At 67.3% G+C, this 57,671-nt stretch carries 52 protein-coding genes and 1 tRNA gene (1 of these 53 running past the window's edge); 15 read left to right on the plus strand and 38 right to left on the minus strand.

Annotation, left to right across the window (positions count from 1 at the left end; all coding sequences use genetic code 11):
• Nucleotides 1-149: 149 nt before the first annotated feature.
• The 4 genes from BHE97_RS14540 to BHE97_RS14555 all read right to left on the minus strand — a co-directional run bounded on the left by BHE97_RS14540 (nt 150) and on the right by BHE97_RS14555 (nt 6,496).
• Entirely contained in the window at nt 150-2,516 is a 2,367-nt protein-coding gene (locus BHE97_RS14540; RefSeq protein WP_087624756.1) for a hypothetical protein, read from the minus strand.
• Nucleotides 2,516-3,046 (minus strand): hypothetical protein, encoded by a 531-nt coding sequence (locus BHE97_RS14545; protein WP_087624757.1) that lies wholly within the window; start codon nt 3,044-3,046, stop codon nt 2,516-2,518. The genes BHE97_RS14540 and BHE97_RS14545 overlap by 1 nt, the downstream gene beginning before the upstream one ends.
• A 159-nt stretch (nt 3,047-3,205) precedes the next feature.
• The gene (polA, locus tag BHE97_RS14550) at nt 3,206-5,878 is read right to left on the minus strand and encodes a DNA polymerase I (protein WP_087624758.1); all 2,673 of its coding nucleotides are present in this window, start codon (nt 5,876-5,878) and stop codon (nt 3,206-3,208) included.
• Nucleotides 5,879-5,911: 33 nt separating this feature from the next.
• Nucleotides 5,912-6,496, minus strand: coding sequence for a GNAT family N-acetyltransferase (locus BHE97_RS14555; protein ID WP_170931438.1), 585 nt, complete (start codon nt 6,494-6,496; stop codon nt 5,912-5,914).
• A 237-nt stretch (nt 6,497-6,733) separates the two neighbouring features.
• On the opposite strand from BHE97_RS14555, the gene BHE97_RS14560 reads away from it, so the two are divergent.
• Genes BHE97_RS14560 through BHE97_RS14575 form a run of 4 tightly spaced genes read left to right on the plus strand, consistent with a single transcriptional unit; the run spans nt 6,734 to nt 10,737 of the window.
• Nucleotides 6,734-8,038, plus strand: a complete 1,305-nt coding sequence (locus tag BHE97_RS14560) for a carboxypeptidase regulatory-like domain-containing protein (RefSeq protein WP_170931439.1) — start codon at nt 6,734-6,736, stop codon at nt 8,036-8,038.
• A gap of 9 nt (nt 8,039-8,047) precedes the next feature.
• Nucleotides 8,048-9,043 carry a branched-chain amino acid ABC transporter permease gene (locus BHE97_RS14565; protein WP_087624761.1) on the plus strand — a complete coding sequence of 332 codons (996 nt, stop codon included), beginning with the start codon at nt 8,048-8,050 and terminating at the stop codon, nt 9,041-9,043.
• The gene (locus BHE97_RS14570; RefSeq protein ID WP_087624762.1) at nt 9,033-9,962 is read left to right on the plus strand and encodes an ABC transporter ATP-binding protein; all 930 of its coding nucleotides are present in this window, start codon (nt 9,033-9,035) and stop codon (nt 9,960-9,962) included. The genes BHE97_RS14565 and BHE97_RS14570 overlap by 11 nt, the downstream gene beginning before the upstream one ends.
• Nucleotides 9,955-10,737: an ABC transporter ATP-binding protein gene (locus tag BHE97_RS14575; protein WP_087624763.1), complete on the plus strand. Its 783-nt coding sequence runs from the start codon at nt 9,955-9,957 to the stop codon at nt 10,735-10,737. The genes BHE97_RS14570 and BHE97_RS14575 overlap by 8 nt, the downstream gene beginning before the upstream one ends.
• A gap of 137 nt (nt 10,738-10,874) precedes the next feature.
• On the opposite strand, the gene BHE97_RS14580 is transcribed toward BHE97_RS14575, so the two are convergent.
• Together BHE97_RS14580 and BHE97_RS14585 are read right to left on the minus strand one after the other, a co-directional pair.
• Nucleotides 10,875-12,134 (minus strand): ABC transporter substrate-binding protein, encoded by a 1,260-nt coding sequence (locus BHE97_RS14580; RefSeq protein WP_087624764.1) that lies wholly within the window; start codon nt 12,132-12,134, stop codon nt 10,875-10,877.
• Nucleotides 12,135-12,265: 131 nt separating this feature from the next.
• Nucleotides 12,266-12,859, minus strand: a complete 594-nt coding sequence (locus tag BHE97_RS14585; RefSeq protein ID WP_087624765.1) for a response regulator — start codon at nt 12,857-12,859, stop codon at nt 12,266-12,268.
• 41 nt (nt 12,860-12,900) lie between these two features.
• Here BHE97_RS14585 and BHE97_RS14590 point away from each other — a divergent pair.
• Nucleotides 12,901-12,983 (plus strand) — tRNA-Leu (locus tag BHE97_RS14590).
• 314 nt (nt 12,984-13,297) lie between these two features.
• Here the strand turns inward: BHE97_RS14590 and pyk are convergent.
• The 4 genes from pyk to miaB form a co-directional block, all read right to left on the minus strand.
• Nucleotides 13,298-14,755 carry a pyruvate kinase gene (gene pyk / locus BHE97_RS14595; protein ID WP_087624766.1) on the minus strand — a complete coding sequence of 486 codons (1,458 nt, stop codon included), beginning with the start codon at nt 14,753-14,755 and terminating at the stop codon, nt 13,298-13,300.
• Between the two features lie 125 nt (nt 14,756-14,880).
• A complete protein-coding gene (locus BHE97_RS14600; protein ID WP_087624767.1) occupies nt 14,881-16,347 on the minus strand; it encodes a glutamate synthase subunit beta in 1,467 nt (488 codons plus the stop codon).
• Nucleotides 16,340-20,875 (minus strand): glutamate synthase large subunit, encoded by a 4,536-nt coding sequence (gene gltB / locus BHE97_RS14605; RefSeq protein WP_087624768.1) that lies wholly within the window; start codon nt 20,873-20,875, stop codon nt 16,340-16,342. Before gltB ends, BHE97_RS14600 begins: the two co-directional genes overlap by 8 nt.
• Before the next feature lie 287 nt (nt 20,876-21,162).
• Nucleotides 21,163-22,650, minus strand: a complete 1,488-nt coding sequence (miaB, locus tag BHE97_RS14610) for a tRNA (N6-isopentenyl adenosine(37)-C2)-methylthiotransferase MiaB (RefSeq protein ID WP_170931440.1) — start codon at nt 22,648-22,650, stop codon at nt 21,163-21,165.
• A 301-nt stretch (nt 22,651-22,951) separates the two neighbouring features.
• On the opposite strand from miaB, the gene BHE97_RS14615 reads away from it, so the two are divergent.
• The 4 genes from BHE97_RS14615 (at nt 22,952) to BHE97_RS14630 (ending at nt 26,168) form a co-directional block, all read left to right on the plus strand.
• A complete protein-coding gene (locus tag BHE97_RS14615) occupies nt 22,952-23,680 on the plus strand; it encodes an amino acid ABC transporter ATP-binding protein (RefSeq protein WP_140400184.1) in 729 nt (242 codons plus the stop codon).
• A 41-nt stretch (nt 23,681-23,721) separates the two neighbouring features.
• On the plus strand, nt 23,722-24,612 hold the full coding sequence (locus BHE97_RS14620) for a glutamate ABC transporter substrate-binding protein (protein ID WP_087624771.1): 891 nt from the start codon (nt 23,722-23,724) through the stop codon (nt 24,610-24,612).
• 66 nt (nt 24,613-24,678) lie between these two features.
• On the plus strand, nt 24,679-25,329 hold the full coding sequence (locus BHE97_RS14625; RefSeq protein ID WP_087624772.1) for an amino acid ABC transporter permease: 651 nt from the start codon (nt 24,679-24,681) through the stop codon (nt 25,327-25,329).
• Complete coding sequence (locus BHE97_RS14630; RefSeq protein ID WP_087624773.1) at nt 25,326-26,168, plus strand: amino acid ABC transporter permease; 843 nt, start codon at nt 25,326-25,328, stop codon at nt 26,166-26,168. Before BHE97_RS14625 ends, BHE97_RS14630 begins: the two co-directional genes overlap by 4 nt.
• A 43-nt stretch (nt 26,169-26,211) precedes the next feature.
• On the opposite strand, the gene BHE97_RS14635 is transcribed toward BHE97_RS14630, so the two are convergent.
• The 15 genes from BHE97_RS14635 to BHE97_RS14705 form a co-directional block, all read right to left on the minus strand.
• A complete protein-coding gene (locus BHE97_RS14635) occupies nt 26,212-26,670 on the minus strand; it encodes a hotdog fold domain-containing protein (RefSeq protein WP_087624774.1) in 459 nt (152 codons plus the stop codon).
• Nucleotides 26,667-27,212: a GNAT family N-acetyltransferase gene (locus BHE97_RS14640; RefSeq protein WP_087624775.1), complete on the minus strand. Its 546-nt coding sequence runs from the start codon at nt 27,210-27,212 to the stop codon at nt 26,667-26,669. Before BHE97_RS14640 ends, BHE97_RS14635 begins: the two co-directional genes overlap by 4 nt.
• A 6-nt stretch (nt 27,213-27,218) precedes the next feature.
• Nucleotides 27,219-27,734 carry a regulatory protein RecX gene (locus BHE97_RS14645; protein WP_087624776.1) on the minus strand — a complete coding sequence of 172 codons (516 nt, stop codon included), beginning with the start codon at nt 27,732-27,734 and terminating at the stop codon, nt 27,219-27,221.
• Entirely contained in the window at nt 27,734-28,819 is a 1,086-nt protein-coding gene (gene recA, locus BHE97_RS14650; RefSeq protein ID WP_087624777.1) for a recombinase RecA, read from the minus strand. Before recA ends, BHE97_RS14645 begins: the two co-directional genes overlap by 1 nt.
• 248 nt (nt 28,820-29,067) lie before the next feature.
• Complete coding sequence (locus tag BHE97_RS14655; RefSeq protein WP_087624778.1) at nt 29,068-29,262, minus strand: DUF3046 domain-containing protein; 195 nt, start codon at nt 29,260-29,262, stop codon at nt 29,068-29,070.
• Nucleotides 29,262-29,558: a helix-turn-helix domain-containing protein gene (locus BHE97_RS14660; RefSeq protein ID WP_087624779.1), complete on the minus strand. Its 297-nt coding sequence runs from the start codon at nt 29,556-29,558 to the stop codon at nt 29,262-29,264. The genes BHE97_RS14655 and BHE97_RS14660 overlap by 1 nt, the downstream gene beginning before the upstream one ends.
• 31 nt (nt 29,559-29,589) lie before the next feature.
• A complete protein-coding gene (locus tag BHE97_RS14665) occupies nt 29,590-30,078 on the minus strand; it encodes a nicotinamide-nucleotide amidohydrolase family protein (RefSeq protein WP_087624780.1) in 489 nt (162 codons plus the stop codon).
• Complete coding sequence (locus BHE97_RS14670) at nt 30,075-30,680, minus strand: CDP-alcohol phosphatidyltransferase family protein (protein WP_087624781.1); 606 nt, start codon at nt 30,678-30,680, stop codon at nt 30,075-30,077. The genes BHE97_RS14665 and BHE97_RS14670 overlap by 4 nt, the downstream gene beginning before the upstream one ends.
• Before the next feature lie 202 nt (nt 30,681-30,882).
• Nucleotides 30,883-33,381, minus strand: a complete 2,499-nt coding sequence (locus tag BHE97_RS14675; RefSeq protein ID WP_170931441.1) for a DNA translocase FtsK — start codon at nt 33,379-33,381, stop codon at nt 30,883-30,885.
• Between the two features lie 200 nt (nt 33,382-33,581).
• On the minus strand, nt 33,582-34,298 hold the full coding sequence (locus BHE97_RS14680) for a hypothetical protein (RefSeq protein ID WP_087624783.1): 717 nt from the start codon (nt 34,296-34,298) through the stop codon (nt 33,582-33,584).
• A 116-nt stretch (nt 34,299-34,414) separates the two neighbouring features.
• Entirely contained in the window at nt 34,415-36,094 is a 1,680-nt protein-coding gene (locus BHE97_RS14685) for a ribonuclease J (protein ID WP_087624784.1), read from the minus strand.
• 89 nt (nt 36,095-36,183) lie between these two features.
• On the minus strand, nt 36,184-37,095 hold the full coding sequence (dapA, locus tag BHE97_RS14690; RefSeq protein WP_087624785.1) for a 4-hydroxy-tetrahydrodipicolinate synthase: 912 nt from the start codon (nt 37,093-37,095) through the stop codon (nt 36,184-36,186).
• Nucleotides 37,096-37,138: 43 nt separating this feature from the next.
• Entirely contained in the window at nt 37,139-37,930 is a 792-nt protein-coding gene (locus BHE97_RS14695) for a thioesterase family protein (protein WP_170931442.1), read from the minus strand.
• A gap of 28 nt (nt 37,931-37,958) precedes the next feature.
• A complete protein-coding gene (gene codB, locus BHE97_RS14700) occupies nt 37,959-39,248 on the minus strand; it encodes a cytosine permease (RefSeq protein WP_087624787.1) in 1,290 nt (429 codons plus the stop codon).
• 100 nt (nt 39,249-39,348) lie between these two features.
• Nucleotides 39,349-39,810 carry a nucleoside deaminase gene (locus tag BHE97_RS14705; protein ID WP_087624788.1) on the minus strand — a complete coding sequence of 154 codons (462 nt, stop codon included), beginning with the start codon at nt 39,808-39,810 and terminating at the stop codon, nt 39,349-39,351.
• A 125-nt stretch (nt 39,811-39,935) separates the two neighbouring features.
• Here BHE97_RS14705 and BHE97_RS14710 point away from each other — a divergent pair, with 125 nt between their 5' ends.
• On the plus strand, nt 39,936-41,474 hold the full coding sequence (locus BHE97_RS14710) for a PucR family transcriptional regulator (RefSeq protein WP_087624789.1): 1,539 nt from the start codon (nt 39,936-39,938) through the stop codon (nt 41,472-41,474).
• On the opposite strand, the gene BHE97_RS14715 is transcribed toward BHE97_RS14710, so the two are convergent.
• Both BHE97_RS14715 and BHE97_RS14720 read right to left on the minus strand, forming a co-directional pair.
• Complete coding sequence (locus BHE97_RS14715) at nt 41,449-41,949, minus strand: dihydrofolate reductase (RefSeq protein ID WP_087624790.1); 501 nt, start codon at nt 41,947-41,949, stop codon at nt 41,449-41,451. The two genes, BHE97_RS14710 and BHE97_RS14715, sit on opposite strands and share 26 nt — an antisense overlap.
• Nucleotides 41,946-42,740: a thymidylate synthase gene (locus tag BHE97_RS14720; protein ID WP_087624791.1), complete on the minus strand. Its 795-nt coding sequence runs from the start codon at nt 42,738-42,740 to the stop codon at nt 41,946-41,948. The genes BHE97_RS14715 and BHE97_RS14720 overlap by 4 nt, the downstream gene beginning before the upstream one ends.
• 88 nt (nt 42,741-42,828) lie before the next feature.
• Between BHE97_RS14720 and BHE97_RS14725 the strand changes: the two genes are divergently transcribed.
• Genes BHE97_RS14725 through BHE97_RS14745 form a run of 5 tightly spaced genes read left to right on the plus strand, consistent with a single transcriptional unit; the run spans nt 42,829 to nt 45,385 of the window.
• A complete protein-coding gene (locus tag BHE97_RS14725) occupies nt 42,829-43,323 on the plus strand; it encodes a hypothetical protein (protein WP_060744931.1) in 495 nt (164 codons plus the stop codon).
• 36 nt (nt 43,324-43,359) lie between these two features.
• Nucleotides 43,360-43,851 (plus strand): hypothetical protein, encoded by a 492-nt coding sequence (locus tag BHE97_RS14730; protein WP_087624792.1) that lies wholly within the window; start codon nt 43,360-43,362, stop codon nt 43,849-43,851.
• A 13-nt stretch (nt 43,852-43,864) separates the two neighbouring features.
• Nucleotides 43,865-44,398: a GNAT family N-acetyltransferase gene (locus BHE97_RS14735; protein ID WP_087624793.1), complete on the plus strand. Its 534-nt coding sequence runs from the start codon at nt 43,865-43,867 to the stop codon at nt 44,396-44,398.
• The gene (locus BHE97_RS14740) at nt 44,395-45,084 is read left to right on the plus strand and encodes an AzlC family ABC transporter permease (protein WP_087624794.1); all 690 of its coding nucleotides are present in this window, start codon (nt 44,395-44,397) and stop codon (nt 45,082-45,084) included. The genes BHE97_RS14735 and BHE97_RS14740 overlap by 4 nt, the downstream gene beginning before the upstream one ends.
• The gene (locus BHE97_RS14745; RefSeq protein WP_087624795.1) at nt 45,077-45,385 is read left to right on the plus strand and encodes an AzlD domain-containing protein; all 309 of its coding nucleotides are present in this window, start codon (nt 45,077-45,079) and stop codon (nt 45,383-45,385) included. Before BHE97_RS14740 ends, BHE97_RS14745 begins: the two co-directional genes overlap by 8 nt.
• Before the next feature lie 117 nt (nt 45,386-45,502).
• On the opposite strand, the gene BHE97_RS14750 is transcribed toward BHE97_RS14745, so the two are convergent.
• From BHE97_RS14750 to nusA, 11 genes are all read right to left on the minus strand, one after another.
• Entirely contained in the window at nt 45,503-46,531 is a 1,029-nt protein-coding gene (locus BHE97_RS14750) for an NADP-dependent oxidoreductase (protein WP_201791460.1), read from the minus strand.
• A 14-nt stretch (nt 46,532-46,545) separates the two neighbouring features.
• Nucleotides 46,546-47,295: a 4-hydroxy-tetrahydrodipicolinate reductase gene (gene dapB / locus BHE97_RS14755; RefSeq protein ID WP_087624797.1), complete on the minus strand. Its 750-nt coding sequence runs from the start codon at nt 47,293-47,295 to the stop codon at nt 46,546-46,548.
• A gap of 213 nt (nt 47,296-47,508) precedes the next feature.
• Nucleotides 47,509-49,719, minus strand: coding sequence for a polyribonucleotide nucleotidyltransferase (locus tag BHE97_RS14760; protein WP_087624798.1), 2,211 nt, complete (start codon nt 49,717-49,719; stop codon nt 47,509-47,511).
• 208 nt (nt 49,720-49,927) lie between these two features.
• Nucleotides 49,928-50,218 carry a 30S ribosomal protein S15 gene (gene rpsO / locus BHE97_RS14765; RefSeq protein WP_343286121.1) on the minus strand — a complete coding sequence of 97 codons (291 nt, stop codon included), beginning with the start codon at nt 50,216-50,218 and terminating at the stop codon, nt 49,928-49,930.
• A gap of 117 nt (nt 50,219-50,335) precedes the next feature.
• The gene (locus BHE97_RS14770; protein ID WP_236757713.1) at nt 50,336-51,271 is read right to left on the minus strand and encodes a bifunctional riboflavin kinase/FAD synthetase; all 936 of its coding nucleotides are present in this window, start codon (nt 51,269-51,271) and stop codon (nt 50,336-50,338) included.
• 53 nt (nt 51,272-51,324) lie between these two features.
• On the minus strand, nt 51,325-52,566 hold the full coding sequence (locus tag BHE97_RS14775) for a phosphatidylserine/phosphatidylglycerophosphate/cardiolipin synthase family protein (protein WP_201791461.1): 1,242 nt from the start codon (nt 52,564-52,566) through the stop codon (nt 51,325-51,327).
• Between the two features lie 69 nt (nt 52,567-52,635).
• Nucleotides 52,636-53,499: a tRNA pseudouridine(55) synthase TruB gene (gene truB, locus BHE97_RS14780; RefSeq protein WP_087624800.1), complete on the minus strand. Its 864-nt coding sequence runs from the start codon at nt 53,497-53,499 to the stop codon at nt 52,636-52,638.
• A 17-nt stretch (nt 53,500-53,516) separates the two neighbouring features.
• A complete protein-coding gene (gene rbfA, locus BHE97_RS14785; RefSeq protein WP_087624869.1) occupies nt 53,517-53,939 on the minus strand; it encodes a 30S ribosome-binding factor RbfA in 423 nt (140 codons plus the stop codon).
• A gap of 96 nt (nt 53,940-54,035) precedes the next feature.
• Nucleotides 54,036-56,801: a translation initiation factor IF-2 gene (gene infB, locus BHE97_RS14790; protein WP_087624801.1), complete on the minus strand. Its 2,766-nt coding sequence runs from the start codon at nt 56,799-56,801 to the stop codon at nt 54,036-54,038.
• Nucleotides 56,802-56,938: 137 nt separating this feature from the next.
• A complete protein-coding gene (locus BHE97_RS14795; protein ID WP_236757714.1) occupies nt 56,939-57,214 on the minus strand; it encodes a YlxR family protein in 276 nt (91 codons plus the stop codon).
• 11 nt (nt 57,215-57,225) lie between these two features.
• Nucleotides 57,226-57,671 carry the 3' end of a transcription termination factor NusA gene (gene nusA, locus BHE97_RS14800; protein ID WP_087624803.1) on the minus strand. It continues 595 nt past the right edge of the window, so the window shows 446 of its 1,041 coding nt (coding positions 596-1,041); the start codon falls outside the window, past its right edge — the gene reads right to left on this strand; its stop codon occupies nt 57,226-57,228.

Genomic DNA, 57,671 nt, shown 5'->3' on the forward strand with positions numbered 1-57,671 from the left:
CTGCCTCAAACGCCTCATCGCCCGCGAGGTCTACTACGTCCTCACCGCGACCAATCTCCCGAGTCAGCAAACACCGAAGGCAGCTTGACATCCATAGGAGCATCCGCCCGGCGAAGAGGATCACCGGACGGCCACTCGGGCTCGCGAACTCAGCGGAGACGACGACGCAAGGCCAGCCCGCCCAGACCGAGCAGCGCCACCGCGGCGGCAGCACCGACACGCAACATGTTGGCCCGGTCCTCACCGTCCTCTGCCGAGAGCGTCAACTTGTACGCCGTCCGCGAAGTCGCGCCCTCCGGGCTGCCGTACGGCTGCAGCTGCGATGCCCGCTCGGCACCCGCTTCGATGAGCGCGTACTTCTCGCCGTAGCTCATCGCCGTGCTGTTGCCGACATTGACGAGCTGCGATGTGCCCTGGTCGGAGAGCTGCTGCGCTCCCTCGGGCAACGCGGGAGCGCTCTGCGCGGCCTGATCGAGGCCATCGGCGAGCTTGCCCGCGCCCTCGTCCAGCTTGCCCGCACCTTGGGCCAACCTGACCGCACCGGGTGCGAGCTCCCCCGTTCCGGCTGCGAGCCTGACCGCACCTTCGGCGAGCTTTGTAGCGCCCGGTGCCAACACCGCGGCCCCGGCAGCGAGCTTCCCTGTGCCGCCAGCGAGCTCATTCGCTCCGCTGGAGAGGCGGTCGGTGCCAGCGGAAAGGTCACGCGTACCTGCGGCGAGTTGGCTAGCGCCTCCATTCAGCATGTCGGCACCCGTCTTCAGCTTCCCCAGGCCCGTGACGAGATCATTGCCTCCGGCCGCGAGCTCATTCAGCCCCGCACCGAGTCGTGCGGTTCCACCTCGGAGTGTCTCGACTCCCGGATCGGCCGAAGGACCGATTCGGGAGTCGAGCGTGGACAGGCCCCCTTTAAGTCTCTCGAGACCCGGCACGATCCGTGAGTCCACGCCGTTCTTCGAACCGTCAATGATCGCGCGCGCCTGTCCAAGACGCAGGACGGTCGGATCGTTGGCTGGATCCGGAGACGCCGCGACGGCTCCCTGGTACAGCCCATCGATCAGCGTGTAGGCCGTGCCCAAACTCGCCGATAACCCAGGTGTCGCCCCCGGATTCGGGTCAAAGGGTGCGGTCATCCCCGCGAGCAGCTGGTCGACGCCGCTCATCAAAGTCGGGCCACCTTCCGACGTCGTTCCTGGCCTGAGCGCCAGCTGCGCCTGAGCCAGGCCACCATCGAGCTTGGTCACCCCGGTGCGCAGCTGTGCCACTCCGTCCAACAAGGCTGGCGCTTTGCTCTGTGCTTCGCCAAGACCGTTGGCCAACTCACCCGCGCCTCCGGCCACCCGGCCTGCTCCGGCGTCCAACTTCTGGGCGCCCGTGTTCAGTTCTCCAGCGCCTCCGGCCAGCTGCTTCGCGCCAGCCTTGAGCTGCTGCGCACCGGTGTTCAACTCGCCGGCACCACCGGCCAATTGCCCCGCTCCCGCGTTGAGCCGTTGGGCTCCGGAATTGAGCTCGCCGGCTCCGCCGCTGAGCTTGTTCGCACCGGCGGACAGCTCCCCCGTTCCCGAACGCAGCTGGCCCGCTCCGTCATCCAGCTGCAGGATCCCGGCGACGAGCTCCTCGGCACCGTCGCGGATCTTCAGTAGATTCTGGTCGATCTTCGCCGCACCCTCGGTGAGGTCCACACCAGATTCCGCACCGCCCTTGTAGCTGGCCGCCCCTCCGGAGAACGAGGGGCTCTCCAACGGATTGACCGGAAGCACCGACATGTTCGCCTCCGGGATGATCCCGTCGGTGATCTCCGCGGTGTAGCCGAAGGTCGTGCGGTCCGATCCGATCGGCGGGAACAGCGTCATCGTGAACGACAGCAACGTGCCGCCCTTACCGTCACCGGCAGCATTGGCCTGCTCACTCTGCACGTCGGTGAAGTTCGAGGGCAACACCGTGGACATCGACCCCACGAGCGGGACGACGACCGACATCGCGCGGGTCTTCTCGTTACCCTCGCCATCGGTGTACGTGACCTCCTGCTGCTTCCCCGTCATGTTGCGCACCGAGTAGGTGACCTCGAGAATGCCGTCCTTGCCGACGACCTCACCGGGCTCCACCTTCTCGCCGTCGAGTCGGTACTCCACGCGCACATCGACGGGTAACTCGCCGTCATAGTCCGCGACGCTGCGATACGCCTTCTCTCCCTTGACCGAGGTGGAGATCCTCTGCTTGCCGTCGCGCACCGACGGTCCGCCGAAACCGTTGAGATTCCGCAGACCATCGGTCGAGACAGGATTCTCGATGTCGACTGTCCCGTCCCCGCTCACCACGAGTTGGTCGTAGATCCGCTGGCTCGACACCCGGCCGGTGGCCGACAGCTTCGCATCGACCGTCTCGGTATTGGTGATCGAGACATCGCCCTTCACACCCGTCGCCACAGCGGACGCCACCATGGGAGCCTGCGTCGCCAGAACCAAGCATCCGCTCATCGCCGCCAATGTCGCGACGGCGGCCCTGCGCTGCCTCCTCATCACGCCAGCTCCCTCTCGTGTGCCGCCAGGTGACGGTTGTGCTGCGGACGGTCGACGCACAAGGCAGTGACCACCAGTCCCACGACAACCGCCAGCACGAGGCTCGTCATCGTGGAGACCGACTCGGTGGCGAACAGCGGCGGATTGTCGGCGAAGACATGCTCATAAGCGCCGGCGAAGCCGGCTCCACCCAGCAGCACGGCCCAGAGCGGCAGTCTGCCGCGGGCGATGACGGAGACCGCGGTCAGGGCGAGCACCACGACACCGATGACCAAAGCGCGACCGACGGCCGTGTCCGGCAGGAGCGCGACCCGCACCGCATAGCCGATCCACGCCACAGCGAGGCCGACGGCGAATGCGGCAGTGCGGGCTCCGAGCCCGCGGTCGGGAACCAGCGCTACGACGGCGCCGAGACCGATCCCGAGGATGGCGACGAAAGTGATGCCGAGGTCCAGTCCCTCGCCCAACATCACGAAAACGGCCGCTGCGAGTGCCAAGAGGGCACCAGCGACCCATTCTCCCTTATGCATATTGTGATTCCGGATCCGCGAATGAGGGGCGATCCGGATCTCCCTTCCACTCGATGTGAATCAGATCACATCGGGTGGAGTTTGGGAATCATTCAGGCAACACGACATTCGCTCTTCACCGAAATGCAATCCAGCCGAGGGCGCGGGCCTGTACGACCGTCAGTGCCCGGCCTCGTGCCAGCTGCGACCGTGGCCGACCGACACGTCCAACGGTACCGAGAGGCTGGCGGCCGAGGCCATCTGCTCGCGCACCAGCTTCTCGACCCGCTCCTCCTCGCCACGAGCGACGTCCAGCACCAGTTCATCGTGCACCTGGAGCAACATCCGCGATCGCAGGCCGGCATCGGTCAACGCCGTCTCGACGCCGAGCATCGCGACCTTGATGATGTCGGCGGCCGAGCCCTGGATCGGCGCGTTGAGCGCCATCCGCTCGGCCATCTCCCGGCGCTGACGATTGTCGCTCTGGAGATCCGGCAGATACCGGCGCCGGCCCATGATGGTCTCGGTGAAGCCGGTCTGCCGCGCTTCGTCGACGATGCCGGCGAGATAGTCTCGCACCCCGCCGAAGGTCTGGAAGTAGTCATCCATCAGCAGTTGCGCCTCGCTCGGCGCGATGCCCAGCTGCTGACCCAGCCCGTAGGAGGACAGTCCATACGCCAGGCCGTAGTTCATCGCCTTGATCCGTGCCCGCAGCCCGCCATCGATATCGCCTGGATCACGGTCGAAGACCTTGGCGGCCATGACGGTGTGGAAGTCGTGGCCGGACTTGAAGGCCTCGATCAGATCGGCGTCCTCGGACAAGTGTGCCATGATCCGCATCTCGATCTGGCTGTAGTCGGCGGTCAGCAGGGACTCGTAACCCTCTCCCACGACGAAGGCCTCGCGGATGCGGCGCCCGGATTCCGTGCGGATCGGGATGTTCTGCAGATTCGGGTCGGCCGAGCTGAGACGCCCCGTCGCCGCGATGGTCTGGTAGTAGGTGGTGTGGATACGGCCATCGGGCTGCACGGTCTTCTGCAGTCCCTCGACGGTCTGTCGCAGGCGGGTGACATCCCGATGGGCGAGCAGATGCTCCAGGAAGGGGTGCTCGGTCTTGGTGTAGAGGGACTGCAGGGCGTCCGCATCGGTCGTGTAGCCGGTCTTGGTGCGCTTGGTCTTGGGCATGCCGAGCTCGTCGAAGAGGACCACCTGCAGCTGCTTGGGCGACCCGAGATTGACCTCCCGCCCGATGACCGCGTACGCGTCCTGCGCCGCGGCGACCATACGGTCGGTGAACTCGGCGTGCAAGGCATCGAGGTGCGCACCATCGATCGCGATACCGCGGGACTCCATCCGGCGCAGCACCTCGATCAGCGGGAGCTCAACCTTCTCGAAGAGCTCGAGCGCACCGTGCTGCTCGACCTGCGGACGCAGCTCCGCCCACAGATCGAGCGCGGCGCGAGCCCGTTGTGCGGCGGCGTCCGCCCCCGCGGTGTCGTCGTCGAAGGCGAGCTGGCCCGAGTCGTCGCTCGCCGAGATCTCACGGTGCAGATACCGGACCGATAGGTCGGCCAGGTCATAGGAGCGCTGGTCCGGTCGTACCAGGTACGCCGCCAATGCGGTGTCGGCGCGCAACCCGGCCGTCTCCCACCCCTGTGCGAGCAGCGCGTGGAACTGTCCCTTGGCGTCGTGCATGACCAGACCACGATCCGTATCGGCCAGCCATGCGGCGATGGCGACATCATCGTCCGGAGTGAGCCGGTCGACGGAGACCCACATGGCAGCGCCGTCCCCGGTGGCCATCGCCAGCGTGTCGGCCCGCGCACCACTGGGACGCAGGACCCCGCCGACATCGACACCGACCTCGACACCCGGGACGGCATGCTCGGCGAGCCAGGCTCCCACCTCACCGGGACCGGGGAGGGTCAGCGCGAGATCGAGCGTCGCGCCGGAGGCCGATTCATCGCTGCCGCCGAGGTAGTCGAACAGCCGCTCTCGCAGCGCCGAGAACTCGAGAGCATCGAAGACCCGGTGGATCGCGTCGCGATTCCACTCATTGGTGAAGCCCAACTCCGCGGGTGTCGCGGACAGCTCCAGATCGCGGATCAACGCATTGAGCCGGCGGTTGCGCACCACATCGTCGAGGTGGTCCCGCAGTGACTGACCCGCCTTGCCACCGATGGAATCGACGTGGGCGATGATGCCGTCGAGCCCGTCGTGGGCGGTGATCCACTTGGCCGCGGTCTTGGGCCCCACCCCCGGCACGCCGGGGAGATTGTCGCTCGTCTCCCCCACCAGAGCGGCGAGATCGGGATACCGTCCGGGCGGCACGCCGTACTTCTCCTCGACCGATGCCGGGGTCATCCGGGCGAGATCGGATACCCCGCGCTTGGGATAGAGCACCGTGGTCCGCGAGGTCACCAGCTGCAGAGCATCGCGATCCCCCGTGCAGATCAGCACCTCCATACCGGCCTCCTCAGCCTCGCGGGAGAGCGTGGCGATGATGTCATCGGCCTCGAAGCCGGGCTTCTCCAGATAGGTGATGCCCAGCGCCTCGAGCACCTCCTTGATGAGCTCGACCTGCCCCTTGAACTCCTGCGGTGAGGCCGACCGATTGGCCTTGTACCCGGCGTACTCCTCGGTACGGAAGGAGGCACGCGAGATATCGAAGGCGACGCCGACATGTGTCGGCTGCTCATCGCGCAGCACATTGATGAGCATCGACGTGAAACCGAACACTGCATTGGTGCTCTGGCCCGTCGTGGTCGAGAAGTTCTCCACCGGGAGCGCGAAGAAGGCGCGGTAGGCGACAGAATGGCCGTCGATCAATAGCAGTCGGTCCACATCGAACACCCTAGTGGTCGGCACCGACAGCACAGTCCGAGGTCAGTTGAGCGCGGCCTCCTGGCGGCGTCGCAGCGTGCGGCGGACCGCCAATAGCCGGCCATTGCCCCGGGCATGGGCGATCTTGTCGTCCAGCCGCGCGCGCAAGCGGCTCGTCTGCACGGCCCGCAGCACCGCCAGCTGGTTGAAGCCGACCTTCGTGAAGTAGCGATTGGTCTCGCGAGCCTGTACCGGAACGCTGGCTACGACGATCTCGCAACCGTTCTCCTCCGCATGCGCGGCCATCGCCGACAACAGCAGGCGAGCCACCGACCGACGCCGGTACTCCGGGTGGACGTGGACATCGGTGACGATCAGCATGCCCGCCCGGCTGATCGGCGACACAGTGGCCAGATCGCCGACGACGACGCCTATGACACGATCGTCGTCCAGTGCCACGATCATCCGACGTGCGCGGTGCTCGAAGTTGTAGGCCATCGCCTCCGCGGCCTCGGCCTCGTCCGGGCGACGCCACAGCATCTGCTGTGTGAACGCCTCAGGTCCATCACCCTGGCCGGCCTCGGCGCAGGCCGTCCAGAGCTCGACCAGGCTCCGCGCGTCATCGACCGTCGCGTCTCGCAATGTCACTGCCGCACGGCTTCCCATCGATCCGCTGCCCTCCGCATGACTCCCCGAACAAGGCCTTAGCGTACGCCCCGCTCCTCCGCCGGGACAGCCCCTCCGACCCTCCGGAACCGGACGTGCTTGTCCGAACAAAGAAATCGAACTGTTACCGCCGTCCACTGCACACTCACCCCGAATCCACCTATGCTCATGCGGAACGCGGACAGCCCGCTGTCCGTAACTGACGAGCAGGAGAACTGTGTGCGACGACGTCTGACGTCTGTGCTCGCGCTGCTAGGGGGGATGCTCTTCCTTGCCACCAGCGCCGCGAGCGGATCTGCGTTAGCAACGCTTCCCAGCGAAACGGAGGGACAGAACACCATCACCGTCCGTGTGGTCGACTCACGCGATGAAGCCGACAACGACCCGGTCGCCGATGTCGACGTCGAGGTCGCCAAGGACGACGGGAGCTTCGAGGAGACCGCGACCACCGATACCGACGGCCAGGCGGTGGTGGAGATCCCCGCCAACGGCACGTACACGGTCGAGGTCGATGAGGACACTCTGCCGTCAGGTGCCGAGCTCGAAGACGGCCGGTCCGCGCTGGAGGTGCAGATCCTCACCAGTGGCAACCGAGCCGTGCAGTTCAATATCGGCGACGAGGCCGCGAGCGGGCCGGGCCTGGGCCAGCAGTTGGTCAACGGACTCACCTCGGGGGTGAAGTTCGGCGCCATCATCGGGCTCGCCGCACTGGGACTGTCGCTCATCTTCGGCACCACGGGGCTGACCAACTTCGCGCACGGTGAGCTCATCACCCTCGGCGCGGTGTTCACGCTCTTCCTCAACCGCGGCCTCGGCCTTCCGGTGGTGGTGGCGGGATTCGGCGCCGTACTCCTCGCGGGACTCTTCGGCTGGGGACAGGACCGTGCGCTCTGGAGACCGCTGCGCAATCGCGGCACCGGGCTCATCGCGATGATGATCGTGAGCATCGGCTTCGCGATCCTCTTGCGCTACCTGTTCCAGTACGTCATCGGCGGACGCACGCAGCCGCTGACCCAGTACGTCACTCAGTCGCGCATCTCCCTCGGGCCGGTCTCCATGACCCCGAAGGAGATCTTCATCGTGGTCGTCTCCTTCACCGTCATCGCGCTCGCCTGCCTCCTGCTCATGAAGACCCGGCTCGGCAAGGCGACCCGGGCGGTGTCGGACAATCCGGCATTGGCGGCCTCCTCGGGCATGCGAGTCGATGGAGTCGTCACCACCGTCTGGATCCTCGGCACGGGACTCACAGGCCTTGCCGGCGTCATGCTCGCCCTGGATCAGCAGGTCATGTTCCGGATGGGCTTCAACCTCCTGCTGCTCGTCTTCGCCGCGGTCTGCCTCGGTGGACTCGGCACCATCTGGGGAGCACTACTCGGCAGCCTCATCATCGGCATCCTCGTCGAGGTGTCCCCGGTGCTGGGCATGCCGGCAGAGCTCAAGCCGGTGGGCGCGCTCATCGCGCTCATCCTCATCCTGCTGCTGAGACCGCAAGGCATCCTCGGCCGCACCGAGCGGATCGGATAAGGGGACGCCATGAACTGGGCATATATCTTCGAATTCGCCATCACGCAGGCTCTCGGGCCCACCGCCGTGGTGTACGCGCTGGCCGCGATCGGCCTGAACATCCACTTCGGTTACACCGGTCTGTTGAACTTCGGCCAAGCCGGCTTCATGGCCGTTGGCGCCTACGGCACCGCCGCGAGCGTCGTGACCTTCGGCATCCCGCTGTGGGCCGGACTCCTCGTCGGCCTGCTCGCCACCGTGGTGCTCGCTCTCATCCTGGGCGTCCCGACACTACGACTACGGGCCGACTATCTGGCCATCGCGACGATCGCCGCGGCGGAGATCCTCCGCAGGATCTTCCAGTCGGTGACCTTCTCGGACACCTTCGGCGGCAGCACCGGTCTCAGCGGATTCGCGCGCGACTTCTACGCACTGAATCCGTATACCGAGACCGTCAGCCTCGGCTTCATCAGCTTCCGCAACACCACGGCGTGGGTGCTGACCGTCGGCTGGGGACTCGTCCTGTTGTCGTGCCTCATCGTCTGGGCCGCCACCAAGAGCCCGTGGGGACGCGTCCTGAAGTCGATCCGGGAGGACGAGGACGCCGTGCGGTCGCTCGGCAAGAACGTCTATTGGTACAAGATGCAGGCGCTGATCCTGGGCGGCCTGTTCGGCGGTCTGGGCGGCATCGTGCTGATCCTGAGCCAGTCGGCGGCCGTCCCGACCGACTTCGCCACCAACACAACCTTCTTCGCCTGGGCGTGTCTCCTGCTCGGCGGAGCGGCTCGCGTCTGGGGTCCCGTCGTCGGTGCGATCATCTTCTGGTTCCTGCTGAACTTCCTCGGCGAGTTCTTCTCGCAGATGACGCGCGGCGCGGATCCGATCCTGCCGACCTGGCTCATGACCGAGACGCAGGCGAGCCTCATCCGTTTCATCATCCTGGGACTGGGGCTCATGCTGTTGATGATCTTCCGGCCACAGGGAATCTTCGGCGATCGAAGGGAGCTGGCGATCGATGCCCGCTGACACCAACGCCACCACCACCGGGCCGGCGGCCCTACAGGGCCTGGCGACCGAGCCGGGCGTCCCGAAGCCCGATCCGATCCTCGTCGGTGACAAGATCAAGCGCAGTTTCGGCGGTCTGACGGCCGTCGACGTGGCCCACATCGAGGTCCAGCGCGGTGCGATCACGGCCCTCATCGGGCCCAACGGCGCCGGCAAGACCACGCTGTTCAACCTGCTGACCGGCTTCGACAAGCCGGACTCGGGCAGGTGGTCCTTCAACGACAAGTCGCTCGACGGGGTGCCGGCCTTCAAGGTCGCCCGCCGGGGCATGGTGCGCACGTTCCAGCTGACGAAGGTCCTCGCGAAGCTCACCGTGATCGAGAACATGCGACTGGGCGCCACCGGACAACGCGGTGAGAAGTTCCTCAGCGCGCTGTTCCGTCCGCTGTGGAAGAGCCAGGAGGATGAGATCACCCGACGGGCCGATGACCTGCTCGCCCGGTTCACACTCGACGCGAAACGCGAGGACTTCGCCGGATCGCTGTCAGGGGGCCAGCGCAAGTTGTTGGAGATGGCTCGCGCACTCATGGTCGATCCCGAGCTCGTCATGCTCGATGAGCCGATGGCCGGGGTCAATCCGGCCCTCAAGCAGTCCCTTCTCGGACATGTGAAGTCACTGCGCGAGGACGGCCGCACCGTGCTCTTCGTCGAACACGACATGGACATGGTCCGAGACATCTCCGACTGGGTCATCGTGATGGCCCAGGGCGAGATCGTCGCCGAGGGCACACCCGCGCAGGTGATGGCCGACGAAAGGGTGATCGATGCCTACCTCGGCGCTCACCACGACACTGACCTGACCGAGCTGGACGAGGAGGCTGTGCAGGCTGAGGCCGAAGCAGAGCTCGACCAGGAAGAGGAGGTGAAGAAGGATGACTGACACCGACGCTCTCGCGATCGAACGTGAGAAGCACCTGACCGGCGCCGAGGACGCGGTGCTACGTGCCGATGATCTGATCGCCGGCTACCTCCCGGGCGTCAACATCCTCAACGGGGCGGACCTGTACTGCCAGCGAGGGGAGCTCGTCGGCATCATCGGCCCGAACGGAGCGGGCAAGTCGACCCTGTTGAAGTCACTCTTCGGTCTGGTCAAGGTGCACAGCGGCACCGTCAAGCTCGAAGGTCAGGACATCACGAATCAACGGGCCGATCAGCTGGTCGCCAAGGGAATCGGCTTCGTCCCGCAGACGAACAACGTGTTCCCGAGTCTGACGATCGAGGAGAACCTCGAGATGGGGTGCTACCAGGCTCCCCGTCAGTTCACCGAACGCTTCGAGTTCGTGACCGATCTGTTCCCACGGCTCGGCGAGCGACGGAAGCAGCGGGCAGGGTCACTGTCCGGTGGTGAGCGTCAGATGGTGGCGATGGGACGCGCCCTCATGATGGATCCGTCGGTATTGCTCCTCGACGAGCCGTCGGCGGGCCTCTCCCCTGTCCTTCAGGACGAGGTCTTCGTGCAGACCCGCACGATCAACAAGGCCGGCGTCTCGGTCATCATGGTCGAGCAGAATGCTCGTCGATGCCTCCAGATCTGCGATCGCGGCTATGTGCTCGATCAGGGCCGCAATGCCTACAGCGGACGCGGACGCCAGCTGGCCAACGACCCGAAGGTGATCGAACTCTACCTCGGCACCCTCGGCGCCAAGGCCGACTGAACCGCACCACGAGCAGGGGGCTGGACCACGGGGTCCAGCCCCCTCGTCGTGTCCCTGTCTCCCACGTCACTGTGCGGACCGACGAGAGCCCCGGCCGGTCGGCCGGGGCTCTCGCCACCTCAGATGGTGCTGGAGTCTCAGATCTCTCCGAGGATGTAGTCCAGCGGGCTGTGGTTGTTATTGGCGCCGTACTCGTAGACACCGATGGTGGCGGCCGTCGGGCTGCCGGTGTCACCGAGCTCGATCGGACCGGACGCGCCGTCGTAGTCGATGTCCTCGCCGTTCTCCAGCAGCTCCTTGCAGTCGGCGAAGGTCTCGCACTTGGTGCCGTCCTTGGTCACCTCGATGATGTGCTCGGCGATATCCGTGCCGGCATCGGAGTCGGCCGCGATGGCCGCGAGTGCCGAGACGATCACCGCGTCATAGGACTCCGCCGAGTAGGTGAAGTCGTTCAGATCCGGATCGATCTCCAGCAGACGGTTACGGAAATCGTCCGAGAGCTCCGGGCCAGGCATCGTCGCTTTGACGCCCTCGAGGGTGCCCTCGGGGAACTCACCCTCGTAGTTGGCGATATTGCCGTCCACGAAGTAGATCTGGACATCGGCGGGACCGACACCGGCCGAGACCATCTCCGGGATGATGCGCTTGGTCTCGTCGAAGGCGATCAGGGCGACCGCGTCCGCGCCCGAATCGGCGATTTGCTGGATCTCGGTGCCGAAGGTCGTGGCATTGGGGTCATAGGGCACGGCGGCGTCGACGGTGCCACCGCTCTGCTCGAAGACCTCCGTGACGACATTGGCGAGCGCGTCGCCGTAGTCGTCCTGGCGCGAGAGGATCGCCAGATTGCTGTGTCCGTCGCTCGCCGCCAGGTTGGCGAGAACATTGCCCTGCAGAACATCTGAGGGCGCCGTGCGGAAGTAGAGCCCGCCATCGTCGTATTCGTCGAACGCCGGCGAGGTGTTGGCCGGCGAGAACTGCACGACGCCGGCGCCCGTGATCTGGTCGATGACCGTCATCGAGACACCGGAGGCCGCCGCGCCGACGATGACATCGGCATTCTTGCTCAGCAGATTGTCGACCTCGCCCGGGGCGATATTCGGTTCGCCGTCGCCGGAATCGGCGCGCTCGTGGACGACCTCCTCGCCAAGGACGCCACCGGCCTCGTTGATCTCCTGGACCGCGAGATCGACGCCCGCGAACTCCGGGGGGCCGAGGAACGAGAGGCTGCCGGTCTGGGGAAGCAGCGAGCCGATGGTGAGGACACCGTCGGCTTCGACCGAGGAGCCGCCGCCGGAGTCACCGTCGGCGCTGTCGTCATCGCCGCCACAGGCCGCGAGCACCAGGGCGCTCGCCGACGCCACAGCCGCGAGGCGGAGTGTCTTGCTCGTGCGCTTCATCAATCCTCCGATAGGTCAGTCGTCACCCGGGTGGTCCCGGACGTGATTGCAGAGGACTCTAATCGCCAAATGTGACGTTCGGCGCACTGTGAGGTATTTCAGGTGTTTCGTAGCCAAGTTGTAACTCTCGGTCACCCGCGCAACGAGGGTCCGTGCTCGATCACGGCCTCGGCGACCTCGCGCATGGACATGCGGACGTCCATCGCCGTCTTCTGGATCCAGCGAAAGGCCTCGGGCTCGGTGATCGCCAGAGCCTCCTGGAGCATCGACTTGGCGCGTTCGACGGCCTTGCGGGTGGCGAGCTGCTCGGACAGGTCGTCGATCTCACTCTCCAAGAGACGGATCTCGGCGAACCTACTGCGGGCCATCTCGATCGCAGGGATGAGGTCCGCCGCGGTGAAGGGCTTGACGAGGTACGCCATGGCACCTGCCTCACGGGCGCGCTCGACGAGTTCGCGCTGGCTGAAGGCGGTGAGCATGACGACCGGTGCGAGACGGGCCCGAGCGATCTGGGAGGCCGCGGCGATGCCGTCAAGCTTGGGCATCTTGACGTCCATCACGACGAGATCGGGTCGATGCTCAGTGGTCAGCGTGACGGCCTGCTCGCCATCGGCGGCCTGGGCGACGACATCGTAACCGGCTTCGCCGAGCATCTCCGCCAGATCCATGCGGATCAGCGCCTCATCCTCGGCGATGACGACACGCGGGGTCGAGCGCGGGGGCATAGAGGTCACCCCTTAAGGTTATCGGGCGCGCTGTCGCAGGAGCCGGGTTGGCGGAATGGTAGACGCGATGGTCTCAAAAACCATTGTCCGAAAGGGCGTGCGGGTTCGAGTCCCGCACCCGGCACCGCCGCGCGAGCACGCCCGCAGAGCGAGTTGATGTCGCTAAGTCCGCACTCACGGCTGAGCCCCTCCCGAACCGCGCACCTCGCGACCTAAGACGTACCTCGGACGTGACCATCCGCGGCCTCAGCCCGGTGCCGGCTTGCCGGCTGGCGAGATCACGAACCCGGTCGAGCCACGCCCGACCCATCTCAGTCCCCCGAGACATTCCGCCCCAGCCTCACGAGGTTTGTCCACTTGTGGCCCGTTTCCGAGGTCAGAAACGGGCCACAAGTGGACAAATCTTGGACCGGGACGGTCCTCAGGAAGCCCAGCGGGTCAGTGAGGGGTCTCGTCGATCTCGTAGGCCGGGACGACGTGGTTGATGGCATCGCCCATGTTGTGCACACGCAGGGCGTTGGTCGATCCCGGGATGCCCGGAGGGGCACCGGCCACGATGACGACCTGCGTCCCCGCGGCGCATTTGCCGATATCGAGCAGCGCGCGGTCGACCTGCAGCACCATCTGGTCGGTGTGCTTGACCTCGGGCACCAGGAAGGTCTCCACACCCCAGGTGAGCGCCAACTGGTCTCGGACCTTGGCATGCGGGGTGAAGGCGATGACCGGGATATGCGAGCGGTACCGGGCCATGCGGCGCGCGGAATCGCCGCTGGTGGTGAAGGCCACGACGTACTCCGCCTCGACCGACTCGGCGACCTGCGACGCCGCGCGGCAGATGATGCCGCGCTTGGTCTTGGGCTGCCAGGTGTACTCGGCCATCCGCGGGAGTCCGTGGTCCTCGGTGGACTCGACGATCCGCGCCATGATCTTGACCGTCTGCACCGGGAACTGGCCGACACTCGTCTCGCCGGACAGCATCACCGCGTCGGCACCGTCGAGCACAGCATTCGCCACATCGGACGCCTCGGCGCGGGTCGGCCGCGGAGCGGAGATCATCGACTCCAGCATCTGTGTCGCCACGATGACCGGCTTGGCATTGCGGCGGGCCTTCTCGATGATCGTCTTCTGCACGAGCGGGACATCCTCGAGGGGCAACTCCACGCCGAGATCGCCGCGCGCGACCATGAAGCCGTCGAAGGCGTCCATGATCTCGTCGAGATTGGCCACAGCCTGGGGCTTCTCGATCTTGGCGATGATCGGGACGAAGACACCCTCCTCGCGCATGATCGCGCGAACATCCTCCGCATCGGCGGCGGTGCGGACGAAGGACAGCGCGATGAAGTCGACATTGGAACGCAGCGCGAAACGCAGGTCCTCGACATCCTTCTCGCTCAACGCCGGTACGCTGACGTTCACCCCCGGCAGGTTGATGCCCTTGTTGTTGCTGACCGGCCCGGGCACCTCGACCGTGGTGACGACATCGGTGTCGGTGACCTCGGTGGCCCGCAGGCGTACCTTGCCATCGTCGATGAGGATCTCGTCACCCTCGCTGACATCCCCGGGCAAGCCCTTGAACGTCGTCGAGGCACGCTCACGGTCGCCGATGACGTCCTCGGTGGTGATGGTGAACGTGTCACCGACCTTGAGCTCATAGGGTCCGTCCTCGAACCGGCCGAGGCGGATCTTGGGTCCCTGCAGATCGGCGAGGACGGCGATGGCCTTGCCCGTGGCCTCAGCAGCGCGACGCACGCGCTCCAGGCGCTTGAGCTGCTCGCTCTGGTCGCCGTGGCTCATGTTCAGGCGAGCGACATCCATCCCCGCGATCGCGAGTTCGAGGATGCGCTCCGCAGTGTCGGTCGCGGGTCCGAGGGTGCAAACGATTTTGGCTCTACGCACGCCCCTCAGTCTAGTGGCGCGAAGAAGCTACTAGCGAGTTCACGAGCCCCGCGCCGATCGGCACCGCGAAGCGGACGGCCCCGGCCACACGGGGGTGACCGAGGCCGTCGCGCGATGGGGCGACGTCAGACCGTCAACGGACGATCCGTGGGCTTGATCGGCCGCGGCAGGGTTGACGTCCCATCGGTGAGATAGGCGTCGACACCCGCGGCAGCCGCACGGCCCTCTGCGATCGCCCACACGATGAGCGACTGGCCGCGCCCACAGTCGCCGGCCACGAACACGCCGTCGACGCTGGACATGAAGTTCACGTCCCGCACGACATTGCCGCGCTCGTCCAGCTCGACACCAAGCTGTTCGACGACACCCTCTTTCTCGGGCCCCGTGAAGCCCATCGCGAACAGCACCAGCTGGGCGGGGATCACCCGCTCGGAGCCCTCGACCTCCTCGAAGCGACCGTCCTTCATCTCCACCTCGGTGATCCGCAGACCCGTGACGTCTCCGTCCTCGCCCACGAACTCCTTGGTCGAGACGGCGTAGACGCGGTCACCGCCCTCCTCGTGGGCCGACGCCACGCGGTAGATCATCGGATAGGTCGGCCACGGCTGATGCTCGGGACGGTCCTCCCCCGGCTGGGGCATGATCTCCAGACTGGTCACCGAGCGGGCACCCTGACGGATAGCGGTGCCGAGGCAGTCCGCACCCGTGTCACCACCGCCGATGATGACGACATCCTTGCCGGTCGCGACGATCTGGTCCTCGACCTCCTCGCCGAGAGCCACACGATTGGCCTGCGGCAGGTAGTCCATCGCCTGGTGAATGCCACCGAGCTCGCGCCCCGGCGCCGGCAGATCACGTCGGACCGTCGCGCCGATCGCGAGCACGACCGCGTCGTAACGGTCACGCAGCTGCGTACCGGTGATCTTCTCACCGATCCGCACACCGGTACGGAACACGGTGCCCTCACGCTGCATCTGCAAGATGCGGCGGTCGACATGCTCCTTCTCCATCTTGAACTCCGGGATGCCGTACCGCAGCAGTCCGCCGGGCTGGTCGTCGCGCTCGTAGACCGCGACGGTATGTCCCGACCGGGTCAGCTGCTGCGCCACGGCCAGACCCGCGGGTCCGGAACCGACGACGGCCACGGTCTTGCCGGTGAGCCACTCCGGGGGCTCGGGTTGGACGTTGTTCTCGTCCCAGGCCTTGTCGATGATCGAGACCTCGACATTCTTGATCGTGACCGGGTCACGATTGATGCCGACGACACATGAGGTCTCGCACGGAGCAGGACACAACCGCCCGGTGAACTCCGGGAAGTTGTTGGTGGCGTGCAAGCGCTCGATCGCATCGGACCAGTCGTCGCGCCACACCAGGTCGTTCCACTCCGGGATCAGATTGCCCAATGGGCAGCCCTGATGGCAGAACGGGATGCCGCAGTCCATGCAGCGCCCGGCCTGCTCGGTGATGATCGGCAGCAGGGCACGCCCAGCGCCACCGGGGTAGACCTCTTTCCAATCTTTCACTCGCTCCTCGACGGGACGGCGCTCGGCCACCCGGCGCGGAGTGGTCATGAAGCCACGGGGATCAGCCACGAGCGGCCACCTCCATCATGCGTGCAGTCGTCTCTTCATCGGTCAGCCCCTCGGCCTCGGCGGCATCGCGTGCCTCGAGCACCTTTCGGTAGTTGACCGGCATGATCTCGCGGAACCGGCCCAGGGCCGTGTCCCAGTCCTTCAGCAGCCCCTCGGCAACCGTCGATCCGGTCTCCTCGGCGTGCCGCTGAACGATGCCGCGCAGCCACTCGCCGGTCTCGGCGGGCACGGCGCGGACCTCGACGAGCTCGCGGTTGACGAGGTCTTCGTCGAGGTCGAGCACATAACCCTGTCCGCCGCTCATACCGGCCGCGACATTGCGGCCGGTCGGGCCGAGGATCACCGCGCGGCCACCGGTCATGTATTCCAAGGCGTGGTCACCCACGCCCTCGACCACCGCGGTGGCGCCCGAGTTCCGGACACAGAACCGTTCACCGACCTGTCCGCGCAGGAACAGCTCGCCGGACGTGGCACCGAAGCCGATGACATTGCCGGCCAGGATCTGCTCCTCGGCCACGTAACCGGCATCGCGCGGCGGGCGCACGATGATCCGGCCCCCCGACAGGCCCTTGCCGACGTAGTCGTTGCCGTCACCCTCGAGTCTCAGCGTGATGCCGCGGGGCACGAAGGCTCCGAAGGATTGTCCGGCCGATCCGAGGAAGGTGATGTCGATCGTGTCATCGGGCAGTCCCTCACCGCGGTACCGCTTGGTCACCTCATGGCCGAGCATCGTGCCGACCGTCCGGTTGACATTGCGGATGGCGACCTGGGCGCGCACCGGCTCGCCCCGCTCGAGCGCATCGGCGCTGAGAGCGATGAGCTCGTTGTCGAGTGCTCGGTCGAGCGCGTGGTCCTGTCGCGTGGTGCAGTACAGCGACGCATCCTCGGGGAGTTCGGGACGGTAGAACACCGGCGAGAGGTCAAGGCTGCTGGCCTTCCAGTGGTCGATCGCCTCACGCGTATCAAGCATCTCGACGTGACCCACGGCCTCGTCGATCGAACGGAAGCCGAGCGCCGCGAGATGCTCGCGGACCTCCTGCGCGATGAACTCGAAGAAGTTCACCACGTACTCCGCCTTGCCGGAGTACTTCTCGCGCAACGCCTGGTTCTGCGTCGCGACACCCACCGGGCACGTGTCCAGGTGGCACACGCGCATCATGATGCAGCCACTCACGACCAGGGGCGCCGTCGCGAAGCCGAACTCCTCCGCGCCGAGAAGCGCCGCGATCACGACATCGCGCCCGGTCTTGAGCTGGCCATCGCACTGCACGACGATGCGGTCGCGCAGGCCGTTGATGAGCAGCGTCTGCTGGGTCTCGGCGAGGCCGAGCTCCCAGGGACCGCCGGCGTGCTTGAGCGAGGTCAGCGGCGAGGCGCCCGTGCCACCGTCGTGTCCGGAGATCAGCACGACATCGGCCTTGGCCTTCGAGACCCCGGCCGCGACCGTCCCGACACCCACCTCGGATACGAGCTTGACGTGCACCCGTGCCGAAGGATTGGCGTTCTTCAGATCGTGGATCAGCTGCTTGAGATCCTCGATCGAGTAGATGTCGTGGTGCGGCGGCGGGCTGATGAGGCCGACACCGGGCGTGGAGTGACGGGTCGTGGCCACCCAGGGGTAGACCTTCGGGCCAGGCAGCTGTCCACCCTCACCTGGCTTGGCTCCCTGGGCCATCTTGATCTGGATGTCATCGGCATTCGACAGGTACTCGCTGGTGACGCCGAAGCGGCCTGAGGCGACCTGCTTGATCGCCGAGCGGCGCTCCGGGTCGTACAGACGCTCGGGGTCCTCGCCGCCCTCACCGGTGTTGGACTTGCCGCCCAGACGGTTCATCGCGATCGCCAGGGTCTCATGCGCCTCCTGGCTGATCGAGCCGTAGCTCATCGCCCCGGTCGAGAAGCGTTTGACGATCTCGCTGACCGGCTCGACCTCGTCGACGGAGATCGGCGCGCGCTCACCGTCGACGAAGCGGAACAGGCCGCGCAGCGTCATCAGGCGCTCGCTCTGCTCGTCGACGCGCTGCGTGTACTGCTTGAAGATGTCGTAGCGGCCCGTGCGGGTGGAGTGCTGGAGCCGGAAGACCGTCTCGGGATCGAAGAGGTGCTCGGGGCCCTCACGCCGCCACTGGTACTCGCCGCCGACCTCGAGCTGCCGGCGATGGCCGATGATGCCCTTGGTCGGGTACGCCTTGAGATGACGCTCGCGCACCTCCTCGGCGAGCACGTCGAGGCCCACGCCGCCGAGCTTGCTCGCGGTGCCGGTGAAATAGCGCTCGATCACCTCATGGGACAGGCCGACGGCTTCGAAGATCTGCGCACCGGTGTACGACGCGACGGTCGAGACGCCCATCTTGCTCATGACCTTGAGCACGCCCTTGCCGAGCCCGTAGACGATATTGCGGGCCGCGGACTCGGGCTCGACATCGTGGACGTAGACCGCCTGGCGGGCGAGGTCCTCGGCGGTCTCGAGCGCGAGATACGGGTTGACGGCCGTCGCGCCGAAGCCGATGAGCAGGGCCACGTGGTGGACCTCGCGGACATCTCCGGCCTCGATCAGCAGACCGGCCTGGGTGCGGAGCTTCTCGCGCACCATGTGGTGGTGCACGGCACCTGTCAGGAGCAGCGAGGGGATCGGGGCGAGGTCGGCATTGGAGTGACGATCCGAGAGGACGATGACCCGTGCTCCCCGCTCGGTGATCGCCGCCGACACGTCGGCGCAGATCTCGTCGAGGCGGGCGCGCAGCGCCTCTCCTCCGCCGTGCACGTCGTAGAGACCACGGACGACGTGCACACTGAAGCCCGGCATGTCACCGTCGCGGTTCATGTGCCGGATCTTGGCGAGCTCGTCGTTGTCGATGACCGGGAACGGCAGCTGCAGCATCCGGCAGCTCGCCGGACTCGGCGCGAGCAGGTTGCGCTCGGGGCCGATCGTGCCCGCGAGGGACGTGACGACCTCCTCGCGGATCGCGTCCAGCGGCGGATTGGTCACCTGCGCGAAAAGCTGGCTGAAGTAGTCGAAGAGCTGACGGGGACGATCCGAGAGCGCCGCGATCGGCGTGTCGGTGCCCATCGAGCCGATCGCCTCGGCGCCGGTCCGGGCGATCGGCGCGATCAGCCGCCGCACCTCCTCGGCGGTATAGCCGAAGACCTGCTGACGGCGGGCCACCGAGGCATGCGTGTGGACGATGTGCTCGAGATCGGGCAGGTCCTCGAAACGCACGAGGCCGGAGTACAACCACTCGTCGTAGGGGTTCTCCTGGGCCAGCTGGCTCTTGATCTCCTCGTCCTCGATCACCCGGTGCTGCTCCAGATCGAGCAGGAACATGCGCCCCGGCTCGAGACGACCCTTGCGGACGATCGTGGCGGGGTCCAGGTCGAGCACGCCGGCCTCGGAGGCCAGCACGACGAGTCCGTCGTCGGTGATCCAGTAGCGTCCCGGGCGCAGACCGTTGCGGTCCAGTACGGCTCCGATCTGCGTGCCATCGGTGAAACAGATACATGCGGGCCCGTCCCAGGGCTCCATGACAGTGGAGTGGAACTCGTAGAAGGCTCGGCGTGCCGGATCCATCTCGGCGTTGTTCTCCCACGCCTCGGGCACCATCATCATGACCGCGTGCGGCAGCGGGCGTCCACCGAGGTGGAGCAGCTCCAGCACCTCGTCGAAGGACGCTGTGTCCGAGCCCTCGGGGCTGCAGATCGGGTACAGCCGGCTCAGATCCCCAGGGATCAGGTCGCTCTCCAGCAGTGCCTCGCGGGCGCGCATCCAGTTGCGGTTGCCCATGGCGGTGTTGATCTCGCCGTTGTGGGCCACATAGCGGAAGGGATGGGCCAGCGGCCAGCTCGGGAAGGTGTTCGTGGAGAACCGGCTGTGCACGATGGCGAGTGCGGACTCCATGCGCTCGTCGAGCAGGTCGGGGAAGAACTCCTCCAGCTGCTCGGTGGTGAGCATGCCCTTGTAGACCAGCGTGCGGCTGGACAACGACGGGAAGTAGACGGCGGCCTCGTGCTGGGCGCGCTTGTTCAACGCGTAGGCGAGCCGGTCGAGCTCCACGCCGGTGCGTCCGGGCTCCGCCGGCGCGACGAAGCACAGCTCGAAGGCGGGCATGGCGGAGCGGGCCATCGAACCGAGGATGTCCGGCTGCGTCGGCACCTCGCGCCAGCCGAGGACGGTCAGCCCCTCCTCCGCGGCGATGCGTTCCACCGATGCCTTGGCGTTCGCGACATCATCGATCGGCAGGAAGGCCATGCCGGCGGCGTAGGCACCGCGCTCGGGCAGCTCCACCGGACTCACCGCACGCAGGAACCGGTCGGGAATCTGCATGAGCATGCCGGCACCGTCGCCGGTATTGGGCTCGCCGCCGACGGCGCCGCGGTGGTCGAGATTGCGCAGCGCCGTGAGGCCCTGCGCGACGATGGTGTGACTCGCCTCGCCGGTCAGCGTCGCGACGAAGGCGACGCCGCAGGCGTCGTGCTCGAATCGCGGGTCGTAGAGACCCTGTGCCGGGGGAAGCGATGAGAAAATCGACATGCAGCCGTCCTCACGTCGTCTGGAACTACCTGGAAAGGGCGCTGTGCTCGGTGCACTGGCACCGGGGACGACGTTGGCCACGGACAGCTTGGCGAGTCTACCGCATATGTCGCCTGAGTACCTATCGGCGGGCTCCGTGTTACCGGCTCGTATCGACAGTGAACGGCGCGCTCATCGTACGCCGAGTGCGCAGCTTGCTAGCGGTGATCGACACACACCACCACTCCGCGCGGTGCGGTACACACCTCTCGGGCACGGCGAGACGTGTCTACGTCACCGCGGCATGGTCAGGGCGCGACGGAACAGGCAGGGGCCGGGGGCAGCGGAGCAGGCACGCCGAGTCCCGGCATGCCGAGTCCGACCGCGCCCGGACGCACCTCGGTCTGGCCCTGGCGGGCCTCCCACGCGTCACCGGCTCGTGTACGACGCACCTCGATCGGATCTCCGTCGGCCACCAGATAGTGCGGCGCGGCATGGGTGACACGTGTGATGACGAGGTCACCCGGGCGGACGTCCCTCTCCCCCGGCTGGAAGTGCACCAGCCGGTTGTCGCGCGCCCGGCCGCTCAGCCGACGGGTCTCCGCGTCCTTACGACCGCCCGCGTGCGCCTTGTCGGCGACCAACAGTTCGACGACCTCGCCCTCGCGCGTGCGGCTCTCCGCCCAGGCCACCTCGTCGACCAAGGCTGCCAAGCGCTCATACCGCTCCTGCACGATCTCCTTGGGCAACTGATCGGGCAGCTCGGCCGCCGGTGTGCCGGGACGCTGGGAGTACTGGAAGGTGAAGGCGCTGCTGAACCGCGCCTCGCGCACGACCTCGAGGGTCTGCTGGAAGTCCTCCTCGGTCTCACCGGGGAAGCCGACGATGATGTCGGTAGTGATGGCCGCATCGGGCATTGCCTCGCGCACGCGATCGAGGATGCCGAGGAACTTGCCTCGACGGTAGGAGCGGCGCATCGCCTTGAGGACACGGTCGGATCCCGACTGCAGCGGCATGTGCAACTGGGGCATGACATTGGGGGTCTCGGCCATCGCGGCGATCACATCGTCGGTGAAGTCCTTGGGATGCGGACTCGTGAACCGCACCCGCTCCAGACCTTCGATCTCTCCGCAGGCCCGCAACAGCTTCGAGAACGCCTGCCGATCGCCGAACTCCACTCCATAGCTGTTGACATTCTGTCCCAGCAACGTCACCTCCACGACGCCATCGGCGACCAGGGCCTCGATCTCGGCGAGGATGTCGCCGGGACGACGATCGCGTTCCTTGCCACGCAGGCTGGGCACGATACAGAACGTGCAGGTGTTGTTGCACCCCACGCTGATCGACACCCACGCGGCGAACACCGAATCGCGCTTGGTGGGCAGGGTGGACGGAAAGGTCTCCAGCGCATCGAGGATCTCGACCTGGGACTCCTGCTCGATCCGCGCCCGTTCCAGCAGGACCGGCAACGAACCGATGTTGTGGGTGCCGAACACCACGTCGACATAGGGCGCTCGACGCGTGATGGTGTCCTTGTCCTTCTGCGCGAGGCAGCCTCCCACGGCGATCTGCATACCGGGGTTCTGCGCCTTGATGCTCGCGACGTGGCCGAGATTGCCATAGAGCTTGTTGTCGGCATTTTCACGGACCGCGCACGTGTTGAACACGACGAGATCGGGGGTGGCGCCGTCACTGGCTCGAGAGTAGCCGGCCGTCTCGAGGAGCCCCGACAGTCGCTCGCTGTCGTGGACGTTCATCTGGCAGCCGTAAGTACGGACCTCATACGTCTTCGCCATAACCACGCCAGGATACGCCGAACAGTGAGACACCCCTCCGGCCGGGCGATGCGACGATCCGTTCCACATCCCCAGCCCCGAAGGGAGCCCCGGACGCCTCCCCGCCCCAGCACTACGGAAGTCCCTCGCAGAAACCCTCGCGCTCCTGGTTGTGAGCCTTCGTGGACGCTGCTGCGCACCCCGCCCGTGCATGCGGAGTCCTATTACGTTTCGGTGAACGACGGCTCCCGAAGGCCTCCGGACGTTGCGCGGCACTTCCGGTTCCGATTGGCTATGGTCCATGGCTGAAACTGCTCCCCCCATGGTCTCCATGCGCGGCGTCCAGAAGTGGTTCGGGCGGTTGCACGTCCTGCAGGACATCGACTTCGACGTAGCCTCCGGCGAGGTGGTCGTCGTCATCGGTCCTTCGGGCTCGGGTAAATCGACCCTCTGTCGCACGATCAATCGCCTCGAGACGATCGACGAGGGCACCATCGAGATCGACGGCAAGATCCTGCCCGAGGAGGGCAAGGCGCTCGCGGGCCTGCGTGCGGATGTGGGCATGGTCTTCCAATCCTTCAATCTCTTCGCGCACAAGACCGTGCTCGAGAACGTGACCCTCGGCCCGATCAAGGTCCGGGGACAGAAGAAGAGCGACGCCGAACAAAGAGCCCACGAGCTCCTCGAGCGGGTCGGCGTCGCCAACCAGGCGTCCAAGCTCCCCGCTCAGCTATCGGGCGGACAGCAGCAACGTGTCGCGATCGCCAGAGCGCTCGCCATGGAGCCGAAGGTGATGCTCTTCGACGAGCCGACCTCGGCCCTCGATCCGGAGATGATCAAGGAGGTCCTCGACACGATGGTCGACCTCGCCGAGCGGGGCATGACGATGATCGTGGTCACCCACGAGATGGGCTTCGCCCGCACCGCCGCGAACCGGGTCGTGTTCATGTCCGACGGGCGCATCGTCGAGGAGAACGCTCCCGAGGAGTTCTTCACCGATCCGAAGAGCGATCGCGCCAAGGACTTCCTCGGCAAGATCCTCAAGCACTGAGCACTGACCGCTCCGCCACAACCCCGACGGAAGGAAATCCCATGAGGTCCACCACAGCTCGCCTGGCGTCCATCGCGGCCGCCTCGGTTCTGGCGCTCGCCGCCTGCGGCGACGCCGGCTCGGACGACGAGACGGCACCGGACACCGACTACGAGGTCCAGGACGTCAGCTTCGACGACGGCACCCGGATGGCCGAGCTCAACGAGCAGGGCACCGTGAAGATCGGCGTGAAGTACGACCAGCCGGGAATCGGCTTCCGCGCCGCCGGACAGGACGATCCGACCGGCTTCGACCCCGAGATCGGCAAGATCGTCGCCGCGCACCTCGGCATCGAGGCCGATGACATCGAGTGGGTCGAGACGATCTCGCAGAACCGCGAGCAGTTCCTGCAGAACGGCACGGTCGACTTCGTCATCGCCTCGTACTCGATCACCGATGATCGCCGTCAGGTCGTCGGGCAGGCAGGCCCGTACTACGTCACCGGCCAGGGCCTGCTCGTCCGCGAGGATGACGACTCCATCCAGGGACCTGACGATCTCGAGGGCAAGAGCGTCTGCTCGGTCACCGGCTCCACCCCGATCAAGCTCATCGAGGAGGAGTACGGCGCGGACCCGGCCGGCTTCGACACCTACTCGGAGTGCGTGGATCAGCTGCTGAGCGGCTCAGTCGACGCGGTCACGACGGATGAGGCCATCCTGCTCGGCTACGCCGCCGAGAACGAGGGCGAGCTGAAGGTCGTCGGCGAACCCTTCTCCGAGGAGCGCTACGGCATCGGCTACAGCAAGGACGCTCCCGAGTTGTGCGAGTTCCTCAACGACACCCTCACCGATGCCTTCGACAACGGTGATTGGGAGACGGCCTTCGATGAGACCCTCGGCAAGGGCGGCGCGGACGCGGGCACACCGCCCGAGCTCGACCCCTGCGAGTCCTGATTCCGTCATCGGCGGGCGGGGCGGCCTCAGCCCCGCCCGCCGATGTGACCGACCTGAAGGTGATCCATGGACTGGTTGACCGATAACTGGCTCAGCATCCTGCGCGGCTTCGGCGAGACGCTGAAGCTGCTCGGGCTCTCGGGGGCCATCGCCCTCGTACTGGGCACGCTCGTCGCCCTCGCACGTGTCTCCCCCGTGCCGATCCTGCGCGGCGTCGCCATCGGCTTTGTGACGATCTTCCGCAACACGCCGCTGCTCGTGCTGATCCTCATCACCTATTACGGACTGCCCGAGGTCGGCATCGACTTCGGCTTCTTCATCAACATCAGCCTCGCGATGGGCTTCTACACCGCATCCTTCGTCACCGAGGCGATCCGATCGGGCTTCAACGGCGTCCCGCTCGGCCAGGCCGAGGCCGCTCGAGCGATCGGCATGCCTTTCACCCAGTCGATGTCCCAGGTGGTCCTTCCCCAGGCCTTCCGCCTGGTGGTCCCGCCGTTGGCGAGCGTCTTCATCGCCCTCACCAAGAACACGTCCCTGGCGGCGACCTTCGGCGTGGCCGAGGCGACCTATCGCATGCGCGGGCTGTTCAATGACTACGCCTCCCAGATGATCTTCATCTTCCTGGGCATCGCCCTCGGCTACATCCTCATCGTCGCGGTGATCTCCTGGATCGCGACGGCCTTCGAACGACGATTCGCGGTGAACGCCCGATGAGCGCCTCCACAGTCCTTTACGACGCGCCCGGCCCCAAGGCCCGGGCCCGCTATCGCCTCTTCGGCCTCCTCACGGTGATCGGCATCGTCCTGCTCCTCGCCGCCGTGATCTGGCGGCTCTGGAGCCGTGACCAGCTCACCGCCGACAAGTGGGAGGTCTTCTACACCCCGCGGTACATCGAGCTGCTGGCCCGTGCCACCCTCGATACCTTGTGGATCGCCGCCCTCTCGATCGCGGGGGCACTCGTCTTCGGAGTGATCTTCGGCGTCGCGAAGCTATCGGATCACCTCCCCGTGCGGTGGTTCGCCTGGGTCATCGTCGAGTTCTTCCGCGCCGTGCCGTTGCTGCTGCTGATCATCTTCGTCTGGTTCTACGCCTACGACACACGCCTCGGCACGATCGCGCCGTTGGTCATCGCCTTGATCCTCTACAACGGATCGGTGCTGGCAGAGACCTTCCGTGCCGGCATCAATGCCGTGCCGAAGGGTCAGGTGGAGGCGGCCTTCGCCGTCGGGTTGCGCAAGTCAGCGGTGATGCGGATCGTCCAGCTTCCGCAGGCGATCAAGATCATGACGCCAGCGATCATCAGCCAGTGCATCGTGGCGCTGAAGGACACCAGCCTCGGCTACTACATCCTTGCGGCGGGCCTGACGACGACCGGCCGTGAGATCTGGCGGACCTTCGACAATCGCCTGGCGACCGCATTGGTCCTCGCCGCGATCTACATCGTGCTGAATCTCCTGCTGACCGCCTTGGGCCGCTGGGCCGAACGGCATATCACCGGGGCGCGGCCACCGCAAGCCCTCGCCGACAAGCCCGGACAGCCTACGGCGGCCTGAGCCATGGCACGACGTAGGTCGCTCTCCGACGGGCGGGAGGCGCTCAGCCGACCGGCGTGACCCACAGGTGGATCCTGCCACGCACCACGACCGTTCCGTCATCGCGTGTGGCCGTGACAACGACCGGAACATCGGGGGCTCCAGCCCAGTCCTCCTCCGTCGTCTCCGCGCGACACACCAGATCGCTCGTGGATTTGGCGAGGTACTCGACCTCCATCCCTTTGGGAAGCCATCGGTGCCCCGCGGGCACCGTCGCCTCGGCCAGCAGCCCCATCGCCGCCTCCAAGCCATTGCAGACCGCGATCGCGTGCACGGTGCCGATGTGATTGTGCACACCCCATCGCTTACGGACAACGACCTCGGCCTCGTGCTCGCGCATCAGGGTCACCCGCGGGCGGATCGTGCGGAAGTAGGGCGCCTTGAGCCCGAAGGCGAGCGAGAACAACCGGTCCCCCAGGGGCAGCGCTCGAACCCGCGTGTAGAGGTCGAAGGTCGATGTCATGGGCCGAGCGTAGAGGAATCAGGCGTGAAGGCCGCGCGCGGGGCGCTGCATGTTACTTCCGCGTACTCGGCGGCATCCGGCTGGATCCAGAGTCCGCGCTCGAAACCCGCCCTGCCCAGTGCGGCGATCGAGCGATGGTTGCGCGCATCCGGCAGTGCGATGAAGCGCGGTGCCGCCGGATACCGCTCGATCAGCACCTGACGGCAGAAGCCGGCGATCATGGAGCTGCCGAGGCCTCGCCCGGTCGACTCGGGATCACCGATCAGGAAGTCGAAGCAGACGGCGTGCTGATCGCGGACCCGCACGGCGAGGTCAGGGTCGGCCGCCACCGGGAAACTCTGCAGGAACCCGATCGGACGTCCGTCCAGGCTCGCTATCCACATCTGCACGGGCGAGTCCCCCTGCAGTCGTTCCTCCAGCAGCTGCCGCGCCTCGTCCACCCCGGCATACGCGCGGGGGAACCACCTGAGCACATGGGCTTCCTGCCGCCACCGAACGAGAAGACCGAGGTCGGCATCGGTGAAAGGCCGGAACCGCCACATCGCGGATCACTCGCTGTGCTCGATATCAGCGGCCAACTCCTCGCGCACGACCTCGAAGGCCATGGACGATGGATAACCCTTGCGGGCGAGCAGGCTCGCCAGTCGGCGTACTTGCACCTGTGCATCGAGGCCGCGCAGTCGAGAGATGCGCCCACGCACCAGACGCCGTGCCACCTCTCGTTCATCCTCATCGCGTACCTGATCGTCGAGCACCATGCGAGCGAGCTCGTCGTCGATGCCGTGCCGCCGCAGCTCCACAGCCAGGGCGGGCCGGGCCAGACCCTTGACTCGCTGTCGCGACTCCACCCACATCCGGGCGAAACGCTCGTCATCGATCAAACCGGCGGCTTCGAGACGGTCGAGCACCACCACGGCGACCTCCTCAGGGACCCCCTTCTTGGCCATCGCCCCGGCGAGATCGGACCGGCTGCGATCGCGATCGGTCAACCGGTCCAACGCCACCGTTCGGGCGAACTCCTCCAGTTCGAGGCCCGTCAGTCCTTCAGCGGTGCGCGGTGCCATCAGAAGTCCGCGGCCGACAGCTCACCCTCGTCCGCGGGCGTCGCCGGCTCGTCGACTTTAGCCCCGACACCGAGATGCTCCTTGATGCGCTTCTCCAGCTCATTGGCGAGATCGGGGTTGTCGCGCAGGAAGTTGCGCGCATTCTCCTTGCCCTGTCCGAGCTGGTCGCCCTCATAGGTGTACCAGGCACCCGCCTTGCGCACGAAGCCCGCGTCGACGCCCAGGTCGATGAGACTGCCCTCACGGCTGATGCCCTGGCCGTACATGATGTCGAACTCGGCCTGTTTGAAGGGAGGAGCCATCTTGTTCTTGACGACCTTGACCCGGGTGCGGTTGCCGACCATGTCGGTACCGTCCTTGAGGGTCTCGATCCGGCGCACATCCATGCGCACGGAGGCATAGAACTTCAGCGCCTTGCCGCCCGTGGTGGTCTCGGGCGATCCGAACATCACACCGATCTTCTCGCGCAACTGGTTGATGAAGATGGCCGTGGTGCCCGAGCCGTTGATGGCACCGGTCATCTTGCGCAGTGCCTGGCTCATCAGCCGGGCCTGCAGTCCCACATGGCTGTCACCCATCTCACCGTCGATCTCCGCGCGGGGCACCAAGGCGGCGACCGAGTCGATGACGATGATGTCCAGGGCGCCTGAACGCACGAGCATGTCGGCGATCTCGAGTGCCTGCTCACCCGAATCCGGCTGCGAGATGAGGAGGGCATCGGTGTCGACCCCGAGCTTGCGCGCGTAATCCGGGTCGAGGGCATGCTCGGCATCAATGAAGGCCGCGACCCCGCCCGCGCGCTGGGCATTGGCGACGGCATGCAGCGCGACGGTGGTCTTGCCCGAGGACTCCGGACCGTAGACCTCGACGATGCGACCTCGTGGGAGGCCGCCGATGCCGAGGGCCACATCGAGGGCGACGGCACCGGTGGGGATCACCTCGATAGGTGCCTTGGTGCGGTCGCCGAGGCGCATGACCGCGCCACTGCCGTAGGAGCGGGAGATCTGGGCGATCGCATTGTCGAGAGCCTTGTCTTTGTCGCCTTCGGCGCCGACGGGGGCCTTGGACGCGGTGTTCTTGGCCATGAGGTGGGTCCTGTTCTATGTCGTGGGTGGCGGGCCATCTTCGACGGTAGAAGAACCCACTGACATTCCTGAGCCTCATCGACTCGTCTGTGGATGCTGTTCTTCCTCGTCCAGCCTGTGGATCACAGTCTAGGCGAACAGGTGTTCGACCGCGCGCGACACGCCGTCATCCCACGAAGACGCAGAACGGATATCGGTCGGATCGGCGTGGACGCACAGCGGCTCGGCACGACCGGCCGCACCGCGCGTCACCGCTCCGAGGCCGGGAGTTCGAGCACCGCGTGCACGGCACGCCAGACACGCTGCGGGGGCACACCGGCCTCGAGGGCCTCGGCGACCGTGCGGTCACCCAATGAGGCGATCGACTGCTGCGAGGCCCAGGAGGCCGAATAGGCGCTGCCCAGGTGCTGGTCCATCCGCGCCCAGAACTCGCTGTGACGCATCAGGCGGCCGAGACCTCGACCTTGTTCGGGGCGATGGTGGAGACGGTGGCCAGCTCAGCGGCCTCCTCGACCTCCATCAGCGAGCTGACATCCAGCAGAACCTTGCTCAACGGGACGTCCAGGGCGGTCGCCAGCGCCGCCAGCAGTTCGGAACTCGGTTCCTTCTGCCCGCGCTCGACCTCCGAGATGTACCCCAGGCTCACGCGTGCCCGGGCGGATACATCGCGCAGGGTGAGTCCCTGGGCCAGCCGGCGCGCGCGGAGCACCTCGCCGACGAGCTGTCGCATCGTGGTCATGGGCTCCTCCTGACGTGGTCTTCGTCTGTGGTCAACGCGGACCGGAACCCGCTTGTTCCCTCAGCCTAGCGCGCAGCAGTGACAGCGCCGCGTCCACCGCCCCCGAACGGACCTGGTTCCGGTCCCCGGAAAGATGGAGCTCCTCGGCCACCGCGACATCGTCCGGCCCCGCGACGGCGACGAAGACCGTGCCCTGTGCCCGGCCCTCGGAGGGCCCGGGACCGGCCACACCGGTCGTGCCGACGCCCCATGCCGCGCCGAGCTCGCGGCGCGCGCCCGAGGCGAGCGCGGTCGCGACCTCCGCGCAGACGGTGCCCCGTTCCTCGATCAGATCGGCCGACACGCCGAGCAGCGTGGACTTCATCTCCGGCTGATAGGCGACGATCCCGCCGCGGACGACCTCCGAAGCACCCGGGGGATCGACCAGGACAGCGCATACCAGACCACCGGTCAGCGACTCGGCGGTGGCTACGTGCTGGCCGGCGGCGATCAGCGACGCGATGATCTCCTCGGCCTTCACCGCGCTGCCGCCTTGGCTAGCCGGCGCGCCTCCACGACGTAGTGGGCGCCCGTGACGACCGTGACGATCACCGTGCCCGCCATCACGCCGTGGGTCGCCCAGCGGAGCAGATCGGAGACGAGATTGCCCCACAGCTCGAAGGGCAGCAGATATCCGCCGATGGCGAATGCCTGCAGGACCGTCTTGAGCTTGCCTCCGCGACTCGCCGGCATCACCACGCCGCGACGTACCATGAAGAATCTCATGAGGGTGATGCCCCACTCGCGCACGAGCATGAGGATCGTGACCGTCCAGAAGAGCCAGTGGTCGAAGATGATCGCGAGCCCGACGAAGGCCATACCGGTGAGTGCCTTGTCGGCGATGGGATCGGCGATCTTGCCGAAATCGGTGACCAGCCCGTGCTTACGCGCCAGGTCACCGTCGATCTTGTCCGTCGCCATGAGTGCCACGAACGCGACCCACGACCAGACCCTCAACCACTCGTCCTGTCCGCCGTCGACGAGCAGCAGCCAGCCGAACAGCGGGACGCCGAGAATCCGGATCACCGTCAACACATTCGCGATGTTGAGGTTGCTCGGCGGCGCACCATCGGTCTCGGTCATGTCCTTCAGTATGGAGCACGTCGGAAGCCCTCAGCGTGCCCGGGCGCCCTGGTCCGACGAACCCCGTCTCCCTGCTGCGGGCGGTGGAGAGGCGCCCGTCCCGGCCGTGAGCGGTGGGACAGCGTCGGTCTGATCCTGGAACGGACGCTCACGCACCGCTCGCGAAGGAGAACCGATGCCCCGTCACGCCCTGGTCGGGGACTCAGCCGGCCTGGATACTGGCGAGCATGTCGGGAAGGTCATCGGGCTTGACGAGCACATCGCGCGCCTTGGAGCCCTCACTCGGACCGACCACGCCGCGGCTCTCCAGGATGTCCATCAGACGACCCGCCTTGGCGAAACCGACGCGCAGCTTGCGCTGCAGCATCGAGGTCGAGCCGAACTGTGTGTTGACCACCAGCTCGACCGCCTGCAGCACCAGATCCATGTCATCGCCGATGTCATCATCCAGCTCACGCTTGGCCTGTTGGGGAACCGTCACGTCCTCGCGATACGAGGGCTTGAGCTGCTCCTTGCAGTGCTCGACGAGGGTCTGGATCTCACTCTCGTTGATCCACGCCCCCTGCATACGCATCGCCTTGTTCGCGCCCATCGGCAAGAAGAGGCCGTCACCCTGGCCGACCAGCTTCTCGGCTCCCGGCTGATCGAGGATGACCCGGCTGTCGGCGAGCGAGCTCGTCGCGAAGGCCAGACGGCTCGGGACATTGGCCTTGATCAGGCCCGTGACGACATCCACGCTGGGACGCTGTGTGGCCAACACCAAGTGGATACCGGCGGCGCGCGCCAACTGAGTGATGCGCACGATCGAGTCCTCCACATCGCGGGGAGCGACCATCATGAGGTCAGCGAGCTCGTCGACCACGACCAGCAGGTAGGGGTAGGGCGCTAGCACCCGCTCGCTGCCCGGCGGCGCCTGCAGCTTGCCCGAGGAGACTGCCTTGTTGAAGTCGTCGATGTGCCGATACCCGAAGGCCGCGAGATCGTCATACCGAAGATCCATCTCACGGACGACCCATTGCAGGGCCTCAGCGGCCTTCTTCGGATTGGTGATGATCGGCGTGATGAGATGCGGGATGCCCTCATAGGCCGTCAACTCGACGCGTTTGGGATCGACGAGGATCATCCGTACCTCATCGGGCGTCGCTCGCATGAGCAGCGAGCTGATCATGGAGTTGACGAAGCTCGACTTGCCCGAACCCGTGGCTCCCGCGACGAGCATGTGGGGCATCTTGGCGAGATTCGCCAGCACGAAACCGCCCTCGACATCCTTGCCGAGCCCGATGACCATCGGGTGATGGTCGCCTCGCGCCTTGCTCGATCGCAGGACATCACCGAGCGAGACCATCTCCTTGTCGACATTGGGGATCTCGATACCGATCGCCGACTTTCCGGGGATCGGGCTGAGAATGCGCACCTCATTGGAGGCCACGGCATAGGAGATGTTCTTGCTGAGCGCGGTGACCTTCTCGACCTTGACGGCCGGGCCGAGCTCGACCTCATAGCGCGTGACCGTCGGTCCGCGCGTGTACCCGGTGACCGTCGCATCGATCTTGAACTGTTCGAGCACCTCGGTGAGGCGGCCGACCACGGCATCGGAAGCCGAGCTACGCGCCTTAGGCGGCGTGCCCTCACGCAGGACAGTCGGATCGGGGAGCGTGTAGACGATGTCTCCCGAGAGGGCCAGTTGCTCGGCACGCACCGGTATCGGCTCGATGGGCTTGTCCGCCGCCGGAACGGGCGGCGGCGCCATGGACTCCTCGTCCGTCTCCGTCACCGGGAAGGGGGCCGGCTCGTCGATATCGTGCCCGGCGGCAATGTCGATCGCATCGGGCTCAGCGGGGCCCTCTACGAGGGGATTCTCGTAGGGCTCGTCGGCGTTCTCGAAGCTGGTGCGGGGGTGGCGCTTGCGCGCCGGTGTCGCCGCGGCTGCCTCGACGGGGTCGGCATCGCGATGTCGACCGAGGAGACGGTCACGTCCGGCGCGCAGCCGATCCGGCACTGCGTACAGGGGCGTCCCAGTCACCACGAGCACCCCGAAGATGGTTAGCAGCACCAGGAGCGGCGCCACCACGAAGGGGCTCTTGAGCAGATCGATGAGGATCGCGGAGAAGAGGAAACCGATCGCTCCTCCGGCCTCCCCCATGCTGCCCGCACCGTCGCCGGGGCGTGGAACGTCATGGGCGAGATGGACGAGTCCGAGCACGCCGCCGCAGATCGCGCTCCAGCCGATCACCTGCCGCCCGACGGGACCGTTCCGATCAGGATGACGCAACGTGCGCCAGGCGATGACGACCAGGACGATGGGGATCGCCCAGGCGAGGAGGCCGACCGTACCGGTCGCGGCTTGGCGGACTCCCCTGCCCACGGCGCCCGAGACATCCCACCAGACCGCGGCGGCGGTCACGATCGCGATCGCGAGGATCGCGAAGCCGACGCCATCGCGTCGCTGTGCGGGATCCAGTTCCTTGGCGCCCGTGCCGATGCTGCGGGCAACAGCCCCCGTGGCACCGGCGATACCGGACCAGACCGCCCGCACCCCTCGGCCGACGGCCTGCACGGCCGAGCCTGCGGGACTGGGGCCGGAACGCGCAGCGGACTTGGGCGCAGGCTTACGCGCCTGCGGTTTCTTCGCCGCAGGCTTCTTACGGGCCTGGCCTCCGGACGGTCGCTTCTGCGACGGGGAAGACGTTCGGGTCGCCATGTTCCAAGGCTAAACCACGACTCGAGGGTTGCCCGGCTACGACACTCCCTCCCCGAGGGCACGGTGCGCGATCGATCAGCGAAAACACCTCCCGCCGTCGACCCCACACCACCCTCGCACTGCCCGATTCCGGTGTGCGGTGAACCGACAAGGCCCGGGCACACCCGGTTGATCACATCAGCCTGGTGAACCGAGCTGGTTCAGGCGCCGCGGGCGGGATCGCTACCGATGGCGACCCACGAACCGCGGGTCGTGGCACGGGACCGGACGAGCGAGATCACCCCGGGCTCGCCAACACTGGCGCTGAGGAGCGGCGCCGTCACCACATCGGCTCCCAATCGCCCGATACGGCTGGTCGCCTGCGACATCGTCAACGCATAGATCGAGACCACCACCCGTCGCTGATACGCCCGGGCGATGTCGATCGCCTCCGCCAGTTCGGGCCCGCTCATGTCGCCGGCGACGTGCACACGACCACCCCACACCGCGCTGAGCAGTCGTGCCGCCTTCGCGATGTCGTGCCGAGCGCGCGCTGAGCCCGCGGGACCTGCCGCGAGCACGATGGAGTCACCCGGACGGGCCCCAGCCTCGATCAGTCTCCGCACACCGAGCTCGGCGAGCAGCCAGTCCGGGCCGATCGGCGCGGCCACGGTGACACCCGGCAGCGCGGAGGCGAGGTGCCGCAGTCGCGCCGTGACCTCCTCGTCATGCCAGAGCGTCAACGGCACGACGATGCGCCGACCCGGCAGCTGAGCTACCACCTCGGCGACGTCCGGGTGCTGGGTACCGACGAAGGCGTCGACGACGTCGAACTCCCGCGTCTCACGCCGGACTCCGTGCACCACAGACGCCAGTGCGGCGCGACCCGCGTGTGTCTCGACGCCCTGCGCGCACACCACCAAGGTGGCTCTCGTCATCGCTCGTCCCCGATCGGTGCGGCCCGGGTGGCCGCCTCCCGACCAGCCTGACGAGCGGCTGTTTCGCCGAGGTTAAGCGTGGTGACGGAACCGGTTACGAACCGAGAACAGCCGGCTCAGGCCTCGAGGACGATCGGCACGATCATCGGCCGCCGGCGGAGCGTTCGCCCGGCATACGACCCGAGGACCCTTCGCATGACCTGCTGCAGCTGACGGGGATCGCGCGTTCCGTCACCGAGCGCCTCCTCGATGGCCGTGATCAGCTTCGACCGGACGCCGTCGAAGACGGCGTCGTCCTCTGCCAGGCCGCGAGCGTGGATGTCCGGTCCGGTGATGATCTTGCCGTTCGTGGAGTCGATCACGACGACGGCGGAGACGAATCCCTCCTCGCCGAGCACTCGGCGATCCTTCAGCTCCGAGTCGGTCAGATCGCCGACGGAGGAGCCGTCGACGTAGACATAGCCGCAGTCCACCGCGCCGACGACCTGCGCGTGGCCATCGATGAGGTCCACCACGTAACCGTCCTCGGCGAGGATGACGTTCGGCACGCCGGTGGCCTCCGCGAGCGCCGCATTCGCGTGCAGATGACGGATCTCTCCGTGGACCGGCATGACATTCTGCGGTCGGACGATGTTGTAGCAGTAGAGCAGCTCACCGGCCGACGCGTGGCCGGAGACGTGCACCAGAGCATTGCCCTTGTGCACGACGTGGGCACCGAGCTTGGTGAGGCCGTCGATCACCCGGTAGACGGCATTCTCATTGCCCGGGATCAGCGACGAGGCCAACAGCACGGTGTCGCCCGGCTCCAGACTCACCTGCTGGTGGCTGCGATTGGCGATACGCGACAGCGCGGCCATCGGCTCGCCCTGGGAGCCGGTGGACATGAGCACCATCTGCTCGGGCGGCGCGGCGTCGACCTTGTCCACCACGACGCCATCCGGCACGTGCAGATAGCCCAGCTCACGGGCGATCTGCATGTTGCGCACCATCGACCGGCCCACGTAGGCGACCTTGCGACCGTGCTTCGCCGCGGCGTCGAGCACCTGCTGCACACGGTGCACGTGGGACGCGAACGAGGCCACGATGATCCGCTTGGTGCTGCGGGCGAACACCGCGTCGATGGCCGGGGTGATCTGGCGTTCGGCGGTCGTGAAACCGGGCACATCCGAATTGGTCGAGTCGGTGAGGAAGAGATCGACCCCCGCCTCGCCGAGCCGCGCGAAGGCCCGCAGATCGGTGATACGGCCGTCGAGCGGCAACTGATCCATCTTGAAGTCGCCCGTGTGCAGGGCCACGCCCGCCGGCGTCTTGATCGCCACGGCGAGGGCATCGGGGATGGAGTGGTTGACCGCGACGAATTCGCACTCGAAAGGCCCGAAGGAGAGCACGTCTCCCTCTGAGACGATGTGCTTGGGCACCTGCTTGAGGCGGTGCTCCTTCAGCTTGGGCTCGAGGAGGGCCAGGGTGAGCTTCGAGCCGATCACCGGGATGTCGCCGCGCTCGCGCAACAGGTACGGGACCCCGCCGATGTGGTCCTCGTGACCGTGGGTCAGCACGATGCCGACGACATCGTCGAGCCGATCGCGGATGGGACCGAAGTCGGGCAGGATCAGGTCGACTCCAGGATGCTGCTCCTCGGGGAAGAGCACGCCGCAGTCGACGATCAGCAGCTTGCCGCCGAACTCGAAGACGGTCATGTTGCGGCCGATCTCGCCCAGGCCGCCGAGCGCGATGACGCGCAGGGCATGGGGGGCGAGCGGTGGAGGCGGGCCCAGCTCGGCGTGCATGTGACTCATCGGCTCACCTGCCCAAAGCCGCGGGGCGCACGCGATGTGCGGCTCGTCTCCGTGTCCGTCGTTCGTTCGGTCATCCAGTTCCTCACGTATCAGTCGAGCAGGCCGGCTGCGGCCAGACCCTCGCGCACGATCGCGATGTCCGACTCGTCGATCGGCGGCAGCGGCGGCCGGACGACGAGCGAGTCGAGGACACCGCGCAGGTGCAGCGCGATCTTGGCCGTCATGGCGCCCTGCGTGTGGGTCATCATGGCCCGCACCAGCGGCACGAGCTCGAGGTTGAGACGGCGCGCCTCGGCCAGGTCACCGGCGTCGACGGCCTCGATCATCGCCCGGTACCGGCCAGCGGCGGCGTGACCGACGACGCTGACGACACCCGCCGCCCCGATGCTGAGCCAGGCGAGGTTCAGCGCGTCGTCACCGGAGTACAGCGCCAGGCCGGTGCTGGACAGCAGCCAGGCGCCCCGTTCCAGGTCACCGACGGCGTCCTTGACCGCGACGACCTCGTCGATCCGATCCAGGATCAGGTAGGTGTCCTCGGCGATCGCCATCCCTGTCCGTCCCGGGATGTCGTACAGCATGATCGGCGTGCCCTCACCCGCGGAGGCCACGGCTTCGACGTGCTGCACGAAGCCGCGCTGAGGCGGCTTGGAGTAGTACGGCGTCACCAGCAGCAGCCCGTGCGCACCGGCCCGAGCGGCCTGCTCGGAGAGTTCGATCGAGTGGCGGGTGTCGTTGGTGCCCACCCCGGCGATGACGGTCGCCCGATCGCCGATGGCGTCGAGGACGGCTCGCAGCAACTCCCCGTCCTCGGCCACCGTCGTCGTGGGTGATTCGCCGGTGGTGCCGGAGACCACGATCCCGTCGTTGCCCAGGTCGACCAGGTGAGAGGCCGCCTTCTGTGCCGCGTCCAGGTCGAGCTTGCCGTCGGCCGTGAACGGCGTGACCATGGCGGTCAGCACGCGGCCGAACGGAGCGGACGACGAGGCGAGCGGCGAAGTCATGCTCCGAGGCTACCGCTTGGTCCGCCGTGGGCGCCGTGCAGGATCACCCGAGCAGGATCGCCAGTTGCCGCGATTGCGCGACGAGGTTGCCCTCGCTGTCCCACAGCTCGCAGTCCTCCTCGTGGTACCCGTCGCTCACGTGCCGCGTGAACAGTCGGGTCGCGATCCAGCCCGGTGCCGGGAGCCGGCGCAGATGCACCGTCAACTGCACCGTCATCGATCCACTCTCGCCGATCTCCATGACCGCCGGGGCGAACGAGTCACAGAGCAGCGCGAGGGCCGGGAAGTCGATCTCCCGCCCTCCACGCAGTCGTTGCCACAAGGTCACCGTCGGATCCCCCGAGGGCGCGTCGGTGGCCCACCCTGGTGCCGTCGGGAGCCGGTACTCGACCTGGCCGAAGATGCCGTCGGGAGGCATCCCCTCGGCGATCGGGTCCAGGCACGAGTCCGGCTCGGGCAGGATCGGCGCCTCGGCGAAGTCCTCGCGCCGGGCGCTCTCGTTCCGCGCGCCGAAATTCGCGATGAGGTGGGCCACCTCGGTCCCATCCTGGCCCAACCGTGCCGTGGCGGTCTGCACCCTGCGGCCTGCACGGATCACCTCGGTTTCCAGCTCCGCCTCCCCCACGGCCGGCGACCGCAGATAGCTGACGGCCGCGACGAGGGGCGCACCCGCCTCGGGCACCTCCTCGGCCAGCCCGCGGAGCATGGCGGCCAGCAGATAGCCGCCGTTGGGCTTACCCAAGGGCGTATTCCACCGGTCGGTCAGCGTCAAGCTCCGACGCCCGGCGCCGGTTGGTCGCGAGGAGGTGTCCTCGAGGAAGGTGTCGTCGTTCACGCCGTCATCATGCCCGATCGCCCTGACACTATGTCGTCGTGCTTCTCGTCCGCTCCGATGCGCGCAGCGCGGTGGTGAGGACGATGGCCGCGACGATGCCCACGAGCGGCGGGATCGCGATCTCCCAGTGATCCGAGGCCCAAGCCAGGGCGCTGGCGACGGCGTAGACGCCGAGATTCATGACGTCGAACCGTGGCAGCACCGCACCCTGAGGCATCTGCGAACGACGCCAGCGCGCCAGATAGTCGCCGATGATGACGCCGCCCAGTGGGGGAATGAAAATGCCCAACAGGACCAGGTACTGCACGAGGTGCTGATGCATCCCGGCGAGCGCGAGCACCGTGCCGATGATCGATCCGCCGATGATGAAGGGCACTTTGCGCGGGCGCTCGAACAACTCGGCGCCGGCCACACCGAAGGCATAGGCGGTGTCCGCATTCGACTTCCACAGATTGCCGAAGAGCAGGAACAGCCCCCAGCCGACGAGACCGAGCTGATAGAGCACCAGGACGAAGTCGCCCTCGCCGAAGGTGATCGCTCCGATCGCGCCGAAGAGGATCATCAGGCCGTTGCCGAACAAGAAGGCGATGAGGCACGCCCACATCGCCTGGGAGCCGCTGCGCGCGAAACGCGTCCAGTTCGGCGCCTGCGTGCCGGCCGAGACGAAGGTCCCGACCACGGTGGTGATGGCCACGGCGGCCGTCATCGAGGTGCTCGGCTCGATGCCGAGGAAGGCATCCCATCCGCCGACCTCGTCCAGTGAGCGGAAGACCACCCAGACCGCCAGGACGAGGATCAGCGGGGTCGCCACGAGCGAGACCCAGTACATGCCGCGGTAGCCGTAGCAGGCGGTAAGGCACATCAGGGCGCTGGAGGCGATCATCACGGCCGCCTTCGCCGCGAAGGACTCCCACCCCATCGCCTGTGCGGTGAGCTCGCCGACCGTGCCGATGATGACGCCATACCAGCCGATCTGGGTGCCGCCGAGGAGGACCGAGGCGAGCTTGGATCCTCGGGTGCCCAGGCTGTAACGCGCCATGACCACGGTGGTGAGACCCGTCCGGGCGCCGATCCAGCCCAGCAGCACCACATAGGTGCCGAGGATGATCGATCCCAGGGCGATCATCAGCAGCAGATCGCCGAAGCTGAAGGCGATGCCCAGCTCGGCGCCTGCCAGCATCGTCGGCGTGAACACCGTGAATCCCAGGAGCACGACCGCCAGCGAGAAGAAGGTCTTGCGCGCATGCGGAGGGACGGGTGTGACGGGGTAATCCGGATCGACGGCTCCTCCGTCGGCCGGTTCGGCGCTCTGACTCATCGCACGACCCCCGCGGTTTGTACCGAGGTGTGCTCCCTATTCGTCAACGGAGCCCTCCCTCGGTCGACGAGCTGGGAGCACATCTCGGTCCGGGGCGCGCTCATGCTTCCTCCCCGATGTCCTCGGCCCACAACTCCGGACGCTCCGCGAGCATCTTCTCCATCAGAGCCCGGCACGCGGGGTCGTCGGCGACGACGATCTCCTTGCCGAAGGAACGCAACCAGTCCTCGCTGGCCTGGAAGTTGCGGTTCTCGCCGATCACGATCCGAGGGATCTCGTACATGACCGCCGTGCCGGCGCACATATAACAGGGCGAGAGGGTCGTATAGAGGACGCTCTCGCGGTAGACGCGAGCAGGGAGGCGTCCGGCATTCTCGATGCAGTCGGTCTCCCCGTGACGGATCGCGCTGTTCATCTGGAAACGCCGGTTGCGGCCCACGGCGAGCACCTCGTCGCCGCGGACTAGCACCGATCCGATCGGGACTCCGCCTTCGTCCCAGCCGATCTGAGCTTGCTCGATCGCCAGATCGAGGAAACGGCGGTCGTCATCGGTCAGGGTCATGAAAACGCTCCTTTAACAAGACAATGAGATCTAGATCACTTCATCAGTGGACTCCCCGGTGGTCAAAGGACAATCTGTCACGTTGAGGTCCTAGGCTGTTGGACACCACGTCTCAGGAGGCCTTCATGCTCGCATCGCTCGCCGAGGTACTGCGGCTCCCCTCGTTCCGGGCCGCGGGCGCCACGGTGCTGACCGGGGACGCCGACTCCATCGACATCCGCTGGGTGCACTCCTCGGAGGTCTACGAGATGAGCGGCCTGCTCGCCGGGGGCGAGCTCCTGCTGACGACCGGGCTGGGGCTCCACGGTGCCGATACCGAGCAGCTGGACGAGTACGTGAGCTCCCTGGCCCGCGCGGGATGCGCGGCCCTCGCCCTCGAGCTCGGCCGGTCCTTCCTGGATCCGCCGGAGGCCATGGTCGACGCGGCTCGTCGCGCCGGGCTGGCCTTCCTGGTGTTCCCGCGGATCGTCCCCTTCGTGCGGATGGTCGAGGACTTCCACGAGCTCGCCGTCCGTGCCCGCATCGGTGCCGCGGACGAGGACGCCGGGTGGGCAGGGCTGCTCGACCTCGTCGTCGAAGGCGCGGGTCCCCAGGCCGTGCTCGACCAACTGGCCCGGATGGCTGGGTGTGCCGCGGAGTTGCTCGACCCCGATGGCCATGTCGTCGAGCAGAGCCGCATCAGCACCGTGCGCCTGCACGACGGAGCGGGCGCCAGCGCCCAACTCCGGAGTCGCCACCGGATCCTCGGGACCGTGCGACTGCTGTGCGGCACACCCGATGCCCGACTCGAGCGGCTCGCCGACCGCGCCGCCACGGCGCTCACCCTCGAGCTCGCCCGATATCGCGATGTCGGCTGGCGACCTACCCTGTCCCAAGCCCTCCTCAGCGATCTCAATGCCGGAGCGCTGCTGTCACACGATGAGATAGCCGGCCGCCTGGAAGGGGCCGGGCTGATCACGTCCGGACGGAACATCACAGCGATCGCCGTCGATCCCCACGCGGACCCCGGCGCCTGCCTCAGCCGAGTCGAGGCGGACTGGCCGGCACTCACGGGATCGCTCGCTGCGGGGACCCTCGGCCACCTCGTCGTGGTCCTGCTCAGCGTCGGCCCCAGCACCACGCCGCGCCGCCTGCGCGAGCTGCTCCGCGAGGGACACCAGGCCCTGGCGACCAGCGGCGTCGACGTCACCATCGGCGCGGCCATGCCCTGCGAGCGCCTGACCGATCTTCCATCGGCGCTCCACACGGCCCGCGATGTCGTGCGCTTGGCCGATGCCCGGGCGGGCGATACGCGAGTGCTGCTAGCGCGCGATGTCGGTGTGCAACGCCTCGTGGCCGGAGGGCTCAGCGCCGATCGCATCGACGCCCTCGTCGCAGAACAGCTCGGCCCGCTCCTCGCCTCAGACCGCCGGACTCAGGGATCGCTGGTGAGCACACTCGACGCGTACCTCGCGCTAGGACGGTCCAAGACACTCGCGGCGCAGCGCCTCGGCATCCGCCGTCAGTCCCTGTACGCCCGCCTGGAGAGGATCGAGACCTCGCTCGGCATCTCCCTGGAGGACGCCGAGTCCGTGCTGGGCCTGCATGTCGCCCTCGTGGCGTGGCGACTGCGCACCGGCATCGATCCCGCCGTCGGCGTCAGTCCCGGTGGCGCGCGTACGTGACGATCTCGTAGCCGTCGTACTGTTCACGCTGCACCGGCCGCCAGCGATCCTCGATCGGAGCGAACCAGGCATCGCCCTCGGGCGACTGGGCGACGTGGGTGACCACAAGACGATCGACGACATCGGCATCCCGCGCGGCCTCGTACACCTGCGCGCCGCCGATGATGAAGGCGTCGTCGTCGATATCGTGGGCAAGGCTCAGCGCCGCATCCAGGTCATGGACGACGCGGACCTCCTCGTGCCCGGGGTCCCAGGACTCGTCGCGGGTCAGCACGATCGACGTACGCCCCGGCAGTGGTCGTCCGATCGAGTCGTAGGTGGCCCGGCCCATGACGAGGGGATGACCCCAGGTCAACTCCTTGAACTGGACTTGATCGCCCGTCCGTGGCCACGGCATCCCACCGTCGCGGCCGATCACGCCGTTGGCGCCGATCGCCACCACCAGCGTGGTGCGAGGCAGCCGCTCGTCGTTCATACGGCGACGGGGGCCTTGATCGCCGGATGCGGATCGTAGCCCACCACCTCGACCGACTCGATCGCGAAGTCCTCGATCGAACGGACCGAGGGATCGAGCTGGAGCCGGGGCAGCGGACGCGGCTCGCGCGTGAGCTGCTCGCGCGCCTGGTCGAGGTGATTGAGGTACAGGTGGGCATCGCCGAGCGTGTGCACGAAGTCGCCGACCTCCAGGCCGGTGACCTGGGCGACCATATGCGTGAGCAAGGCGTAGGAGGCGATATTGAACGGCACGCCGAGGAAGACATCGCCCGAGCGCTGATAGAGCTGGCACGAGAGCTTGCCATCGGCCACATAGAACTGGAAGAAGGCATGGCACGGGGCCAAGGCCATCTGGTCCAGATCGGCGACATTCCAGGCGCTCACCAGGTGGCGCCGCGAGTCCGGGTCGCTCCGCAGGTTCTCGATCACGCGGGCGAGCTGGTCGATGTGCCGGCCGTCGGGGGCCGGCCATGAACGCCACTGATGCCCGTAGACGGGGCCGAGGTCGCCCTTCTCGTCGGCCCACTCGTCCCAGATCGAGATCCGGTTCTCATGGAGATAGCGCACATTCGTGTCACCGGAGATGAACCAGATCAGCTCCCCCACGACCGAGCGCAGATGCACCTTCTTGGTGGTGACGAGGGGAAAGCCCTCGGAGAGGTCGAACCGCAGCTGATGCCCGAACACGCTGAGCGTGCCGGTACCGGTGCGATCGGACTTCTCGGTGCCATCGTCGAGGATGCGCTGAACGAGATCGAGGTAGGCCCGCATGGCACTCAGCCTACCGCTCGGCGACGACGTTCCGACCGCCTCACGCGCGCGCCGTGGAATACTGAGCACCCACCGAGGAGAGGAACCCATGGACGAGCGCCACGCCCCGCAGGTCCGGCAACTGCGCGGCCTCGTCATCACCCAGCTGGTCACCACCAGCGTCTTATCCGCCATCCTCGCGCTCGCCCTCGGCGGCACGGCGGAGCCCTTCCCTCCCCTCTGGGCCCTCGGCGGACTCGCGGCCGTCCTGGTCGCCGCCGTCGTGAACGTCGAGAGGTCGTGGACGCGGATCCCGCCTCTCCCGGCCGGCCTCGACGCCGACACGGCGCTGGGAGCCTCGCTCGCGCACTACCAGCGTCACCTCGCGCGAGCCCTCTTCGTGCTGGAGATCCCGCTCCTGCTCGCGATCCTCTACGCCTTCGTCATGTCCTACGGCGGTTGGCCGGTGATCGTCCTCGCCATCGCGACGGTCGTGGTGATCGCCGTCGAGACCTGGCCGACGGTGCGCAACACCACACGGGTGGCCACCGCGCTGGAGGCCGACGGCACTCCGTCGGGACTGGTCGAGGCCTTCGACTCGTGATCCTCGGCCGGTCGGCCGTGTGACAGACTCGGAACCATGACCGAGCCCACGCCGTCGGGTCGCGACGCGCTACGCACCCTGCTGATGTCACTGCTGACCGCGCCGGTCTTCATCCTCATCGCGGTCTTCCTCATCGTCGGCGGTATCAGTGACCACGAACTCCCCCCGGTGCTGCTCACCGTGGGTCTACTGGCACTCGTCGCAGCAGCGGTCGGGCTCGCGCGCTTTCTGGGTGCCCAGCTGCCGGCCATCGCGATCGGGACCCCCCGTGACGAGGCCATGGCGCGGGCGCTCGGAGCCTTCCGCGCCAATGTGATGGTGCGGTACGCCGTCTTGGAGGCGCCCTTGTTGATCGGCGTCGTCGTGAGCTTCCTCGTCGATCACGGAGCCTGGCCGCTGCTCATCGCCGGTGTGCCGAGCATCGTGGCGATGTTCGCTCTGCTCTGGCCCTCCCAGGCATCCTTCGAGCGGGCGGAGCGCCGCCTCGACCGCGATGGCGGTAGATCCTACCTGCGCGAGGCGTCGTGAGCGGGACCCGCGGATGACGACTGCGGATGTCAGCGCGAGACTCGCCTGGCCCGATGACGTCGAGGCGATCGCTGCGCTCCAGGCCGAGTCCTGGCGCGAGAGCTTCACCGATGTGCTGGGTGACCAGCTCGACTCCCTGCGCCCGCACGACCTCGCCGAACGCTGGCGGCAGGTCATCGCCGCTCCCCGCGATGCGCGGCAGCGGGTCATCGTCGCGCTCGAGAGGGCGACGGTCCGCGGTTTCGCGCTCGTCCACCCCTGCCACGACGAGGATGCCGACCGGGTCGCCGATGGAGAGATCGGCGAGTTCGTGATCGACTCCGAGCACCGCGGGCAGGGCCATGGATCGCGGTTGCTGCAGGCCTGTGCCGACACCTTGCGCGCGGATCGGTTCACCCGGGCCGTCTGGTGGCTGGGCTCCACCGACGACACCACGCGGGCCTTCGCGACGGCCGCGGGGTGGGCCGCCGACGGCGCACACCGCGAGCTGGCGGCCGAGACCGGTGCGACCCTCCGACAGGTCAGGCTGCACACGGGGCTGGCGTGAGCACTGCTTCGTCCGACCGCGCGATCATCACCGACTCATTGGGCGTGGGTCTCGCCACGGGAGCCTATGGGGTCTCCTTCGGCGCGCTGGCGACCGCCGCCGGGATGAGCATATGGCAGGCCTGTGCGATGTCACTGCTGATGTTCACCGGTGCCTCGCAGTTCGCCTACGTCGGGGTCATCGCCTCCGGGGGCTCTCCGCTCGCGGGGGCCGTCACCTCGGTGCTGCTCGGCGGGCGCAATCTCTTCTACGGGTTGAGCCTCGCCCGGTTGCTGGACGTCCGGGGCTGGCGACGACCGCTCGCCGCGCAGCTCGTGATCGACGAGTCGACGGCCATGGCCGTCACCCGCCCGACGGCGCACCAGGCTCGGCTGGCGTTCTACTGGACGGGTGGCGCGGTCTTCGTGCTGTGGAACCTGTTCACCTTCCTGGGGGCGCTCGCCGGCACCGCGATCGGAGACCCGCGCGACTTCGGGCTGGACGCGGCCGTCGGAGCCGCCTTCCTTGCGCTGCTGTGGCCACGACTCGACTCGGCGATCACGCGGGGGGTCGCGATCCTCGCCGCCGCGATCGCCCTCGGGCTCGTGCCCCTCTCTCCCGCCGGCGTTCCGATCATCGTCGGTGGCGGCCTCGCGCTGCTGGCCGGACTGCTGCTCCAGAAACGGGCTGGGGCTCACGATGACTGAGCTGTGGATCGGGCTCCTGCTCACCGCAGCGGGCTGCTACGTGCTGAAGCTCGCCGGGCTGTCGCTTCCCGCCCGGGTCCTCGACCACCCGTGGACCGTGCGAGCCGCCGCTCTGATCCCGGTCGCGCTACTCGGTGCTCTGGTCGCGGTGCAGGTGGTCGGCGACGGCAGCGCCCTGACGATCGACGCTCGTATGCTGGCTCTGGTGGTGGCGGGAGTTCTGCTGTGGTGGCGGATGCCCTTCCTGGTGGTCGTCGGCGCGGCTGCCGCCAGCGCCGCCTTCCTCCGCCTCCTCACCTGACCTCCGGTCCACGCGCACCTCCCGGGCCGAGCCAGCACCTCCCGGGCCGAGATGTGGCCGCTTGTGGCCCCTTACTCAGTAGTAGAACGGGCCACAAGCGGCCAAAAGTGGGTCAGGTCAGGTGGGGTCGTCGCCGACGCGGACGAGGAGCTTGCCGAAGTTGCGACCGGCGAGGAGACCGCGGAAGGCCTCGGGGGCCTGGTCGAGGCCCTCGACGATGTCCTCGCGGTACCGCACGCGGCCATCGCCCACCCACGCGGTCATGTCGCGGACGAAGTCCTCATGGTGACTCTCGATGAACTCATCCTGGATGAAGCCGCGGATCGTGAGCCGGTCCACCAGGATCCGATGAAGGAAGTCGGGTGCCAGCCGGTCGGCATCTGCGAGACCGTCGACCGCGTTGTACCCCGAGATCACGCCACATACCGGCATGCGCGCGAAGGGATTGAATCGATCGATCACGGCATTGGTCACCCGACCGCCGACATTCTCGAAGTACACGTCGACGCCATCGGGCGTCGAGGCGGCCAGCTGGTCCACGAAGTCCGGAACGCGGTGGTCGACTGCGGCGTCGAAACCGAAGTCGTCGACCAGCGCCCGACACTTGTGCTCTCCCCCGGCGATGCCGACCGCACGAGCACCCTTGACCCGTGCGATCTGGCCGACGGCCGAGCCCACGGGTCCGGTCGCCGCCGCCACGACCACGGTCTCACCGGCCTGCGGACGTCCGATCGCCAGCAGTCCCGCGTACGCGGTGAATCCGGGCATGCCCAACACCCCGAGCGCCGTCGTGATCGGCACAGCGGACGGATCGAGCTTGCGGGTGTGTTTGCCCGGCACCACCGCATGCGTCTGCCACCCGGTGAACGCGAGGACGATATCGCCGACCGACCGGCGATCCGAAGCCGATTCGACCACCTCACACACCGTCTGCCCGAGCATGAGGTCGCCGATCTCCAACGGCTGCGCATAGGACTTCGCGTCGCTCATCCGGCCGCGCATATAGGGATCCAACGACAGGTAGATCGTGCGCAGCAACACCTGTCCGTCCTGCAACGGCGGGAGGTCGCGCGTGGTGAACTCGTAGTCGTCATCGACCGGCTCCCCCACCGGTCGGCGGGCGAGGCGGATCTGTCGCGTCTGCACGAAGTGCTCCTGAATCAGTCGGTGAGGCCGAGGACGGAGTCCAGGCCGACGGTGACGCCGGGATGGTCGGCCACCGTTCGTAGAGCGGCCACCACCCCCGGCATGAAGCTCTCCCGGCTCGACGAGTCGTGCCGGATGCTGAAGATCTCCCCTGGATCGCCGAAGAGCACCTCCTGGGACGCCGTGAAGCCCCGGGCTCGCACCGCGTGGACGGGGATGCCCGCCACCGTCGCGCCGCGGGCACCGTCAGGGTCGATCGTGGTCGCGTCCGGCAGTGCGGCCGAGCCAGCCTCGGCACGTGCCGCGGCGATCATCTCGGCGGTGCGGACCGCCGTCCCCGACGGGGCATCGACCTTGTCCGGGTGGTGCATCTCGATGACCTCGACGGACTCGAAGAAGGGCGCCGCGAGGGCCGCGAATCGCATCATCAGCACGGCACCGATCGAGAAATTGGGCACCACGAGGATGCCGACACCCGCGTGGTCGGCGGCCAGCTCGCGCAGCTGCGCGACTTTGTCATCGCCGAATCCGGACGTGCCGATCACGACGTGGACGCCGTGTTCCACACACCATCGCACCTGATCCATCGCGGCATCAGGGGTCGTGAACACCAGCGCGGCCTCGGCACCGGACTCCGCGAGCGTCTCGATCGAGTCGTCCTTGTCCACCGCGGCCACCAGATCGAGGTCGTCGGCTGCCTCGATCGCGTTGACCGATGTCGATCCCATGCGTCCTCGGGCACCCAGCACAGCCACTCGTGTCATGACTCGATCGTAGGAGCGGGCGGGGCAGGAACGTCGGGCGGGTAGGCGAATCGGTGTGAGCGGTAGAGCATCAACCTCATCGGCTCCGGGAAAGGTTGACGCGTACCTTCACAGTCCCGGAAGGGTTGATGGTCTACTGCCGCCTAGGAGACACCCGGGGACGCGACGACGCCCCGGCAGCGAGTGCCGGGGCGTCGTCGTGGGACGAGGAGATCAGGCCTCGGCCGGAGCCTCCGCCTCGGCCGACTTCTCGACGACCGGGATGAGCGAGAGCTTGCCTCGATCGCCGACCTCGGCGATCTCGACCTGGATCTTCTGGCCGACCGAAACGACGTCCTCGACATTGTTGACGCGCTGGCCGTCGTTCAGGTCGCGGAGCTTGCTGATGTGCAACAGTCCATCCTTGCCCGGCAGCAGTGAGATGAAGGCGCCGAAATCGACCGTCTTGACGACCGTGCCGAGGTAGCGCTCGCCGACCTCGGGCATCGTCGGATTGGCGATCGCGTTGATGGCGCTCTTGGCCGCATCCGCCGCGTCGCCGCCCTCGGCACCGATGTAGACGGTGCCGTCGTCGTCGATCGAGATCTTGGCGCCCGTGTCGTCCTGGATCTGGTTGATCATCTTGCCCTTGGGGCCGATGACCTCGCCGATCTTGTCGACCGGAACCTTGATCGTGATGATGCGCGGGGCGTGCGGACTCATCTCGTCGGGCTCGCTGATCGCCTCGGCCATGACATCGAGGATCGTCAGACGAGCATCGCGCGCCTGCGTCAGGGCACCGGCGAGCACGTCGGCGGGGATGCCGTCGAGCTTGGTGTCCAGCTGCAGCGCGGTGACGAACTCCCGCGTACCGGCGACCTTGAAGTCCATGTCGCCGAAGGCATCCTCGGCGCCCAGGATATCGGTGAGCGTGACGTACTGCGTCTGCCCATCGACCTCACCGGAGATGAGGCCCATCGCGATGCCCGCGACCGGGGCGCGCAGGGGCACACCGGCATTGAGCAGCCCCAGGGTCGATGCGCACACCGAGCCCATCGAGGTCGAGCCATTGGAGCTGAGGGCCTCGGAGACCTGGCGGATCGCGTACGGGAACTCCTCGCGCGTCGGCAGCACCGGGATCAGAGCACGGCCGGCCAGAGCGCCGTGACCGATCTCACGGCGCTTCGGCGAACCCACACGACCGGTCTCGCCGGTCGAGAACGGCGGGAAGTTGTAGTTGTGCATGTAACGACGCGTCGTCTCGGGGCTCAGCGTGTCGAGCTTCTGCTCGAGGTCGAGCATGTTGAGCGTGGTGACACCGAGGATCTGCGTCTCACCGCGCTGGAACAGGGCCGAGCCGTGCACGCGCGGGATGACGCCGACCTCCGCGCTCAGCTCGCGGATATCGGCCAGACCGCGGCCGTCGATGCGGACCTTGTCGCGGAGGACACGATCGCGCACGAGGGACTTGGTGAGCGAACGCAGCGCAGCACCGAGCTCCTTCTCACGGCCGTCGAAACGATCGGCGAGCCGCTCGACAACCTTGGCCTTGATCTCGGACTCGCGCTCCTCGCGCTCGGCCTTGCTGACGATCGTCAGCGCCTCGCGCATGTCATCACTGGCGATCTCGGCGACGGCCTCGTAGGCATCGTCCTCGTAGTCGAGGAAGACGGGGAAGTCCCGGACCTCCTTGGCAGCGGCATTGGCCAGCTCGGCCTGGGCCTCACAGAGCTGGCGGATGAACGGCTTGGCTGCCTCGATTCCGCCGGCGACGATCTCCTCGGTCGGCGCCTGGACGCCGCCCTGGACCAGATCCCAGGTGGCCTCGGTGGACTCCGCCTCGACCATCATGATCGCGACATCGTCTCCGGCGACCCGGCCGGCGATGACCATGTCGAAGACGGCGTTCTCGAGCTGGCTGTGGGACGGGAAGGCGACCCACTGGCCGTCGATGAGCGCGACACGGGTCGCGCCGATCGGGCCGTTGAACGGCAGACCGGAGATCTGCGTCGAGGCCGAGGCGGCATTGATCGCCAGCACGTCGTAGGGCGAGTCGGGGTTCAGAGCCATCACGGTGATGACGACCTGGACCTCGTTGCGCAGGCCCTTCTTGAAGGTGGGGCGCAGCGGCCGGTCGATGAGCCGACAGGTGAGGATGGCGTCCTCGCTGGGACGGCCCTCTCGGCGGAAGAATGAGCCGGGGATACGTCCCGCGGCGTACATGCGTTCCTCGACATCGACCGTGAGGGGGAAGAAGTCGAAATGATCCTTGGGATGCTTGCCCGCCGTGGTGGCGCTCAGCAGCATGGTGTCGTCGTCGAGATAGGCGGCGACCGAACCGGCAGCCTGACGAGCCAATAGGCCCGTCTCGAAGCGCACGGTGCGGGTACCGAAGGAGCCATTGTCGATGACGGTCTCGACTTCGTGGACAGTCTGATCGGACATGAGTGTCCTCTCCGCAGGCAAAGCCTGCTGTCAGGACGAGGCGGCCTGACAGGGCCATGTGGCCGATCGCCGGTCTTCGATCGAGGCCCTCGGAACCCAGGGGCTCCGCGGGCCACTACCGAGGACCGAGCGTGACGGGCCGACCTCGTCGGTGGTGTTCAGTTGTGCGAAAGCGGCCGTCCCACGAGGGGACGGCCGCTTCAGCGGGTCAGCGGCGCAGGCCGAGGCGCTCGATCAGCGAGCGGTAACGCTCGATGTCGTTGTTCTGCAGGTAGTTGAGCAGACGACGACGCTGGCCGACGAGCAGCAGCAGACCACGACGGCTGTGGTGATCGTGCTTGTGCTCCTTGAGATGCTCGGTGAGCTGCGCGATGCGCTTGCTGAGCAGCGCGATCTGAACCTCAGGAGAGCCGGTGTCGCCCTCGCTCAGCGCATACTGCTTGATGATCTCGTCTTTGGGCAGCTCTGCGACGGTGGGCGCAGCAGTCTTCTTCGACACTGTTCTCCTCTGGGGTTCACTCGTTGCACGGCGCGCCCGGGCCTGTTCACCGGGGCACTGGAATCCGTGGCCGTTCTGACGGCACCAGCCAGGATAGCAGCGAGTGACGACGGAACGTTAATCGAGAACTCGGCGTGCCGCCGCGACATCGGCTTCCATCTGGACCACGAGCGCATCGACGGAGTCGAAGGCCACCATAGGGCGCAGAGACTCCACGAGCTCCACGCGCACGGCCTCGCCGTAAAGATCGAGATCGTCACGATCGAGCACATAGGACTCCACGCGGCGCCCAGCGACCCCCTCGAAGGTCGGATTGGTGCCGATCGAGATCGCCGCGGGAAGCCGCTCTCTCCCAGCGCGCACCAGACGGCCGGCGTAAACGCCGTCGGGCGGCACGGCGTATGACTCGTCGACCGGGACATTCGCGGTCGGGAAACCCAGCTCGCGGCCACGGCGATCACCGGGAGTGACCGTGCCGCTGATCTCATGCGGGCGTCCGAGGACCGATGCCGCCGCCGCCAGGTCGCCCCCAGCGATCGCCCGGCGTGCGCGGGTGGACGAGAACACCTGCCCGTCACCCGCGAGGACCCAACCTTCGACCGCGAACCCCGCGGTTCGTCCTGCCTCGTGCAAGGTCTCGACGGTGCCCGCTGCACGCCGGCCGAAGCGGAAGTTCTCCCCTACGATCAGCTCCTGGCAGTGCGTCTGGTCGACGATGACGCGGTCGATGAACTCCTGCGGGCTCCATGCCGACATCTCAGCCGAGAAGGCCAGCACCCGCACCTCCTCAGCACCGTGTTCGTGCAGCAGCTCCACGCGCCGGTCGAGGGTGGTGAGTCGCGCGGGTGCCTTGTCGGGAGCCAGGACGGCGACGGGATGGGGATCGAAGGTAACGGCGACCGATGTGGCACCACGGGCCGCAGCTCTGCTCCGGACAGCGGCCAACACCTGCTGATGGCCCCGGTGGACACCGTCGAAGACGCCGATCGTCACCACGCTCGGTCCGCCGATCGGGTCGGTCGATGCCCCTTCGGTCGCTTTCCAGATCGCCACCAGGCCACTGTAGTCACGCACCTCCGGCACCACGGGCCCGGGCCGTACCGAGGTCAGAGCAGCGGCTTGAGGGGCTTGAGCACCCATTCATAGAGACGTCCGACCGCCGCCCGGTGGTGCCAGGCCTCGGCGGTGAGCCGCTCCGCCTTGGAGGCATCCTCGGCGAAGACCTCGCGCATCCCCCGGGCGAATCCCTCGTCGATGATCTCGATGTTGATCTCGTAGTTGCCGGTGAGGCTGAGCCGGTCGATATTCGCGGTGCCGATCGTGCTCCATTCACCGTCGATCGTGGCGGTCTTGGCATGGACCATGTGATCGGAGTAGCGCCAGATCTCCACGCCCGCGTCCAGCAGACGGTTGAAGTAACCCCGGGCCAGGAAGTCCGCGATGACATGGTTCGACACCTTCGGCAGCAGGATCCGCACCTGCACGCCACGCTGCGAGGCGTCGATGAGCGCGTCGAGGATATCGGCATCGGGGATGAAATAGGCGGTCGTCAGCTCGATGGTCTCCTGGGCCCGGTCGATCGCCTCCAGGTACATGCCCCGGATCGGGAAGATCAGCTGGCGCGGGATATTGCGGTGAGCCCGGATCGCCGGGTCCCAGGTCGGCCTGCTGACCTGTTCGATGCGTTCCTTCGGCCGGTGGATGTTCCAGAAGTCGATGAAAGCATTCTCCAGGTCCCACACCGCGGTGCCGCTGAGCGCCAGGTGCGTGTCACGCCACTCGTCCTCATAGAGCTGACCGACGTTGTAGCCGCCCACGAATCCGATGGCGTCGTCGACGACGAGGATCTTGCGGTGGTCACGTCCGTAGTTGCGCGGATTCCAGAAGCGCAGCCCGGCAACCAGCACGGGATAACGCATGACGCGCACCGACGGCTCGAACCGGAAGAAGCTCGGCTTGACGACGAGATTGGCGAAGCCGTCATAGACGACATAGACCTCGACCCCGCGGGCGGCGGCCTCGTTCAAGGCGCGCTTGAACCGACGGCCCATCGCGTCATCCTTGACGATGTAGGACTCGAACAGCACGCGCTGTCGGGCCTGATCGATGGCCGCGAGCATGTCCTCGTACAGCGGTGCCCCGCTGACGTAGACATTGGCCTCATTCGACTCGCCGATCCCGAAGGTCCGCGGCTCCACCCGGGGCAGCGGCCTCGTCCCCTTGCCGCGGATCATCTTGCGGACCTTGGTGGCGGTCATGAGTGATGCCACGGCAGCGACCTGGACCATCAGGAAGCCGACCACGAAACGGCGCAGTACCTGACGAGGAGAAGGGGTCGACCAGGTCATGTCGGCCACCCTATCTGTACTCAGACGTTCCGACCCGAGCGGCCCGAGCCTGACCCGGCCGACTCCGGATCAGACGAACACCGCCAGGGCCCGGGCCGACGCGCCACGCTGCTCGTACAGAGCCAGGAAGTTCCCGTCCGGCCCGAACAGGGCGGTCGGCCCCTCCCCGGCCAGCACGAGTCCTTCGAGCGCCCGGCCGTGACGGGCGAGCCGTGCCTGGTCCTCATCGAGTCTCCGCGCTTCGAAAGCGGCGCGGGCCGCATCGTCGAGACCGATGATGTCGAGCCGCTCCTCCAGCTGGTCCAGGGTGCGGGCCTGGTCGAGCCCGAAGCCGCCCACGCGGGTACGGCGCAGCATCATCAGATGCCCGCCCACTCCGAGCGACGCACCCAGGTCTCGCGCTAGGGCACGCACATAGGTGCCGCTGGAGCAGACGACGCGCACGTCGACATCCGTGGCGCGGTCGCCGGCCCTGACCTCGGTGACCTCGAAGACGGACACCGTCACTGGGCGGGCCGCGAGCTCGACATCCTCCCCCGCGCGTACCCGGGCGTAGGAGCGTCGGCCATCCACCTTGACCGCCGACACCTTCGAGGGCACCTGCTCGACCTCACCGGTGAGCGGGCGGATCGCCGCATCGATCTCCTCGCGGGTGAGTCCCGAAGCGTCCATGGACGCGATGACCTCGCCCTCGGCATCGTCGGTCACGGTCGACTCCCCCAGCCGGATCGTCGCCAGGTACTCCTTGTCGGCGAGCTGCAGATGGCCGAGCAGACGCGTGGCCCGTCCGATGCCGAGCACCAGGACGCCCGTGGCCATCGGATCGAGCGTCCCCGCATGTCCGACCTTGCGGGTCTGCGCGAGTCGCCGCATCCGGCCGACGACATCGTGCGAGGTCCAACCCGTGGGCTTGTCGACGATCACCAGGCCCATGGGTGCGGCGGGCTGCGTCACTCGTCCTCGCGGGTCTTGTACGGGTCGGCATCGCCGGCGTACTCGGCGCCGGCCGCCCGCGCGGCGACCTCTGCATCCGATTCCCTGGCGCGTGCCAGCAGCTCCTCGATCTCACGGGCTTGCTCCGGCACGGCATCGAGGAAGAACTCGATCGTCGGCGTATGGCGCAGTCCAAGCTGCTTGCCCACCTCCGATCGGATCAGACCGGTCGCGCTCGTCAGAGCCGCTGCGGTTCCGTCGCGCTCAGCCTCATCGCCCATGACGGTGTAGAACACGGAGGCGTGCTGACTATCGCCGGTCAGCCGGACATCGGTGATGGTGATGAACCCGATCCGCGGGTCTTTGATCCGTCGCTCGAGCAGCCCGGCGACGATCGTCTTGATCCGGTCGGCGATCTTCGCATTACGTGGACTGGGCATGGTGATCTCTCTCTTCACTGACCCCGTGAGTGTGACGTTTGGACGGCAGAATCAAAGGATTCACCGTCCAAACGTCACACTCAGCGAGTTGGGACCTCAGTCGCGGGGCTTCTCGCGGAGCTCGAAGCTCTCGACGATGTCGCCGATCTTGATGTCGCCGTAGTTGCGCAACACCAGACCGCACTCGAAGCCCTCGCGGACCTCGCTGACATCATCCTTCTCGCGCCGCAGGCTCGACAGGTCGAGGTTGTCGGCGACCACATTGCCATCACGCAGCAACCGCGCCTTCGCATTGCGACGGATCGTGCCGTCGACCACCATGCAGCCCGCGATATTGCCGATCTTGGACGAGCGGAAGATCTCGCGGATCTCCGCCTGACCGAGCTGGTGCTCCTCGTAGATCGGCTTGAGCATGCCCTTGAGCGCCGCCTCGATCTCCTCGATCGCCTGGTAGATGACCGAGTAGTACTTGATCTGGACGCCCTCGCGGTCCGCCATCTCCGTGGCCTTGCCCTGAGCCCGCACGTTGTAGCCGACGATGACGGCATTCGACGCGGTCGCCAGGTTGACATTGGCCTCGGTGATGGCACCGACCCCGCGGTCGATGACCCGCAGGTCGACCTCGTCGCCGACATCGATCTGGCTGAGCGAGTCCTCGAGCGCCTCGACCGAGCCGGAGCTGTCGCCCTTGAGGATGAGCAGCAGCTCGGTGGTCTCACCTTTCTCGACCTCGCGCATGAGGTCCTCGAGCGTACGGCGACCGCTGCGCTTGGCCAGCGCCGCATTGCGCTCACGGGCCTCGCGCTTCTCGGCGATCTGACGGGCGATCCGGTCGTCATCGACGACCATGAAGTTGTCGCCGGCACCGGGCACGGCCGTCAGGCCGAGCACGAGGGCGGGCCGCGACGGCGGCGCCTCCTCGATGCTGTCGCCGAACTCGTCGAGCAGCGCCCGCACACGGCCGAAGGCCGAACCGGCCACGATCGTGTCGCCGACGCGCAGCGTGCCGCGCTGGACGATGACGGTCGCCACGGGTCCGCGACCGCGGTCGAGGTGCGCCTCGATGGCCAGACCCTCGGCGTTCTGATCCGGATTGGCCCGCAGGTCCAAGGACGCATCGGCGGTCAGGACGATGGCCTCCAACAACTGCTCCAGGCCCGTGCCGGACTTGGCCGAGACGTCGACGAACATCGTGTCGCCGCCGTACTCCTCGGGCACGAGCCCGTACTCGGTGAGCTGTCCGCGCGCCTTGCTCGGATCGGCATCGGGCTTGTCGACCTTGTTGACCGCCACGACGATCGGCACACCGGCCGCCTGAGCGTGGTTGAGCGCCTCGACCGTCTGCGGCATGACGCCGTCATCGGCCGCGACCACCAGGACCGCGATATCAGTCGCCTGGGCACCACGGGCTCGCATGGCGGTGAACGCCTCGTGACCCGGGGTATCGATGAAGGTGATCGGACGCTCGACATCGTCGACCTCGGTGGTGACCTGGTAGGCACCGATCGACTGCGTGATGCCGCCGGCCTCCTTGGCCACGACATTGGCATTGCGCAGGGCGTCGAGCAGCTTGGTCTTGCCGTGGTCGACGTGACCCATGACCGTGACGACCGGCGGACGCGGTGCCATGTCGGCATCGTTGCCCTCGTCCTCGCCGAACTCCAGCGAGAAGGACTCGAGCAGCTCTCGGTCCTCGTCCTCGGGCGAGACGACCTCGACGTTGTAGTTCAGCTCCTCACCGAGGATCTGCAGCGTCTCGTCGTTGACCGACTGCGTGGCGGTGACCATCTCGCCGAGGTGGAACAGCACCTGCACGAGCGATGCAGCGTCGACACCGATCTTCTCGGCGAAGTCCGTCAGCGACGCACCGCGCGCAACGCGGACGGTCTCGCCGTTACCCTTGCGGACCCGCACACCGCCGATCGCGGGCGCCTGCATCTGATCGAATTCCTGGCGCTTGGCGCGCTTGCTCTTGCGTCCACGGCGCGGCGGACCGCCCGCGCGTCCGAAGGCGCCCTGCGTGCCACCGCGGCCACCGGGGCCACGACCGCGCGCGGGAGGTCCGGAGAAGCCGCCGCCACCGCCGGGACGGGGAGCGCCACCGCCACCACCGCCGGGACGATTCCCGGCACCGGGACGGCCTCCACCCGGTCGCCCGCCGGGGCGACCACCCTGACGCGCATCGGGGCCGCCGACCGCGGAACGCTTGGGCATCATCGCGGGATTGGGACGCGGCATGCCGCCCGGACGGGGCGCACCGGCACCGTCGCCCTGACCTTGACCGCGTCCGGCCGGCGGACGCGGCGGACGATCCTGTTGCATGCCCTGCTTGGACGAGAACGGGTTGTTACCGGGGCGAGCGCTGCCCGATCGCGGACCCGGACGCGGACCACCCGGCTTGGGGCCACCGGGACGGGGTCCCGGAGCCGGCGCGCTGGGCGCGGGAGCGTCAGCCTCCGGCGGCTTGGGCGCGGCAGGACCCGGCTTGGGAGCCGCGGGGCCGGGCTTGGGCGCGGCAGGACCCGGCTTCGGTGCCGCCGGACCCGGCTTGGGTGCGGCGGGTGCGCTGCTCTCGCTCGCGATGCTCTCCTGCTGAGGCGGTGCGCTCGGCACGGCCGACTCCGCGGGTGCGGGGGTGCTGGCGGGAGCGTCCTTCTTCGGCGCGGCCTTCTTGGCCCCGCCCTTCTTGGCGCCCATCTCGCGCAGCTTGTCGCCGTGCTCGTCGTTGAGACGACGCACGACCGGCGCCTCGACGGTCGACGAGGCGGACTTCACGTATTCGCCCATGTCCTTGAGGGTGGACAGGACGACCTTGCTGGGGACTCCGAACTCGCGGGCGAGCTCGTGGACTCTGACAGCCACTCTTCTCCTTCAGGGGGTCCAGCCCTGAAGGGGGCCGGACCTAGTCGACGTACAGGCTCATTGCGAGGTACTCATCGAGTGCTCATGAGCGTGTGCTCCGTTTTCGGTCGGGAGACGTCCGGTCGGACGCCTCGTGGTCAGGTGCTCCGGTCACCAGGATCCACGATCAGCGACCGCAGCGCATCGGTCTGCGGGCGGCCTTCACGACGAAGGGCCCGACCGAACGCGCGGCGACGGACCGCGAGCTCCAGGCACTCGGACGACGGATGCAGGTGCGCTCCCCGTCCGGGCAACGTGCCATCGGTGTCCGGGACGACCGCGAAACTACCATCGCTCGCGCCCGGCTGTGCGACGACACGCACCAGAGTGGACTTGTCCGCACGCTCACGACAACCGATACACGTGCGGATCACCGACGACAAGTCTAGCCGTTGCTCGAAACGTCCGTGGCAGCGGCTGGCCCCGATGCCTCGGTATCGGGGCGGATGTCGATCCGCCAGCCCGTCAACTTGGCTGCTAACCGGGCATTCTGCCCTTCACGTCCGATCGCGAGCGACAGCTGGAAGTCAGGCACGACGACCCGGGCCGCCTTGGCCGCGGCGTCGAGGATCGTGACGCTGGTGACGCGCGAGGGCGAGAGCGCCTGCGCGATGAACTCGGCCGGGTCGTCGCTGTAGTCGACGATGTCGATCTTCTCGCCGTGGAGCTCGCTCATGACATTGCGCACCCGCTGGCCCATCGGACCGATGCACGCTCCCTTGGCGTTGACGCCGGAGACCGTGGGCCGGACCGCCACCTTGGTGCGGTGGCCCGCCTCACGGGCGATGGCAGCGATCTCCACCGAGCCGTCCGCGATCTCGGGAGACTCCA

This window comes from Aeromicrobium sp. PE09-221 (genome assembly GCF_002174305.1).
GTDB lineage: Bacteria > Actinomycetota > Actinomycetes > Propionibacteriales > Nocardioidaceae > Aeromicrobium.

Excerpts from the sequence above, each read along its gene's own strand:
- BHE97_RS14540 (WP_087624756.1), bottom strand. The coding sequence starts at position 2,516 with ATGAGGAGGCAGCGCAGGGCCGCCGTCGCGACATTGGCGGCGATGAGC.
- BHE97_RS14545 (WP_087624757.1), bottom strand. The coding sequence starts at position 3,046 with ATGCATAAGGGAGAATGGGTCGCTGGTGCCCTCTTGGCACTCGCAGCG.
- BHE97_RS14565 (WP_087624761.1), top strand. The coding sequence starts at position 8,048 with ATGAACTGGGCATATATCTTCGAATTCGCCATCACGCAGGCTCTCGGG.
- BHE97_RS14570 (WP_087624762.1), top strand. The coding sequence starts at position 9,033 with ATGCCCGCTGACACCAACGCCACCACCACCGGGCCGGCGGCCCTACAG.
- BHE97_RS14575 (WP_087624763.1), top strand. The coding sequence starts at position 9,955 with ATGACTGACACCGACGCTCTCGCGATCGAACGTGAGAAGCACCTGACC.
- BHE97_RS14580 (WP_087624764.1), bottom strand. The coding sequence starts at position 12,134 with ATGAAGCGCACGAGCAAGACACTCCGCCTCGCGGCTGTGGCGTCGGCG.
- BHE97_RS14585 (WP_087624765.1), bottom strand. The coding sequence starts at position 12,859 with ATGCCCCCGCGCTCGACCCCGCGTGTCGTCATCGCCGAGGATGAGGCG.
- gltB (WP_087624768.1), bottom strand. The coding sequence starts at position 20,875 with ATGTCGATTTTCTCATCGCTTCCCCCGGCACAGGGTCTCTACGACCCG.
- miaB (WP_170931440.1), bottom strand. The coding sequence starts at position 22,650 with ATGGCGAAGACGTATGAGGTCCGTACTTACGGCTGCCAGATGAACGTC.
- BHE97_RS14615 (WP_140400184.1), top strand. The coding sequence starts at position 22,952 with ATGGTCTCCATGCGCGGCGTCCAGAAGTGGTTCGGGCGGTTGCACGTC.
- BHE97_RS14620 (WP_087624771.1), top strand. The coding sequence starts at position 23,722 with ATGAGGTCCACCACAGCTCGCCTGGCGTCCATCGCGGCCGCCTCGGTT.
- BHE97_RS14625 (WP_087624772.1), top strand. The coding sequence starts at position 24,679 with ATGGACTGGTTGACCGATAACTGGCTCAGCATCCTGCGCGGCTTCGGC.
- BHE97_RS14630 (WP_087624773.1), top strand. The coding sequence starts at position 25,326 with ATGAGCGCCTCCACAGTCCTTTACGACGCGCCCGGCCCCAAGGCCCGG.
- BHE97_RS14635 (WP_087624774.1), bottom strand. The coding sequence starts at position 26,670 with ATGACATCGACCTTCGACCTCTACACGCGGGTTCGAGCGCTGCCCCTG.
- BHE97_RS14640 (WP_087624775.1), bottom strand. The coding sequence starts at position 27,212 with ATGTGGCGGTTCCGGCCTTTCACCGATGCCGACCTCGGTCTTCTCGTT.
- BHE97_RS14645 (WP_087624776.1), bottom strand. The coding sequence starts at position 27,734 with ATGGCACCGCGCACCGCTGAAGGACTGACGGGCCTCGAACTGGAGGAG.
- recA (WP_087624777.1), bottom strand. The coding sequence starts at position 28,819 with ATGGCCAAGAACACCGCGTCCAAGGCCCCCGTCGGCGCCGAAGGCGAC.
- BHE97_RS14655 (WP_087624778.1), bottom strand. The coding sequence starts at position 29,262 with ATGCGTCACAGCGAGTTCTGGGCGCGGATGGACCAGCACCTGGGCAGC.
- BHE97_RS14660 (WP_087624779.1), bottom strand. The coding sequence starts at position 29,558 with ATGACCACGATGCGACAGCTCGTCGGCGAGGTGCTCCGCGCGCGCCGG.
- BHE97_RS14670 (WP_087624781.1), bottom strand. The coding sequence starts at position 30,680 with ATGACCGAGACCGATGGTGCGCCGCCGAGCAACCTCAACATCGCGAAT.
- BHE97_RS14675 (WP_170931441.1), bottom strand. The coding sequence starts at position 33,381 with ATGGCGACCCGAACGTCTTCCCCGTCGCAGAAGCGACCGTCCGGAGGC.
- BHE97_RS14680 (WP_087624783.1), bottom strand. The coding sequence starts at position 34,298 with ATGACGAGAGCCACCTTGGTGGTGTGCGCGCAGGGCGTCGAGACACAC.
- BHE97_RS14685 (WP_087624784.1), bottom strand. The coding sequence starts at position 36,094 with ATGAGTCACATGCACGCCGAGCTGGGCCCGCCTCCACCGCTCGCCCCC.
- dapA (WP_087624785.1), bottom strand. The coding sequence starts at position 37,095 with ATGACTTCGCCGCTCGCCTCGTCGTCCGCTCCGTTCGGCCGCGTGCTG.
- codB (WP_087624787.1), bottom strand. The coding sequence starts at position 39,248 with ATGAGTCAGAGCGCCGAACCGGCCGACGGAGGAGCCGTCGATCCGGAT.
- BHE97_RS14705 (WP_087624788.1), bottom strand. The coding sequence starts at position 39,810 with ATGACCCTGACCGATGACGACCGCCGTTTCCTCGATCTGGCGATCGAG.
- BHE97_RS14710 (WP_087624789.1), top strand. The coding sequence starts at position 39,936 with ATGCTCGCATCGCTCGCCGAGGTACTGCGGCTCCCCTCGTTCCGGGCC.
- BHE97_RS14715 (WP_087624790.1), bottom strand. The coding sequence starts at position 41,949 with ATGAACGACGAGCGGCTGCCTCGCACCACGCTGGTGGTGGCGATCGGC.
- BHE97_RS14720 (WP_087624791.1), bottom strand. The coding sequence starts at position 42,740 with ATGCGGGCCTACCTCGATCTCGTTCAGCGCATCCTCGACGATGGCACC.
- BHE97_RS14725 (WP_060744931.1), top strand. The coding sequence starts at position 42,829 with ATGGACGAGCGCCACGCCCCGCAGGTCCGGCAACTGCGCGGCCTCGTC.
- BHE97_RS14730 (WP_087624792.1), top strand. The coding sequence starts at position 43,360 with ATGACCGAGCCCACGCCGTCGGGTCGCGACGCGCTACGCACCCTGCTG.
- BHE97_RS14735 (WP_087624793.1), top strand. The coding sequence starts at position 43,865 with ATGACGACTGCGGATGTCAGCGCGAGACTCGCCTGGCCCGATGACGTC.
- BHE97_RS14745 (WP_087624795.1), top strand. The coding sequence starts at position 45,077 with ATGACTGAGCTGTGGATCGGGCTCCTGCTCACCGCAGCGGGCTGCTAC.
- dapB (WP_087624797.1), bottom strand. The coding sequence starts at position 47,295 with ATGACACGAGTGGCTGTGCTGGGTGCCCGAGGACGCATGGGATCGACA.
- BHE97_RS14760 (WP_087624798.1), bottom strand. The coding sequence starts at position 49,719 with ATGTCCGATCAGACTGTCCACGAAGTCGAGACCGTCATCGACAATGGC.
- BHE97_RS14775 (WP_201791461.1), bottom strand. The coding sequence starts at position 52,566 with ATGACCTGGTCGACCCCTTCTCCTCGTCAGGTACTGCGCCGTTTCGTG.
- truB (WP_087624800.1), bottom strand. The coding sequence starts at position 53,499 with ATGGGCCTGGTGATCGTCGACAAGCCCACGGGTTGGACCTCGCACGAT.
- rbfA (WP_087624869.1), bottom strand. The coding sequence starts at position 53,939 with ATGCCCAGTCCACGTAATGCGAAGATCGCCGACCGGATCAAGACGATC.